Source organism: Cedecea sp. P7760, from assembly GCF_013386425.1.
Lineage (GTDB): Bacteria > Pseudomonadota > Gammaproteobacteria > Enterobacterales > Enterobacteriaceae > Cedecea > Cedecea selenatireducens.
Map to the genome: position 1 here is coordinate 1 of NZ_JACARU010000092.1, position 56138 is coordinate 56138.

General features: G+C 57.9%; 58 protein-coding genes (1 of these 58 running past the window's edge). 33 read left to right on the forward strand and 25 right to left on the reverse strand.

The window, feature by feature from the left end:
• Positions 1-128: 128 nt before the first annotated feature.
• Positions 129-2174 (reverse strand): phenylacetic acid degradation bifunctional protein PaaZ, encoded by a 2046-nt coding sequence (paaZ, locus tag HX778_RS23980; protein ID WP_176983272.1) that lies wholly within the window; start codon positions 2172-2174, stop codon positions 129-131.
• 284 nt (positions 2175-2458) lie between these two features.
• On the opposite strand from paaZ, the gene paaA reads away from it, so the two are divergent.
• From paaA to paaK, 11 genes are read left to right on the forward strand one after another with little or no spacing between them, the layout of a single operon-like run.
• Entirely contained in the window at positions 2459-3388 is a 930-nt protein-coding gene (gene paaA / locus HX778_RS23985; protein WP_176983273.1) for a 1,2-phenylacetyl-CoA epoxidase subunit PaaA, read from the forward strand.
• A gap of 11 nt (positions 3389-3399) precedes the next feature.
• Entirely contained in the window at positions 3400-3687 is a 288-nt protein-coding gene (gene paaB / locus HX778_RS23990) for a 1,2-phenylacetyl-CoA epoxidase subunit PaaB (RefSeq protein ID WP_008461407.1), read from the forward strand.
• Positions 3688-3695: 8 nt separating this feature from the next.
• Complete coding sequence (gene paaC, locus HX778_RS23995; protein ID WP_176983274.1) at positions 3696-4451, forward strand: 1,2-phenylacetyl-CoA epoxidase subunit PaaC; 756 nt, start codon at positions 3696-3698, stop codon at positions 4449-4451.
• Between the two features lie 10 nt (positions 4452-4461).
• Positions 4462-4956: a 1,2-phenylacetyl-CoA epoxidase subunit PaaD gene (gene paaD / locus HX778_RS24000; RefSeq protein WP_176983275.1), complete on the forward strand. Its 495-nt coding sequence runs from the start codon at positions 4462-4464 to the stop codon at positions 4954-4956.
• A 7-nt stretch (positions 4957-4963) separates the two neighbouring features.
• A complete protein-coding gene (paaE, locus tag HX778_RS24005; protein WP_176983276.1) occupies positions 4964-6031 on the forward strand; it encodes a 1,2-phenylacetyl-CoA epoxidase subunit PaaE in 1068 nt (355 codons plus the stop codon).
• Positions 6031-6798, forward strand: coding sequence for a 2,3-dehydroadipyl-CoA hydratase PaaF (gene paaF / locus HX778_RS24010; protein WP_176983277.1), 768 nt, complete (start codon positions 6031-6033; stop codon positions 6796-6798). Before paaE ends, paaF begins: the two co-directional genes overlap by 1 nt.
• Positions 6798-7586, forward strand: a complete 789-nt coding sequence (gene paaG / locus HX778_RS24015) for a 2-(1,2-epoxy-1,2-dihydrophenyl)acetyl-CoA isomerase PaaG (protein WP_176983312.1) — start codon at positions 6798-6800, stop codon at positions 7584-7586. The genes paaF and paaG overlap by 1 nt, the downstream gene beginning before the upstream one ends.
• A gap of 2 nt (positions 7587-7588) precedes the next feature.
• On the forward strand, positions 7589-9013 hold the full coding sequence (locus HX778_RS24020) for a 3-hydroxyacyl-CoA dehydrogenase (RefSeq protein ID WP_176983278.1): 1425 nt from the start codon (positions 7589-7591) through the stop codon (positions 9011-9013).
• Complete coding sequence (gene paaI, locus HX778_RS24025; RefSeq protein ID WP_176983279.1) at positions 9003-9428, forward strand: hydroxyphenylacetyl-CoA thioesterase PaaI; 426 nt, start codon at positions 9003-9005, stop codon at positions 9426-9428. The genes HX778_RS24020 and paaI overlap by 11 nt, the downstream gene beginning before the upstream one ends.
• Complete coding sequence (pcaF, locus tag HX778_RS24030) at positions 9425-10633, forward strand: 3-oxoadipyl-CoA thiolase (RefSeq protein ID WP_176983280.1); 1209 nt, start codon at positions 9425-9427, stop codon at positions 10631-10633. The genes paaI and pcaF overlap by 4 nt, the downstream gene beginning before the upstream one ends.
• A gap of 23 nt (positions 10634-10656) precedes the next feature.
• The gene (gene paaK, locus HX778_RS24035) at positions 10657-11973 is read left to right on the forward strand and encodes a phenylacetate--CoA ligase PaaK (RefSeq protein WP_038472117.1); all 1317 of its coding nucleotides are present in this window, start codon (positions 10657-10659) and stop codon (positions 11971-11973) included.
• A gap of 331 nt (positions 11974-12304) precedes the next feature.
• On the opposite strand, the gene HX778_RS24040 is transcribed toward paaK, so the two are convergent.
• The 9 genes from HX778_RS24040 to HX778_RS24080 form a co-directional block, all read right to left on the reverse strand.
• Positions 12305-13396, reverse strand: a complete 1092-nt coding sequence (locus HX778_RS24040) for an alkylhydroperoxidase domain protein (RefSeq protein WP_176983281.1) — start codon at positions 13394-13396, stop codon at positions 12305-12307.
• Positions 13393-14439 (reverse strand): putative FMN-dependent luciferase-like monooxygenase, encoded by a 1047-nt coding sequence (locus HX778_RS24045; protein ID WP_176983282.1) that lies wholly within the window; start codon positions 14437-14439, stop codon positions 13393-13395. Before HX778_RS24045 ends, HX778_RS24040 begins: the two co-directional genes overlap by 4 nt.
• Positions 14436-16055: an ABC transporter ATP-binding protein gene (locus HX778_RS24050; protein ID WP_038472123.1), complete on the reverse strand. Its 1620-nt coding sequence runs from the start codon at positions 16053-16055 to the stop codon at positions 14436-14438. Before HX778_RS24050 ends, HX778_RS24045 begins: the two co-directional genes overlap by 4 nt.
• Positions 16052-16912: an ABC transporter permease gene (locus HX778_RS24055; RefSeq protein WP_176983283.1), complete on the reverse strand. Its 861-nt coding sequence runs from the start codon at positions 16910-16912 to the stop codon at positions 16052-16054. Before HX778_RS24055 ends, HX778_RS24050 begins: the two co-directional genes overlap by 4 nt.
• A complete protein-coding gene (locus HX778_RS24060) occupies positions 16909-17853 on the reverse strand; it encodes an ABC transporter permease (RefSeq protein WP_038472127.1) in 945 nt (314 codons plus the stop codon). Before HX778_RS24060 ends, HX778_RS24055 begins: the two co-directional genes overlap by 4 nt.
• Before the next feature lie 9 nt (positions 17854-17862).
• Positions 17863-19488, reverse strand: a complete 1626-nt coding sequence (locus HX778_RS24065) for a TIGR04028 family ABC transporter substrate-binding protein (RefSeq protein WP_176983284.1) — start codon at positions 19486-19488, stop codon at positions 17863-17865.
• 118 nt (positions 19489-19606) lie between these two features.
• Complete coding sequence (locus HX778_RS24070; protein ID WP_038472131.1) at positions 19607-19846, reverse strand: DUF2554 family protein; 240 nt, start codon at positions 19844-19846, stop codon at positions 19607-19609.
• A 196-nt stretch (positions 19847-20042) separates the two neighbouring features.
• Positions 20043-20366: an AzlD domain-containing protein gene (locus tag HX778_RS24075; RefSeq protein ID WP_176983285.1), complete on the reverse strand. Its 324-nt coding sequence runs from the start codon at positions 20364-20366 to the stop codon at positions 20043-20045.
• Complete coding sequence (locus HX778_RS24080; RefSeq protein WP_038482572.1) at positions 20366-21025, reverse strand: AzlC family ABC transporter permease; 660 nt, start codon at positions 21023-21025, stop codon at positions 20366-20368. The genes HX778_RS24075 and HX778_RS24080 overlap by 1 nt, the downstream gene beginning before the upstream one ends.
• Before the next feature lie 105 nt (positions 21026-21130).
• Here HX778_RS24080 and HX778_RS24085 point away from each other — a divergent pair, with 105 nt between their 5' ends.
• Positions 21131-21679: a helix-turn-helix domain-containing protein gene (locus HX778_RS24085; protein ID WP_038472135.1), complete on the forward strand. Its 549-nt coding sequence runs from the start codon at positions 21131-21133 to the stop codon at positions 21677-21679.
• 40 nt (positions 21680-21719) lie between these two features.
• On the opposite strand, the gene HX778_RS24090 is transcribed toward HX778_RS24085, so the two are convergent.
• Complete coding sequence (locus HX778_RS24090) at positions 21720-22049, reverse strand: SMR family transporter (protein WP_176983286.1); 330 nt, start codon at positions 22047-22049, stop codon at positions 21720-21722.
• A gap of 312 nt (positions 22050-22361) precedes the next feature.
• Here HX778_RS24090 and HX778_RS24095 point away from each other — a divergent pair, with 312 nt between their 5' ends.
• Positions 22362-24590 carry a glycosyl transferase family protein gene (locus tag HX778_RS24095; RefSeq protein WP_176983287.1) on the forward strand — a complete coding sequence of 743 codons (2229 nt, stop codon included), beginning with the start codon at positions 22362-22364 and terminating at the stop codon, positions 24588-24590.
• The gene (locus tag HX778_RS24100) at positions 24587-25504 is read left to right on the forward strand and encodes a tetratricopeptide repeat protein (protein WP_255483505.1); all 918 of its coding nucleotides are present in this window, start codon (positions 24587-24589) and stop codon (positions 25502-25504) included. Before HX778_RS24095 ends, HX778_RS24100 begins: the two co-directional genes overlap by 4 nt.
• 44 nt (positions 25505-25548) lie before the next feature.
• On the opposite strand, the gene HX778_RS24105 is transcribed toward HX778_RS24100, so the two are convergent.
• The 5 genes from HX778_RS24105 to HX778_RS25340 form a co-directional block, all read right to left on the reverse strand.
• Positions 25549-25836 carry a hypothetical protein gene (locus HX778_RS24105; RefSeq protein ID WP_038472141.1) on the reverse strand — a complete coding sequence of 96 codons (288 nt, stop codon included), beginning with the start codon at positions 25834-25836 and terminating at the stop codon, positions 25549-25551.
• A 169-nt stretch (positions 25837-26005) separates the two neighbouring features.
• The gene (locus HX778_RS24110; RefSeq protein ID WP_176983288.1) at positions 26006-26128 is read right to left on the reverse strand and encodes a DUF2474 domain-containing protein; all 123 of its coding nucleotides are present in this window, start codon (positions 26126-26128) and stop codon (positions 26006-26008) included.
• Complete coding sequence (gene cydB / locus HX778_RS24115) at positions 26128-27141, reverse strand: cytochrome d ubiquinol oxidase subunit II (protein ID WP_176983289.1); 1014 nt, start codon at positions 27139-27141, stop codon at positions 26128-26130. The genes HX778_RS24110 and cydB overlap by 1 nt, the downstream gene beginning before the upstream one ends.
• The gene (locus HX778_RS24120) at positions 27141-28535 is read right to left on the reverse strand and encodes a cytochrome ubiquinol oxidase subunit I (protein ID WP_176983290.1); all 1395 of its coding nucleotides are present in this window, start codon (positions 28533-28535) and stop codon (positions 27141-27143) included. The genes cydB and HX778_RS24120 overlap by 1 nt, the downstream gene beginning before the upstream one ends.
• A 107-nt stretch (positions 28536-28642) precedes the next feature.
• Positions 28643-29245 (reverse strand): hypothetical protein, encoded by a 603-nt coding sequence (locus HX778_RS25340; protein WP_071842912.1) that lies wholly within the window; start codon positions 29243-29245, stop codon positions 28643-28645.
• Between the two features lie 266 nt (positions 29246-29511).
• Between HX778_RS25340 and HX778_RS24130 the strand changes: the two genes are divergently transcribed.
• Positions 29512-30294: a chitosanase gene (locus HX778_RS24130; protein WP_038472147.1), complete on the forward strand. Its 783-nt coding sequence runs from the start codon at positions 29512-29514 to the stop codon at positions 30292-30294.
• A gap of 40 nt (positions 30295-30334) precedes the next feature.
• Here HX778_RS24130 and HX778_RS24135 read toward each other — a convergent pair whose 3' ends face one another.
• From HX778_RS24135 to HX778_RS24145, 3 genes are read right to left on the reverse strand one after another with little or no spacing between them, the layout of a single operon-like run.
• On the reverse strand, positions 30335-31096 hold the full coding sequence (locus tag HX778_RS24135) for an inositol monophosphatase (protein WP_038472149.1): 762 nt from the start codon (positions 31094-31096) through the stop codon (positions 30335-30337).
• Positions 31097-31105: 9 nt separating this feature from the next.
• A complete protein-coding gene (locus HX778_RS24140) occupies positions 31106-32113 on the reverse strand; it encodes a LacI family DNA-binding transcriptional regulator (protein WP_176983291.1) in 1008 nt (335 codons plus the stop codon).
• An 8-nt stretch (positions 32114-32121) separates the two neighbouring features.
• The gene (locus HX778_RS24145) at positions 32122-32892 is read right to left on the reverse strand and encodes an MBL fold metallo-hydrolase (protein ID WP_038472153.1); all 771 of its coding nucleotides are present in this window, start codon (positions 32890-32892) and stop codon (positions 32122-32124) included.
• A 161-nt stretch (positions 32893-33053) separates the two neighbouring features.
• Between HX778_RS24145 and HX778_RS24150 the strand changes: the two genes are divergently transcribed.
• From HX778_RS24150 to HX778_RS24205, 12 genes are all read left to right on the forward strand, one after another.
• The gene (locus HX778_RS24150; RefSeq protein ID WP_176983292.1) at positions 33054-34079 is read left to right on the forward strand and encodes an ABC transporter ATP-binding protein; all 1026 of its coding nucleotides are present in this window, start codon (positions 33054-33056) and stop codon (positions 34077-34079) included.
• 27 nt (positions 34080-34106) lie between these two features.
• Positions 34107-35246 carry an extracellular solute-binding protein gene (locus HX778_RS24155; RefSeq protein WP_038472157.1) on the forward strand — a complete coding sequence of 380 codons (1140 nt, stop codon included), beginning with the start codon at positions 34107-34109 and terminating at the stop codon, positions 35244-35246.
• Between the two features lie 56 nt (positions 35247-35302).
• The gene (locus tag HX778_RS24160; RefSeq protein ID WP_176983293.1) at positions 35303-36136 is read left to right on the forward strand and encodes an ABC transporter permease; all 834 of its coding nucleotides are present in this window, start codon (positions 35303-35305) and stop codon (positions 36134-36136) included.
• A complete protein-coding gene (locus HX778_RS24165; protein ID WP_176983294.1) occupies positions 36133-36948 on the forward strand; it encodes an ABC transporter permease in 816 nt (271 codons plus the stop codon). The genes HX778_RS24160 and HX778_RS24165 overlap by 4 nt, the downstream gene beginning before the upstream one ends.
• A 103-nt stretch (positions 36949-37051) precedes the next feature.
• Entirely contained in the window at positions 37052-37354 is a 303-nt protein-coding gene (locus tag HX778_RS24170) for a hypothetical protein (RefSeq protein WP_255483506.1), read from the forward strand.
• 181 nt (positions 37355-37535) lie between these two features.
• Entirely contained in the window at positions 37536-38411 is an 876-nt protein-coding gene (locus HX778_RS24175; RefSeq protein WP_176983296.1) for a carbohydrate ABC transporter permease, read from the forward strand.
• Positions 38401-39288, forward strand: a complete 888-nt coding sequence (locus HX778_RS24180) for a carbohydrate ABC transporter permease (RefSeq protein WP_038472168.1) — start codon at positions 38401-38403, stop codon at positions 39286-39288. Before HX778_RS24175 ends, HX778_RS24180 begins: the two co-directional genes overlap by 11 nt.
• An 11-nt stretch (positions 39289-39299) precedes the next feature.
• Positions 39300-40124: a phosphodiesterase gene (locus HX778_RS24185; protein WP_176983297.1), complete on the forward strand. Its 825-nt coding sequence runs from the start codon at positions 39300-39302 to the stop codon at positions 40122-40124.
• Between the two features lie 5 nt (positions 40125-40129).
• Positions 40130-41203 (forward strand): ABC transporter ATP-binding protein, encoded by a 1074-nt coding sequence (locus HX778_RS24190; RefSeq protein ID WP_176983298.1) that lies wholly within the window; start codon positions 40130-40132, stop codon positions 41201-41203.
• A 7-nt stretch (positions 41204-41210) separates the two neighbouring features.
• Complete coding sequence (locus HX778_RS24195) at positions 41211-42518, forward strand: ABC transporter substrate-binding protein (RefSeq protein WP_176983313.1); 1308 nt, start codon at positions 41211-41213, stop codon at positions 42516-42518.
• Positions 42519-42649: 131 nt separating this feature from the next.
• On the forward strand, positions 42650-44080 hold the full coding sequence (locus tag HX778_RS24200) for a PLP-dependent aminotransferase family protein (RefSeq protein WP_038472176.1): 1431 nt from the start codon (positions 42650-42652) through the stop codon (positions 44078-44080).
• Positions 44067-44597, forward strand: a complete 531-nt coding sequence (locus HX778_RS24205; RefSeq protein ID WP_176983299.1) for a GNAT family N-acetyltransferase — start codon at positions 44067-44069, stop codon at positions 44595-44597. The genes HX778_RS24200 and HX778_RS24205 overlap by 14 nt, the downstream gene beginning before the upstream one ends.
• A gap of 27 nt (positions 44598-44624) precedes the next feature.
• On the opposite strand, the gene HX778_RS24210 is transcribed toward HX778_RS24205, so the two are convergent.
• Complete coding sequence (locus HX778_RS24210; RefSeq protein WP_176983300.1) at positions 44625-45497, reverse strand: MBL fold metallo-hydrolase; 873 nt, start codon at positions 45495-45497, stop codon at positions 44625-44627.
• A 144-nt stretch (positions 45498-45641) separates the two neighbouring features.
• Here HX778_RS24210 and HX778_RS24215 point away from each other — a divergent pair, with 144 nt between their 5' ends.
• From HX778_RS24215 to HX778_RS24240, 6 genes are all read left to right on the forward strand, one after another.
• A complete protein-coding gene (locus HX778_RS24215) occupies positions 45642-46433 on the forward strand; it encodes a polysaccharide lyase family 7 protein (protein ID WP_176983301.1) in 792 nt (263 codons plus the stop codon).
• A gap of 478 nt (positions 46434-46911) precedes the next feature.
• Entirely contained in the window at positions 46912-48336 is a 1425-nt protein-coding gene (patD, locus tag HX778_RS24220; protein WP_176983302.1) for an aminobutyraldehyde dehydrogenase, read from the forward strand.
• A 76-nt stretch (positions 48337-48412) separates the two neighbouring features.
• Positions 48413-48859 carry a peptidoglycan-binding protein LysM gene (gene lysM, locus HX778_RS24225; protein WP_176983303.1) on the forward strand — a complete coding sequence of 149 codons (447 nt, stop codon included), beginning with the start codon at positions 48413-48415 and terminating at the stop codon, positions 48857-48859.
• Positions 48860-49006: 147 nt separating this feature from the next.
• Positions 49007-49744 carry a YnfC family lipoprotein gene (locus HX778_RS24230; RefSeq protein ID WP_176983304.1) on the forward strand — a complete coding sequence of 246 codons (738 nt, stop codon included), beginning with the start codon at positions 49007-49009 and terminating at the stop codon, positions 49742-49744.
• A 73-nt stretch (positions 49745-49817) separates the two neighbouring features.
• Positions 49818-49991, forward strand: a complete 174-nt coding sequence (locus HX778_RS24235; protein ID WP_071842913.1) for a GhoT/OrtT family toxin — start codon at positions 49818-49820, stop codon at positions 49989-49991.
• Positions 49992-50156: 165 nt separating this feature from the next.
• Positions 50157-51785, forward strand: a complete 1629-nt coding sequence (locus HX778_RS24240; protein ID WP_176983305.1) for an ABC transporter ATP-binding protein — start codon at positions 50157-50159, stop codon at positions 51783-51785.
• Here HX778_RS24240 and HX778_RS24245 read toward each other — a convergent pair whose 3' ends face one another.
• The 5 genes in view from HX778_RS24245 to HX778_RS24265 are tightly spaced (at most 37 nt apart) and all read right to left on the reverse strand, a layout consistent with a single transcriptional unit that may run on beyond the window.
• Positions 51786-52601 (reverse strand): sulfurtransferase, encoded by an 816-nt coding sequence (locus tag HX778_RS24245; protein ID WP_176983306.1) that lies wholly within the window; start codon positions 52599-52601, stop codon positions 51786-51788.
• Positions 52591-53586 (reverse strand): ornithine cyclodeaminase, encoded by a 996-nt coding sequence (locus HX778_RS24250; protein ID WP_176983307.1) that lies wholly within the window; start codon positions 53584-53586, stop codon positions 52591-52593. The genes HX778_RS24245 and HX778_RS24250 overlap by 11 nt, the downstream gene beginning before the upstream one ends.
• Before the next feature lie 2 nt (positions 53587-53588).
• Positions 53589-54587, reverse strand: a complete 999-nt coding sequence (locus HX778_RS24255) for a 1-aminocyclopropane-1-carboxylate deaminase/D-cysteine desulfhydrase (protein WP_038472194.1) — start codon at positions 54585-54587, stop codon at positions 53589-53591.
• Between the two features lie 37 nt (positions 54588-54624).
• Positions 54625-55959: a M20/M25/M40 family metallo-hydrolase gene (locus HX778_RS24260; RefSeq protein ID WP_176983308.1), complete on the reverse strand. Its 1335-nt coding sequence runs from the start codon at positions 55957-55959 to the stop codon at positions 54625-54627.
• Positions 55956-56138, reverse strand: the 3' portion of a protein-coding gene (locus tag HX778_RS24265; RefSeq protein WP_176983309.1) for an ABC transporter permease. 732 nt of this gene lie beyond the right edge of the window; the window shows 183 of its 915 coding nt (coding positions 733-915); the start codon falls outside the window, past its right edge — the gene reads right to left on this strand; it ends in the stop codon at positions 55956-55958. The genes HX778_RS24260 and HX778_RS24265 overlap by 4 nt, the downstream gene beginning before the upstream one ends.

Genomic DNA, 56138 nt, shown 5'->3' on the forward strand with positions numbered 1-56138 from the left:
GCCCTCTCCCAGAGGGAGAGGGGGAAAACAACCTATGGGGGGATTTGTTTGTTCCCTCTCCCTTTTAGGGAGAGGGTTAGGGTGAGGGTAAACCAGAGGCGATGACTTGCCTGTCTGGCATTTAAGACTCAAGCGGTAAAATCACCGTTCAGGCGGGCAACGAGGGTGAGGATCGAGTAGCGGGCAACGGTCTGCTGATGCTGGTTGGTGATATCCACCGCCCATTCCACCACGCCAACCGGCTTATCTTCCGCCGTTTTCTGCGGTTTGGCGGTTTTACGTTTGCAGGTCAGGCGCACCTGAATCGTATCGTCGATTTTTACCGGCTCGATAAAGCGCAGGTTTTCCATGCCATAGTTGGCAATCACCGGCCCGACGCCGGGGTCAACAAACAGTCCGGCGGCGGCGGACACCACAAAGTAGCCGTGCGCCACGCGTTCGCCAAAGAAAGATTCTGCTGCGCCAATTTTATCGGTATGGGCATAGAAACGGTCGCCGCTCAGGTTGGCAAAGTTGGCGATGTCGGCTTCCGTAACGGTGCGGCGGGCGGTGAGAATGCTTTCCCCGATACGCAGCTCCTCAAAATGTTTGCGGAACGGATGCACGGCATCTTCGTGAACTTTAGCGCCGTAGTTCCATTGTCCGCTAACGGCGGCAAGCATCGTCGGGCTGCCCTGAATGGCGGTGCGCTGCATATAGTGTTTCACCGCACGCAGGCCGCCCAGCTCTTCGCCGCCGCCCGCACGGCCTGGGCCGCCGTGAACCAGCATTGGGAGCGGCGATCCGTGCCCGGTGGACTCCACCGAGGACTCCTCGTTCAGCACCTGAATACGTCCATGAGCGCGAGCCGCACCGAGAATAAATTCACGTGCAGTTTGCTCATCGGCGGTGACCAGCGTCCCGGCAAGGCTGCCCTGGCCGGCGCGAGCCAGCGCCATAGCGTGTTCAGCATCACGGTACGGCATCACGGTGGCAACCGGGCCGAAGGCCTCAAGCTCGTGCACCGCAGGCGTTTCATCCGGCTGCTGGCAAAGCAAAAGAGTAGGCGGGAAGAACGCGCCCGGCTGAGCGAGATCTGCTTTACCGCCAAGCACGGCTTCGCATCCGGCGGCAATCAATTGGTCAACTTTACGCTGCACGTCATCCCGCTGTTCAAGGCTGACCAGCGCCCCCATGCGCACGCCTTCCACCGCCGGGTCGCCTGGTTGAATTTTCCCCAGTTTTGCCTTCAGCGCTTCGATCACCGAACCCAAATGGTTTTGCGGCACGATAATCCGGCGAATCGCGGTACATTTTTGCCCGGCCTTGGCGGTCATTTCACGCACGACTTCGCGCACAAACAGCGCAAATTCAGGCTGCTCAGGCGTCACATCTTCTGCCAGCACGCAGCAGTTCAGCGAATCCGCTTCCATGGTAAATGGAATAGAACGGGCAACGATATTTGAGTGACAACGTAACTTTTGTCCGGTGCTGGCCGAGCCGGTAAACGTCACCACATCCTGCTCATCTAAATGCTCGAACAGGTCACCCACGCCGCCGCAAATCAGGCCGATCGCCCCATCCGGCACCAGGCCGGATTCAACTATCGCTTTGACCATCGCCTGGGTTAGCTGCGCGCTGGCCGTGCCGGGTTTAACGATCGCGGGCATACCGGCCAGCCAGGTCGGGGCCAGCTTCTCGAGCATCCCCCAGCAGGGGAAGTTAAACGCGTTGATGTGCAGCGCCACGCCGGACTTCGAGGTGAGCACGTGGCGGGCGGCGAATCCGCCCTGTCTGGAGAGCGGAATCAACTCGTCTTCCGGCCACAGCGTGTCATCCGGCAGCTCGCGGTTGCCCATTCCGGCGTAGGTAAACAGCGTACCGATCCCGCCTTCAATGTCTACCCAGCTATCGGCGCGGGTCGCCCCGGTTTGGTACGAAACCTCGTAGAACGCCTCTTTCTGCGCCAGCAAATGCTTCGCCACGGCTTTTAACATTGCGGCGCGCTGGATAAACGTCATCGCCTGCAGTGCCTTGCCGCCTTGTTCAATAGCGAAGCGTTTTGCCGCCGCCATGTCCGCGCCTTCGCTGGTTACCTGCCACAGCGGTTCGCCGCTAACGGCATGAAAAATGGTTCTTTCTTTACCCTGGCCGCTAAACCACGTCCCGGACAGATAGCTGGTTAACTTTTTCATCTCACTCTCCATTACATTCTGCATTTAATGCTTACAGTGTTTGTTTTGTGAATCATAAAAATCAAGCTGTAATTTAATAAATTGTTAACGGCGTGACGGGGTGTGATTTTTGTTATTGATTTATATCAATGATAAATAGGGTTTTAGCGAAATTTTACGTGATAAGCCTCACAAACATGCGGTGTAATCTTTGCGATCTTCGTTAACTTATCTGTAACTTTTAATCATGATGTGATTCGTTATATCACAATGTTTAGGTTTAAATTGAATCATAAGGTGATGCCGTGACAGAACAAGAACGCTTTGACGAGCGCATCCAGCAGGAAACCGCCATAGAGCCGCAGGACTGGATGCCGGAGGCTTACCGCAAAACGCTGATCCGCCAGATAGGCCAGCATGCGCACTCGGAAATTGTCGGCATGCTGCCGGAAGGCAACTGGATAACGCGTGCGCCCAGCCTGCGCCGCAAGGCCATTCTGCTGGCCAAAGTGCAGGATGAAGCCGGGCACGGCCTGTATCTCTACAGCGCCGCCGAAACCCTGGGCTGCGCCCGGGAAGATATCTACCAGAAGATGCTCGACGGCAAGATGAAGTACTCCTCCATCTTTAACTATCCGACGCTCAACTGGGCCGACATTGGGGTTATTGGCTGGCTGGTTGACGGAGCCGCTATCGTCAACCAGGTCGCGCTGTGCCGGACTTCTTACGGCCCTTACGCCCGTGCGATGGTGAAAATCTGTAAAGAAGAAAGCTTCCACCAGCGTCAGGGGTTTGAAGCCTGCAACGTGCTGGCGAAGGGCAGCCCGGAACAGCGCCAGATGCTGCAGGACGCCATTAACCGCTTCTGGTGGCCGGCGCTGATGATGTTCGGGCCCAACGACGACAACTCGCCGAACAGCGCCCAAAGCCTCGCCTGGAAAATCAAACGCTTCGGTAACGACGAGCTGCGCCAGCGCTTTGTCGACAACACGGTGCCGCAGGTAGAGCTGCTGGGCATGACCGTGCCGGATCCCGATCTGCATCTGGATGAGGCTACCGGCCACTACCGCTTTGGCGACATTGACTGGCAGGAATTTAACGAAGTAGTGGCCGGGCGCGGCTTATGCAACGAAGAGCGCCTTGCCGCCAAGCGTAAAGCCTGGGAAGAGGGGGCATGGGTGCGCGAAGCCGCCCTTGCGTATGCCGAAAAACAACAGGCCCGCACCGCCGCCTGAAGGAGTAAGAGATGAGCAAAATTTACTGGCCGCTGTACGAAGTGTTTATCCGTAATAAAAAGGGGCTGTCCCACCGCCATGTCGGCAGCCTGCACGCGGCCGACGACCAGATGGCGCTGGAAAACGCCCGCGACGCGTACACCCGTCGCAGCGAAGGCTGCTCCATCTGGGTGGTGAAAGCGAGCGAAATCGTGGCCTCGCAGCCGGAAGAACGCCCGGAATTTTTCGACCCGGCAGACAGCAAAGTCTACCGCCACCCGACGTTTTACACGCTGCCTGACGGCATCGAGCACATGTGAGGCCGCCAATGACACTCGATCCTGTAGCGACCTACAGCCTGCGCCTCGGCGACACCTGCCTTGTCCTCGCCCAGCGCCTGAGCGCCTGGTGCGGTCATGCGCCGGAGCTGGAAATTGACCTCGCGCTGGCCAACATTGGCCTAGACCTGCTCGGCCAGGCACGCAACTTCCTGACCTATGCCGCCGGGCGGGAAGGTGAGCACCTCGATGAAGACAGGCTGGCCTTTGGGCGTGATGAACGTGAATACCGCAACCTGCTGCTGGCGGAACAGCCCAACGGTGATTTTGCCGAAACGCTGGTGCGACAGTATCTGCTGGATGCGTGGCACGTCTCGCTGTTCAGCCGCCTGGTAGAAAGCAAAGATCCGCAGCTGGCGGCCATCGCAGCTAAAGCGATTAAAGAAGTGCGCTATCACCTGCGTTTCAGCCGCGGCTGGCTGGTTCGCTTGGGCAACGGCACCGAGCTTTCGCAGGCAAAAGCGCAAAGCGCTGTGAACAAACTGTGGCGCTTCAGCGGCGAGATGTTTGTCGCCGATGAGCTGGAAACGACGCTGGCAGAGCAGGGGATCGCGGTCGATCCGCTTAGCCTCAAAGCCGAATGGCTGCAAGAAGTCAGCGCCGGACTGAGCGATGCCTCGCTGCAGGCCCCGGCAGAACAGCCATACCGCACCGGCGGTAAGCAAGGCTTACACACCGAACACCTCGGCCCGCTGCTGGCTGAAATGCAGTACCTGCAGCGCGCTTACCCGAACCAGCAGTGGTAAGGAGAAGAGAATGCAAACCGCCACGCTTCAGCCCGCCGCCGTCCGCGACGTCTGGCGTCTGCTGAGTCAAATCAGCGACCCGGAAATCCCGGTGCTGACCATCACCGACCTTGGCATGGTACGCAGCGTAGAACACGGCGAGGACGGCTGGCATATCGGCTTCACGCCGACGTATTCAGGTTGCCCGGCGACCGAGTTCTTGCTCGCCGCCATCCGGGAAGCGATGGAGGGTGCAGCCCTAAGCCCGGTGCATATCAAGCTGGTTTTGCATCCCGCCTGGACGACGGACTGGATGTCGTCGGAGGCCAAAACCAGGCTGCGCGAATACGGCATCAGCCCGCCGCAGGGGCATGCCTGCCACGCGACTGTCGCCGCCCAGGTGACCTGCCCGCGCTGCGGGAGCGAACACACTTCGCTCATCAGTGAATTCGGCTCCACGGCCTGTAAAGCGCTTTATCGCTGCAACACCTGCCGGGAACCCTTTGATTACTTTAAATGTATTTGAGGATGCCATGACGACGTTTCATTCCCTGAAAGTGGCACGTATCGAACCTGAAACCGCAGAGGCGGTAGCCATTACGTTTGCGGTGCCGGACGCGCTGCGTGGGCAATATCGATTTCGCCCCGGCCAGCATCTCACGCTGAAAGCCCGCCTGGGCGATGAAGAGCTGCGCCGCTGTTATTCCATCTGTCGCTCGGACAATCCGGGTGAGATCTGCGTCGCGGTCAAAGCCATTGAAGGCGGCCGTTTCTCGCAGTACGCGGTCAGTGATTTAGCCGCCGGCATGTCGCTGGAAGTGATGGTGCCGCAGGGGACGTTTGGCTATCAGCCGGAAGCGGAAACTCGCGGGAACTATCTGGCACTGGCGGTGGGCTCCGGCATTACGCCGATGCTGGCGATTATCGGCGCCACGCTTGCCACGGAGCCACAAAGCAGCGTGACGCTGGTCTACGGCAACCGCAGCAGCGCCAGCATGATGTTCCGCCAGGCGCTGGCCGACCTGAAAGACCGTTACCCCCAGCGTCTGCAGCTGATTTACCTGTTCAGCCAGGAAAAATCGGACAGCGAATTGCTCAGTGGCCGCCTGGACGGCGCGAAGCTAAAACAGCTCGGCGACCATCTGCTGGACGTCAAAGGCTTTGACCGCACCTTTATCTGTGGCCCGCAAAGCATGATGCAGGCAGCCGAAGCCACGCTGAAAGAGATGGGCGTGGCGCAGCAGGATATTTACCTCGAACACTTCAACACGCCGGGCGTTACGCCGGGCGCTCGTTCACGTGCTCAGGCGGCCGGTAAAACCGTGATCCTGCGCCAGGACGGTGTGGATCGCCAGATTACCCTGACCGCCGGGGACGAAAGCATTCTCGACGCGGCGCTGCGCCAGGGCGCGGATCTGCCGTATGCCTGCAAAGGCGGCGTCTGCGCCACCTGCCGCTGCAAGGTACTGCGCGGCGAAGTGGAAATGGGCGTCAACTACAGCCTCGAGCCGGATCAACTGGCCGCAGGCTACGTGCTGAGCTGCCAGGCGCTGCCGAAGGGCGACGACGTGGTGCTCGATTTTGACGCGCAGGGGCTGTGATGAGCGAACTTCTAAGCCAACAGAGCGGCCGGGTGCTGACCCTGACGCTGAACCGCCCGCAGGCTCGCAATGCGCTCAACAACGCCCTGCTGACGCAGATCGCCGAAGCGCTGGAAGCCGCGCAGCAGGACGAATCCATCGGTGCCGTCGTTATCACCGGCAATGAGCGCTTTTTTGCCGCCGGAGCGGACTTAAAAGAGATGGCGAGTCGGGATATGCCCGCCACGCTGAACGATCCCCGGCCCCAGCTTTGGGCGCGCATTGAACGCTTTCCAAAACCGCTGATGACCGCCGTCAACGGCTATGCGCTCGGCGCAGGCTGCGAGCTGGCGCTGCTGAGCGACATCATTGTCGCCGGGGATAACGCACGCTTCGGCCTGCCGGAAATCACGCTGGGGATTATGCCCGGCGCGGGCGGCACCCAGCGGCTTATCCGCAGCGTAGGCAAGGCGCTGGCTTACCGCATGGTGCTCAGCGGTGAGGCTATCGATGCAGAGCAGGCTTTACGTGCCGGGCTGGTTGCCGAAGTACATCCTGCTGCGCTGACGCTTGAATACGCGCAGAAACTTGCCGCAAGCATTGCTCGTCATGCACCCCTTGCGCTGCAGGCCGCGAAAAACGCGCTTCAACAGGCGCAGAACACGGGCCTTAGCCAGGGCCTGCTGCAGGAACGCCAGCTGTTTACGCTGCTCGCCGCCACCGAAGATCGTCAGGAAGGCATCGCCGCTTTTCTGGAAAAACGACCTGCTGAATTCAAAGGACGTTAATCATGAGTTTTATTGTTAGCGATGTGCAAAACGGGGTGATGACCCTGACCCTGAACCGCCCGGAGCGGCTGAACAGCTTTAACGACGAGATGCATCGCCAGCTGGCGGAAATCCTGACCCAGGCCGAAAGGGATGAAACCATCCGCTGCCTGCTGATCACCGGGGCGGGGCGTGGCTTCTGCGCCGGGCAGGATCTCAACGACCGTAACGTTGACCCAGGCGGCGACGCGCCGGATCTCGGTTATTCGGTTGAAACCTTTTACAACCCGCTGCTGCGCCGCCTGGCGAAGTTGCCGAAGCCGGTGATTGCAGCGGTCAACGGCGTCGCGGCTGGTGCCGGAGCCACGCTGGCGCTGGGCTGCGACATGGTTATCGCCGCGCGTTCGGCAAAATTCATTATGTCTTTCAGCAAGCTGGGGCTGGTGCCCGACTGCGGCGGCACCTGGTTCTTACCCCGCCTGACCGGGCGGGCACGCGCTATGGGGCTGGCATTACTTGGCGACACGCTGAGCGCGGAACAGGCGCATGAGTGGGGCATGATCTGGCAGGTGGTGGATGACGAACAGCTAGGCGATACCGCCCGCCAGCTGGCTCAACACTTTGCTACCCAGCCGACCTTTGGCCTGGGCCTTATCAAAAAAGCGCTTTACGCCTCGGAAACCAACACTCTGGATGCCCAGCTAGACCTGGAGCGCGATTATCAGCGCCTGGCCGGCCGCAGCGAAGACTATCGCGAAGGGGTTTCTGCTTTTCTGGCGAAGCGCCCGGCGACCTTTAAGGGGAAATGAGCATGCTGACACCTGATGCTGTTATAGCGGTGATAGGCAGCGGCACCATGGGCGCAGGTATTGCGCAGGTGGCCGCCAGCGCGGGCCATGCCGTCTGGCTGTATGACATTCAGCCCGGTGCGGCAAAGCGCGCAATTGACGGCATTGACACCGCGCTAAGCGCCCGCGTTGCCAAAGGTAAGCTGGATGATGCCAGCCGTCAGTCAACGCTTGCCCGGCTGCATCCGGCAGAAACGCTGGCAGATTTGGCTCAGGCTGAGCTGGTGATTGAGGCGGCGGCCGAACAAATTGACATCAAGCAGGCGATCTTCCGCGATTTAGCGGCGGTGTGCGGCGCTGATACCGTCTTTGCCAGCAATACCTCCTCCATTTCCATCACCGCTATTGCCAGCGGAATCAGCCACCCGGCACGCGTGGTCGGGCTGCATTTCTTTAACCCTGCGCCGGTGATGAAGCTGGTGGAGGTGGTCAGCGGCCTGGAAACCTCGCCGGAAATTGCCGAGCGGCTTTGTGAACTGGCGCTGCGCTGGGGAAAACAGCCGGTACGTTGCCATTCCACGCCCGGCTTTATCGTTAACCGCGTGGCGCGGCCGTTCTATGCCGAAGCCTGGCGTGCGCTGGAGGAGCAGGTGGCTCCGGCTGCGGCCATCGATGCGGCTTTACGCGACGGTGCGGGCTTCCCTATGGGGCCGCTGGCGTTAACCGATCTGATTGGCCAGGACGTCAACTTCGCCGTGACCTGCTCGGTGTTTAACGCTTTCTGGCAGGAGCGCCGCTTCCTGCCTTCCTTAACCCAGCAGGAGCTGGTGCTGGGCAAGCGCCTGGGCAAGAAAACCGGGCAGGGCGTTTACCGCTGGCCGCTTGAGGCGAAGCCGGAGTACCAGCCCCAGATGTCCGAAGAATTTGCCGCAAAACAGGTTACGCAGTCCGGCAAAACGCTTGAGCTTGACGGCATTGTGGTCGCCATTACCAGCGGTATGACCGCCACTGCCATGTCAGCCGAACTGAAACGTCCGGTGGTGCTGCGGGACAGGCTGGCCGAGTCCGCTCTGGAAGTGCTGGCGCCTTCGGCTTCAGTGACGCCGCAGCAGTTGGCAAAGGTGACCCATTACTTCCAGCGGCAGGGTAAGCAGGTGCTGGTGATTAACGACTACCCAGGCATGCTGGCCTGGCGCACGGTGGCGATGCTGGCCAACGAGGCGCTGGACGCGCTGCAGAAAGGCGTGGCCGGAGAAGCGGATATCGATACCGCCATGCAGCTCGGCGTTAACTATCCGCAGGGGCCACTGGCCTGGGGAGCGCGGCTGGGCTGGCAAAATGTCTTAACGCTGCTGGAAAACCTCCAGCGCCACTACGGCGAAGAGCGTTACCGCCCGACGTCTTTACTGCGCCAGCGCGCGCTGCTGGAGAATCAACATGAGCACTAATGCCTGGGATAACGCTCGCCTGATGTACGCGCGCGACAACTGCGCCAAACAAATGGGGATTGAAGTTATTGAGATGGGCGACGGTTTTGCGCTGCTCACCATGACCATCACCGAAGCGATGCTCAACGGGCACCAGACCTGCCACGGCGGGCAGCTGTTTACCCTGGCCGATACCGCCTTTGCCTACGCCTGCAACAGCCAGGGGCTGGCGGCCGTAGCATCCGGTTGCAGCATTGAATTTCTGCGCCCCGGCAAGGCGGGCGATCGGCTAAAAGCGGTGGCGCATGTTCGTCAGCAGGGGCGCCAGACCGGCGTCTACGACATCGAAATTATTAATCAGGATGAGAAGACGCTGGCGCTGTTTCGCGGCCGCGCCCATCGCATCGGTACGACGCTTTCAGGAGTAAAATTATGAGTCAGGCTTTTATTTGCGATGGCGTGCGTACTCCGATTGGCCGCTACGGCGGGGCGCTTTCTGGCGTGCGGGCGGATGACCTCGCCGCGTTGCCGTTAAAAGCGCTGCTGGCACGTTACCCAAATCTGGACTGGAGCGCCGTGGACGACGTGATCTTCGGCTGCGCGAACCAGGCCGGGGAAGATAACCGCGACGTGGCGCGCATGGCAACGCTGCTGGCGGGTATACCTGTCGACGTTCCGGGCACAACCATTAACCGCCTGTGCGGTTCCGGGCTGGATGCCGTGGGCTTTGCCGCTCGCGCCATTAAAGCCGGTGATGCGCAGCTGATGCTGGCGGGCGGCGTGGAATCCATGTCCCGTGCGCCGTTTGTGATGGGCAAAGCCAGCTCGCCGTTCCAGCGTCAGGCGGAGATGTTTGACACCACCATCGGCTGGCGTTTTGTGAACCCGCTCATGGCCGCGCAATTTGGTACTGACAGCATGCCGGAAACGGCAGAGAATGTAGCGGAATTGTTAAAAATAAGCCGCGAAGACCAGGACCGATTTGCCTTTCGCAGCCAGCAGCGTACCGCCCGCGCGCAGCAAAAGGGCATTCTGGCCGAAGAGATCGTGCCGGTCAGGCTCAGCGGGCGCAAAGGGGCTGTGACCGAAATGCGTGATGACGAGCATCCGCGCGCAGAAACCACGCTTGAGCAGCTGGCGGCGCTAAAAACGCCGTTCCGCGCCAACGGCGTAGTGACGGCGGGCAATGCTTCCGGCGTGAACGACGGGGCGGCGGCGCTGATTATCGCCAGCGAAGCCGCCGCGCTGCGGCACGGGCTGACTCCCAGGACGCGTATTGTCGCCATGGCGACGGCGGGCGTAGAGCCGCGTTTGATGGGGCTGGGGCCGGTTCCGGCGGTGCGAAAAGTGCTGGAAATTGCCGGGCTAAGCATCCACGACATGGACTTAATTGAACTAAACGAAGCCTTCGCCGCGCAGGCGCTCGCCGTGCTTCGCCAACTGGGGCTCCCGGATGATGCCCCGCATGTGAATCCTAACGGCGGCGCGATTGCGTTAGGACACCCGCTGGGGATGAGCGGAGCCAGACTGGCGTTAACGGCCAGCCTGGAGCTGCACCGGCGCGGCGGGCGGTATGCCCTTTGCACCATGTGTATCGGTGTGGGTCAGGGCATTGCCCTGATCCTTGAGCGTGTGAGCTAGTCAAACCTGCGAGTACCCTAATAATGATAACCTCTGAAACCAAGCTGGAACCGATTGAAACCGCGTCGCTGGATGAGCTGCAGGCCCTGCAAACGCAGCGCCTGAAATGGACGCTTAACCACGCTTATAACAACGTCCCGATGTATAAGCGCAAATTTGACGCCGTGGGCGTGCACCCTGACGATTTTAAAGAGCTGAAAGACATTCGCCTGTTCCCTTGCACCACCAAGCAGGATCTGCGCGATAACTATCCTTTTGATACTTTCGCCGTGCCGATGGAGCAGGTCGTTCGTATTCACGCTTCTTCCGGGACGACGGGCAAACCTACGGTTGTGGGTTACACCCAAAACGACATTGATAACTGGGCTAACCTGGTGGCGCGTTCGCTGCGAGCCGCAGGCGGGACGCCAAAAGATAAAATTCACGTTTCCTACGGCTACGGCCTGTTTACCGGCGGGCTGGGCGCGCACTATGGCGCAGAGCGCCTTGGGGCGACCGTTATCCCGATGTCCGGCGGCCAGACTGAAAAACAGGCGCAGCTGATCCGCGATTTTCAGCCGGACATGATCATGGTCACGCCGTCCTGGTGCCTGAACCTGATTGAAGAGCTGGAACGCCAGATGGGCGGTGACGCCAGCGGCTGCTCGCTGCGCGTGGGCGTTTTTGGCGCGGAGCCGTGGACCAAAGCCATGCGGGCAGAAATTGAACGCCGCTTGGGCATCACCGCGCTGGATATTTACGGCCTGTCAGAAGTGATGGGGCCGGGCGTGGCGATGGAGTGCCTGGAGTCGCGTGATGGCCCGACGATCTGGGAAGACCATTTCTACCCGGAAATCGTAGATCCGCAGGGCGGCGTGCCGCTGGAAGACGGCGAGCACGGCGAGCTGCTGTTCACCACGTTAACCAAGGAAGCGCTGCCGGTTATCCGTTACCGCACCCGCGACTTAACTCGCCTGCTGCCCGGCAGCTCACGTACCATGCGCCGTATGGACCAGATTACCGGCCGTTCCGACGACATGCTGATCATTCGCGGCGTGAACGTATTCCCGTCCCAGCTGGAAGAAGAGATCCTGAAATTCCAGCACCTGGCGCCGCATTACCAGCTGGAGGTGCATCGTCGTGGGCATCTTGACACTCTGGCGATCAAGGTAGAGCTGAAGGAGAGCAGCCTGTATCTCAGTCACGAACAGCGCTGTGGGGTTTGCCACGAGCTGCGGCATCGCATTAAGTCTATGGTAGGGATTTCAACGGATATCACCATCGTGAACTGCGGCAGCCTGCCTCGTTCTGAAGGCAAAGCAATCCGGGTTTGCGACCTGCGTCAGGCGGCTAATCATTAACTATACGTGACTTTGTCACTAATGACGGGCCGATGGATAACCTTCCACGGCCCGTATTTCTTCCCGGCCGCAGTAATTGCAAATCTTTTTGTCTTCTTACATGAGATCGGAAAGCCTTTGTACCGGTGCAAAGGCTTTCACCGTTGGGCAGGAACTGGTGACGCACACAGATTGATTTAACTTATTGTTTTTAATAATGTATTTATCGACTAAAGTTATTCCGTTCACCTATAGTTCGATTTTCCCTGCACGTTCAGAGCACGGTGAACGTGTCCGGGGGACAAATCTTCCCCTCACCCCAGCCCTCTCCCCAAAGGGGCGAGGGAGAAAGTTAGTTAAACGGCTCGCCCAGCGTCAGCATCAGACGGTTTGCCCAGGCGAAAAAGGCCGTGGACTGCACCAAATCCAGAAGCTCAAGCTCGCTTAATCCCAGTTCTCTCAGGGCTTGTATCTGTTGAGCATTGGCGCTCGCTGGGGTGGAGGATAATGCCGCAGAAAAGTTAATTTCGGCCTGCCAGCGAGGGGACTGTCCATCGCTCAGCGTCCCGCCCGGTTCGATGGCGAGCAAACGTTCGATGGCTTCGTTATGTTTTGAAAGCTGGCTGGCCTTGCGGGCGTGAACCGACGCGCAGTAAATGCAGCCGTTTACCTTGCTGGCAACCGTGGCGGCAAGCTCGCGTTCGGCACGGGGCAAACCGCCCGGCGTGTAGAAAATCCCTTTGTCGGTAAGGGTACGCTGCTCCAGCACCGGCAGGTTGCGTCCCAGCAGACGGAAATAATCCGAGTCCTGGTGCCCGAAGCGCTTGAGCGTTTCCTGCTGCTCCGGGCCGTATTCCGCATAAGGCAGGGCGGCTATCCACGGTTCCCAGTTAAGCTCGGCCTGGGTAAACGCCACCGGGGCGGATTTGCCGCTGGCGGTGAGCGGCTGTCGGTGCCACTCTCCGGCAGCCGGAATGCGCACCTGTTCGCCGTCTACCGGCTGGCCGCCAATCAGGCGCAGCCCGCGTAGCAGGCGGCTCTGAAAGGCCACGAAGCCAATAATTTGTGACAGCGTCACCACTTCTTCTTCGCTAAAACCCGCCTGAGTCAGGGCGTTGACGTCCTGCGGGCCAGCCTGTACCGGCTGAAAACTTAGCCGCTCAGCATGATCGAGCAGCGTGCTAAAGCGTTCGCTGGCGGGTTTGCCTGCCAGACGCCGGGTGTAATGGTCCGTGAGCCGGGCATCGTCGTGCCATTCCGCCACTCGTCTGGCGAGATGAAGCCTTTCCACTAACGTCAGGCCACTTGCGCTGGTTTCGCCGAAAAGCGCCTCGTAGCTGCCCTGCGCGTGGCTTGTTGCGGCTTCGCGAATTTCCCGAGCCTCAGCAAGCGAGGCGCCGGGGATAATGTCTGCCAGCTGATTGAGCAGGTCCGAATGACTCATAATGACTCCTTAGACAGTGAAGATGTAGCGGTTGGGCGGGCGCTGCTGCGAACCCAGCCGAGCGCCGGGGCAACCTGCTGCGCGAGCAGTTCGATGGAGCGCAAAATGTAGGCGTGCGGCGGATCGATGGAATGCACCTGGAACGAAAGATCGGTCACGCGCTGGAGCGTGCCGTCGCGGAGCAGTGAGGCAATAACCTGCTGCGGCGTGCCCAGGTGAACGTCAAACGCGGCAATATGGCTATCCAGCGTGTCGCCCAAAACCGGGTGTCCCTGCGCCCGGTGCTGTTCTGCCTGCTGGCGCAGTCCTCTTGCCGCGAGCTGCCTCGCCAGTTCGGCGTCGTCAGTGACAAAACCGGTTCTTGAGCCCAGGATGCGCGGCTCAACACCTTCGGGCAAGGCGTCCAGATAGGCATCAATGATTGGGTTTTGAATCTCATCCAGCGGGGTATCCAGCGCGTCGACCGGACGAGGTTGGGTGCGGGAAAGCATCAGCCCGTCACCCGCTTTTCCCGCTCGCGCGCCGCCATCGACGGAAAACGTCGCCTGCCAGATACGGTTTTTTAGCTGCGGTGAGGCCGGGTAAAGGTGGTTATCCGTGCCCGCAAGCGGCTCATCGTTCAGGGCCGAGCGCAGTATTGCGAGATTGTCGGCGTAAATTTTTCCCCTTTCCGCGCTCTGTAGTCCAAACGCCGGGAAAGAACCCGGCGTGCCGCCTGAACCGACGCCAAGCTCAAAGCGCCCGCCGCTGAGCAGATCCAGCACGACCGCGTCTTCCGCTACGCGCAGCGCAGACTCCATCGGCAGGGTAATAATGCCCGTGCCAAGCCGTATGCGCCGGGTGTGCGCCGCCACGTGGCTCAGAAAAACCAGCGGGGCAGGCAGGCCACCCTCGGCTTCGTGAAAGTGGTGCTGTGCTACCCAGGCGGCGTCGAAACCGTGCCATTCGGCGTGAATAATTTGCTCCGTTGCCAGCCGATAGCGTTCGGCGGCCGGGGCGTGGTCAAGCAGGCGAGTAAAAAAGCCCAGTCGTTTAATGGTCATGCAACGTCCTTATGGCCGGAGCCAATATCGGGAATAGCGTTAAGCAGCTGCCAGGTATAATCGCTGGCCGGGGCGTTAAATACGTCGGCAATCGGGCCGTTATCCACCAGCTCACCGGCGCGCAGAACAGAAACGCTGTGCGCCAGCTGGCGGACGGTGGCGAGGTCGTGAGAAATAAACAGGTAAGTCAGGCCGAGCTGCCGCTGTAAGTCGTCGAGCAGGCGTAAAATTTGCGCCTGCACCGTCACATCCAGCGCAGAGGTGGCCTCATCCAGCACCAGAATTTGTGGCTCCAGAATCAGCGCGCGAGCAATGGCGACGCGCTGGCGCTGCCCGCCAGAAAGCTCGCGAGGTTTACGGGTTAATGCCTCAAGCGGGAGCGCAACGCGTTCGGTGATGGCTTCAACTTTGGCGCGCCGCTCGGCCTTCGACAGCTTGCCGAAATTAAGCAGCGGCTCTTCAATGATGCGAAATAGCGTCTGGCTCGGATCCAGCGAGGCAAAAGGGTTCTGATAAACCAGCTGAATTTTTTGCCGGAGCTGACGGCGGGCCTCCGGGCTGAGATCGGTGGTGTCGATGCCGTCAATCAGCACTTTCCCGGCGTCCGGCTTCTGGAAGCCAAGCAGAATACGCGCCAGCGTCGATTTACCAGAACCGGACTCGCCGACCAGCGCGTGGGTGGTGCCTTTGGCCACTGTAAATGAAACGTCGTCCAGCGCCCGCAGCGTCTGGGCGCTGTCTTTGCCAAGCGAAAAATGCTGACTCAGATTACGGATCTCAATTGCGGCGGTTTGCGGGGCGCGTAGCGGCCAGGGGCGCAGCGTGCGCGACAGGCCAGGCGCATCGGCAAACAGCTGGCGGGTATAAGGATTTTTAGGGTACTTCACCACTTCAGCGGTCGGGCCGGACTCCTGGATTCGCCCGTCACGGAACACCAGAATACGGTCGGAACGCTGGGCGGCCAGCGCCAGGTCGTGCGTCACGAACAGCACCGCCGTACCGGATTCACGGCGCAGAGTATCCAGCAAATCAAGAATGCGCTTCTGCACCGTAACGTCCAGCGCGCTGGTCGGCTCATCGGCAATAATCAGCGCGGGTTTAAGCGCGATAGCCATGGCGATCAGCACCCGCTGTTTCATGCCGCCGGAAAGCTGATGTGGGTATTGGTTGGCCCGCTGCGCAGGGTGGCTGAGCCCCACTTTTTCGAGCAGCGCAACCACCTGGCTTTCCCGCTCGGCTTTAGGCTGGCGGGTATGAAGCTTCAGCACCTCGGCCACCTGCTGGCCGATGGTTTTTACCGGGTTTAACGAACTGCCCGGATCCTGCGGGATCAGGCTGATGCTGGCCCCGCGCAGGGCGTCGAGCTGACGCTCTGACCAGCGGCTGACTGGCTCGCCGTTGAGCTGGATTTCGCCAGATTCGATAATGCCGTTTTCACCCAGCAGCCCAATAATCGACTGGGCAAGGGTCGTTTTCCCTGAGCCAGATTCGCCGACTATCGCCAGCACTTCTCCGGCGTGCAGGCTAAAAGAAGCGTTGTGCACTACGCGCCTGCTGCCACCACGTTGACGCCAGGCGATGCTCAGATTAGTAATTTTTAACAGCGGTGTATTCATGACGACCTCCGGGCAAAATGGTGGCTTAGTCGGTTAACGGCCAACACCACGGCTACGACTACAACGCCTGGGAACGTGGAGAGCCACCAGGCCGTCGCCAGATAGTTCCGGCCTTCGGCAATCAGTAAACCCCATTCCGGCGTCGGCGGCGGGGTGCCGTAACCCAGAAAACTCAGCGTAGAGAGCGCCAGAATCGCGGAGCCAAACTGTAGCGCGGCAAAGGCGAACACCGAGGTCAGCGCATTCGGCAAAATATGGCGCCAAAGCACCTGCAGAAAGGTGCCGCCGCTGCCGACGGCAGCCTCGACGTAATCGCTGTGACGAAGACGAACCACTTCCGCACGGGCCAGGCGGGTAAAGTTGGCAATCGACGTAATCCCGACGGCAATGGCCGCATTCACCGTGCCGAAACCAAGCAGAATAATAACGCTGAGCGAAAGCAGCAGGCCGGGGATCGCCAGCAGCACGTCGACGCCGCGCATTAGCGCGTGTTCAGTCTTGCCACCGGTTGCCCCGGCCAGGACGCCAAGCGCGGTCCCGACCACCAGGCCAAGCGCCACGGCCACCAGCGCGCCGGAAAGCGAGTGAGAAGCCCCCCAGACGATTCGCGCGTAGAGATCGCGCCCAAGCTGGTCGGTGCCCAGCCAGTGCCCGGCCTGGGGGGCAAGGCGCTGCGCACCCGGCACGCCTTCGGTAGGGCTCCACTGAGTAAACAGCGACGGGAACAGTGCCCAAAGTGCGACAATAATCAGCGTTAACCAGGCCAGCCAAAGGCCGGGCTGAATGCTGGCGCGGAAGCCGGAGAACCGGCGCTCCGTCCGGCGCGGCAGCGGGGTATTGATATCAACGGTCGTCATGCGGTTACTCCCCGAATAGACTTCAGGCGCGGATCGAGCAGGGGATAAATCACATCCACCAGCAGGTTAATGACCACGAAGCTCAGGGCGGAAATCATCACCACCGCCTGCAGCACGGCGACGTCCTGATTATTCACCGCCCGCTGCGTCAGCTGTCCCAGGCCGTTAAGGCCAAAAACGGTTTCGGTGATAAGCGCCCCGGCAATCAGTTCACCCAGCAGCAAACCGGCCACGGTCAGCACCGGCAGCAGAGCGTTACGGGCAACGTGTCGCCACAGGACACCCGCGCGGCTGCCGCCTTTTGCGCGGGCAACGGCCACATAAGGCTGAGTCAGCACCTGGTCGATATTCCTCATCAGCAACTGGGCAAGCGGGGCGCTGATTGGCACCGCGAGCGTGGCGACCGGCAAAATGAGCCCCTGCCAGAAGCCGGGATTGATTACCGGAATCAGCCGCCAGTGGAAGGAAAACAGCTGGATTAACGCAATGCCGAGCCAGAAGGTCGGCACGGCGATAAACAGGGCCGGAAGGTTGGCAAACAACGTTCGAAGCCAGCGAAGCGGTGCGAGCGTGGAGGCCGCTGAAATACCGACGGCGAGAATAATCGCGGCGGCAAAACCCAGCCCGGCTAAGCGCAGCGTCGAAGGCAGATTGGCGGTAATCAGCTGGCTGACCGAAACGCCAGCCTCGATGGAATAGCCAAAATCACCGCGCAGCATATGGCCAAGCGTTGTCAGATACTGCTGCCACAGCGGGGTGCTTTCGCCGTAGATAACGCGCATCTCCTGAATCTGTTCCGCGCTAAGCCCAAGGTCAGGGTTCTGGAATTTGATCAGGATGGCGTCTCCTGGCAATAGCTGCAGAAGAATGAACGACACGCTATAGGCCGCCCACAGTACCAGCAACGCCTGGGCAGTGCGCCCGGCCAGATAACGTGTCATGGCTACCCCTTAGTGTTTTTCAAGCCAGGCGGCGTAGAACGAAGGGCGGCCCACGGCTTCAAAGGCAACGCCCTTCAGCCACGGCGCACCGGCAAAGACCTGTGGCTCTTCAAAAATCGGGATCACGTAGGCCTGGTCAATCAGATAACGCTGGGCGTCACCTGCCAGCGCGAGACGCTTTTGCGGATCGACTTCGGACGAAATCCCGACGAGCAGGGCGTTCAGCTTGTCATCGCTAAACTGCGAGGTAGCGCTGAGCCCGCCTTTTTGCAGCAGGGCATCGCGGTTGGCCGGATGGAACTGACTTTTAATCACGTCCGGATCGGCACGGCCCACTTCGATAACGTTAACCCCGGTTTTCTGCGGATTGTTGGTATCCAGCACCCGGCTACCGGCATCCCCGGCGCGCACGCTAAGGCCAACGCCGATTTGCTTCCACTGCTGGGCGACCAGCTGTAAAACCTCTTTATTCTGCGGCTGCGGCAGGGATTCATAGATGGTCAGCGCCAGCGGTTTACCGTCTTTCTCGCGAATACCGTTGCTGCCTTTTTTCCAGCCGGCGTCATCAAGCAGCTTATTCGCCAGCGTCGGGTCATATTTCAGCTTATCGCGCAGGTCAACGTACCCGGCGGCGGTGCTGGCAATCACCGAGGTGGCCACCGGATAGTTAGCTGAGAACAGGGTGTCAACAACCTGCTGAGCGTTGGTGCCGTGCAGCAGCGCCTGGCGGACTTTGACGTCGGCTACCAGCGGGTTATCCGGGCGCAGCGCAATGCCGTCGTTCACGCCCCGGGTGGGTGCCGCGTAGACAGGGAACTTCTGGTCGGTGGCCTGCTTCTCATCGTAGGCCTGTACCTGACGAATAAAGTCGGCCTGGCCCGCCAGCAGCGCGCCAATGCGCACGCTGTCTTCAGGCGTGACCAGGATCTTGATGCCGTCGAGGTTGGCTGGCCCCTGCTGCGGACTGTTTTTCGGCCCCCACTGGTAGTCTTTGCGGGCAACTAAATCCACTTCGCGGCCCAGGGTTTCGTTTTGCACCACGAACGGCCCGGAGCCGATGATATTGCGGGCATCGCCCAGTTCATCAAAGTTACGTGCCAGCGTTTTCAGCGAAACCAGGCCTGAGCCGATGGTCGCGGTGCCCTGTAAAAAGCCCGGAGACGGCTTTTTAAAGAAGAACTTCACCGTCAGAGGGTCGATAACTTCGCTGTGGTCATAGTTGTTGATGACTTCGGAAACCGGCAGGCGCAGGGCTTTATTGCCGAGGCCGTAGGTATCAAAGTTTTTGGCTACCGCGTTGGCGTCCAGCGGGGTACCGTCGGAGAACGTTACGCCCGGCCGCAGTTTGAAGGTGTATTCGGTTTTATCCGCGTTGCTGGTCCACGATTCGGCAATCCACGGCTCAACTTCCAGCGTTTTAGGGTTCTGCCAGGTCAATTTGTCGGTGACCTGGTTCAGGATCCCGCCGTTGGGGTAGAAGCCTCCGGCCGGAGGGTAAAGGTTGGTGTGAGCCTGTTGTTCCAGGTAGACCAATTCGCCGCCTTTGATCGGGGCGGCGCTGGTGCTGAAAGCAGCAAAGGCTGCTGCTAATGCCAGCCCGCGAGCGATAGCGGTCTGGCGAGGCGATGATGGCATGGTGTTATCCTTTATTGTCTGATTGTTAGTAGCGCACGCAGCGCCTTGAAACTCATAACAACTCAGGCAATAAAGGATGAGAACGAAGAAAATCTACTAACGATTGTTGAAAATCGACTTAACGCAAATAGGTGGCTGGCCGTCTGTGGGTGACCGCATGATGGTGTTCCCGGAAATCATCAGCGGAATCTTCTGCCGCCTGGCGCAGTTCATCGCTGTCTGCCTGGTGGCTAAGCTGAATATCGATATCTTTCACCACGAAGTATTCGTGCCCGTGACGCTCGGCCAGGGTCTGTCCGGAGAAAAGTGCGGTCACAATTAATAACAGGATAATGCTCAGCTGATTTTTTAGTGCCATCTTGTCGCGCCTCGTGTGTGTTTTTCCTTGTACGGAACGTGGCTACTCTAGCGATAATCCCGTCGCGGAACTATTCGACTTATCAAAAGTGAGTTAAAGGTTTGTCAGCAAGGTAAAAGCGGGAAAGGAAGTTGTTTTGTTGCGCTGCGGTTAACCTGAGGTGTGCAGGGAGGCCGCCGTAAAGGCGGCAGCCCGATCAGTGAATACCCGCCAGACGCAGGAGCGCCGTCACCAGCGCGGCGGCAATAATCACGAAGATCAGCGGTACCTTGCGCCAGGCGAGGAACACCGCCACGGCCACGCCTGCAAACCTGGCGTACCCTGCGAAATGAGAGCCTTCAAAAAACGTGGTCGCCAGGGCGACGGAAAACAGCAGGGTGGTCGCCCCGTCGTTAAGCAGCTTTTGTGCACGGTCGGACAGCGCCATCTTGTTGCCAAGCTTCGCGCCGGTAAAACGCATCAGCCACGTTCCCGCAGACAGCACGGCCAGCCCGGCAAGCACGGTAAGGGTATTGGTCATTATTTTTTCCTCGCCAGCAGGCCTAACATGGAAAGCAGCACCGGCAGCCCAACGGGAGCAAAAGGCGTGGCGGCCAGTGAAATAGCTGCCCCGGTTGAGGCGCGAACCAGCGTGGTACGGCTTTTAAAGGCCGGAATAACCAGCGCCAGCAGAATAGCCGGGAAAACCGCGTCCAGCCCGATAACTTCCGGCGAAGGAAGCAGGCTGCCTACCGCCGCGCCGAGCAGGGTTCCCGCAGGCCAGAAAAGTGCGACACCCGCGCCGCAGAGCCAGTAGGCGGCTTTGCGTTTTTCAGGCGTGGCCTGAGACAGGCCGAAAACGACGCTCTCGTCGTTCATGATATGGCAGCCCAGGAGGCTTAGCAGGCGTGTGCCCACCAGTTCCCGTACGGCGACGCCAAACGGAATATGCCTGGCGTTAACCAGCAGGCCAGCCATCGCGGCCGCAAAAGGATTACCGCCGCTGGCGATAATGCCGATAAACATAAATTCGGATGCCCCCGCCAGCACCACAAAAGAGGCCAGCACCGGCAGCCAGAGCGGGAAGCCGTAGGCCATCGCGAGTGAGCCGTAAGAAACGCCCACGACGCCGACGGCGAGGCAGACGAGGAAAATGGCTTTTTTGGTGTCTCCGGGCAGGGTGCGGAGGTGGGCGCGCATCATGTAATGGTTTCCATATCGAACGAAATCGCCATTATAATGACCGCAATCTGCTACCATATCAAGCGAACGAATCGTTCATTTTATCGAACAGTGGGGAGTTTAATGACTCAGCCAATAGACACTATAGCCAGAAGCCTGGCACGGGAGCGCGGGCGCGCAGGGCTGTCGCTGGCGGAAGTGGCCCGCAGGGCCGGTATTGCAAAATCCACGCTCTCGCAGCTGGAAGCGGGAAACGGTAATCCTAGCCTGGAGACGCTATGGGCGCTGTGCGTGGCGCTGAATATTCCCTTTGCCACGCTGCTGGAGCCACAAAGCGCCAGAACGCAGATTATTCGCCGGGGAGAAGGCAGCCGCATTTCCGCCGAGCAGGCCAACTATGTGGCTATTTTACTGGCAAGCTGCCCGCCGGGCGTGCGTCGGGATATCTATCTGGTTGAAGCGCAGCCGGGCACACCGAGGCTTTCGGAGCCGCATCCGCCGGGCTCGGTGGAGCATATGATTGTGACGCAGGGGCGGGCGCTGGTCGGCCTGACCGAGTCGGCAGAAGAGCTGGCGGTTGGCGACTATATTTGTTACCCGGCGGACCAGCCGCATATTTTTCGCGCGCTGGAGCCGGACACGATGGCCATCATGGTGGCGGAGCAGAATTAACGCCGGACGCGGGCTGCCTCTTTAGGACAGCCCGTTTTCATTAATGGGCCACGGATTTGGAGAAGAGGTTAATCACCAGCACGCCAAGAATAATCAGCGCCATGCCCGCCAGCGCAGGCCAGTCGAGCTTTTGCCCGAGGAAAAGCCAGCCAATCATGCCGATTAACACGATCCCCGCGCCGGACCAGATGGCGTAAATGATCCCGGTTGGGATAGTGCGCATGGTTATCGACAGCGCATAAAAAGCGACCGCATAGAACAGGACGGTGACGACGCTGGGCCACAGTCGGCTGAAACCATCGGAAAGTTTTAAAGCGGTGGTAGCAATCACTTCGGCAACGATTGCGAGAATAAGCCAGCTGTAGGTCATGTTCGGTTGTATCCAGTGGTGAACGGCGGTTGCGGAGCGCTATTTTGACCTGGCGCCGATTTTTTCGAAAGACAGGAAAACGAAAAGGTTTATAGATACTCCCGCTGTGTTTATGGGCTGTTTAATTTGTTAAATGTCGAGTGTTATGCTGGTTAAAAGGTTAAGTGCCAGTTTATTTATGGTTTAAATCATAAATAAATAAAATATTGCGCTTTATAGGAATATTCTGTTCGCCTATGATACCGGTAACATCGACGGTAGCGGCGGAAAGTGAGCGGCGCCATGAATGATAATTAACCCCTGGGGTGAGGCATGGATTGGTGGGTAGATTACTTCTCAGGCTATCTGTATGGCGTAAAAGTAATCGCGATTGGGTTGGCTATTTTGATGTTTATCAGTGGAATAGACGATCTGTTTATTGATGCTGTGTACTGGTTTCGTCGCGTCTGGCGCGCCTGTACCGTATACCGCCGTCACCCACATTTAGGTTACAAGGCGCTTTATCAGCCTGCGGAAAAGCCGCTTGCAATAATGGTGCCGGCCTGGAATGAAAACGGCGTAATAGGCAAAATGGTGAGTCTTGCGGCCGCCTCGATCGATTACGAAAACTATCATATTTTTATTGGCACCTATCCAAACGACCCGAATACCCAGCGCGACGTGGATGAGGTGTGTGCGCGTTATCCCAACGTGCATAAGGTGGTTTGCGCGCGCCCAGGCCCAACCAGCAAAGCTGACTGTCTGAATAACATCCTCGATGCTATTTTGCAGTTTGAACGCAGCGCCCGTTTTTCCTTCTCAGGCTTTATTCTGCACGATGCCGAAGACGTTATTTCACCGCTGGAGCTTCGGCTTTTCAACTATCTGGTTGGCCGTAAAGATCTGATTCAACTTCCTGTCTACCCGCTTGAGCGCGGCTGGACACACTTTACCAGCTTGAGCTATCTGGACGAGTTCTCCGAGCTGCACGGTAAAGATGTGCCGGTTCGTGAGGCGCTGGCGGGCCAGGTCCCCAGCGCAGGCGTGGGAACCTGTTTCAGCCGCAGGGCCGTGCTCGCGCTGCTGGCAGACGGGGACGGCATCGCCTTTGACGTGCAAAGCCTGACCGAGGAATACGACATCGGTTTTCGCCTGCGTCAAAAGGGCATGACCGAGATTTTCTGTCGCTTTCCGGTAGTGGACGGTGCAGAACTGTCCGGCAAACCGTTCGGCCAGCGTCGACGTACCTCTACCGTGCTTTCCGTGCGCAAATATTTTCCGGATACCTTTGGCGCGGCGGTACGGCAGAAGTCACGCTGGATAATCGGCATTGTTTTTCAGGGTTTCAAAACGCAACGCTGGAGTACGAGCCGGACGCTGAACTATTTCCTGTGGCGCGACAGAAAGGGCGGCATTGCCAACTTTCTTGCTTTTGGCGCCATGCTGGTAGCGATGCAACTCGGGGCGCTGTGGGTTTATCAGCATACCGTGGATGACGCCTGGCAGTTTATGTCGATATTCTGCTGCGACGAGTGGTTCACCGTGCTGCTGTGGGCCAACGTCTGCCTGTTAGCTAATCGCGTTGTGCAGAGGATTATTTTTGTCAGCGGGTATTACGGGCTGTGGCAGGGACTGATGTGCGTGCCGCGCCTGTTCTGGGGTTGTCTTATCAATTTTGCGGCTAACTGCCGGGCCATTCGGTTGGTGATTCAGCACGGCGATCCGCGCCGCGTGGCGTGGCATAAAACAACCCATGACTTCCCTCGCGTGGTCACCCGGAATGCAGCCCTGCGTCCGCTGGGCGAGATTCTGGTGGCGCGGGGAATGATTAGCCAGACGCAGCTTGATGAAGCCATCCAGCAGCGCATCCCAGGGCTAAAGCTCGGCGGCAGCCTGGTGAAGAGCGGCGTCATCAATACCCTGCAGCTTGCCGAGGCGCTGGCCGAACAGGCGGGAGTGCCGATGGTGCGCATGGACAGCCGTTGCCTCGATAAGCGACTTATTGCCGGGCTGCCTTCTGGGGTAGCCCGACACTACGCCGTGCTGCCGCTGCGCGAAGAGCCTGACAGGCTGGTGCTTGCTAGTGAGAGCCCTCTGGATCCCGTTTCACTGGCGGCGCTGGCGCGTAAGGCTGGACGGCCGGTGCGCTACGTTATCGTCCCGCGAGGTGAGGTTGTGGTTGGGCTCAGGCACTGGTACGGCGACCCGCAAAACAACGAGCAGTTTGCTTTGCTTTCCCGTGCGGCGGCGGCAGGAATGTTGAGCCCGCAGCGGGCCGAAGCGCTGTGGCATGAATATGTTTCCGGGCAGATTCTGTTTGCTGAAGTGCTGATAACCGAAAGTTATCTGGATGACGCGGTGCTGAAAGCGGTGCTGCTGCGCCATGAGCGCAGTGAGATGCAGTTTGGAGAATTCCTGGTGCAGGAAGGCGTGGTCAGCCAGCGGGTGGTCGATCATGCACTGAAACAGCAAAAAAAGCTGCAGCCTTCGCTGAACAGGCTGATGCACAACGCCGGGCTGAGCAGTCTGCAGATCTCCAGCCTTATTGGAGAATTAACGTGAAGCTTCGCCTAAAAACGCTGTGCTTAGCCTTTAGCCTGCTTATCGTTGGCTATGCACAGGCCGTAACCGAAGGGTCAAGAGAAGATCTCGGGTTAAGCGATTACCGCTACTTTAAGGTTTATCCGCACATCACGCGGGCGCAAAAAGCGCTTTCCTCCAATAATGAACAGCGGGCTATTCACAGTTTTCAGCATGCCCACGAGCTGGCTCCGGAGAGCATCCGCCTGACGCTCTGGCTTGCCGGGGCCTATCGACATTTTCGACACGACGACAAAGCGATTGCGCTGCTGAGCCAGCAGCTTCGTCAAACGCCGGGCAATGTGCCGATTCGTCAGGCGCTCGACGCTATCCCACGGCCGGCTAAAAAAATAACCAGCCGAAAGGAGCTTGTTGCGCTTCATGAGGAATGCGGCGCTTCCCCGTCGGTCGTCTGCCGGGCTGAAGTAGGAGAGTATGCCGTCAGGCTGGGGGAGCTGGATATCGCGCTGATGCAGCTGAATGACGAAGCGTTTCGCGTATCGGCCGAAGGGCAGATGTTGATCAATGATTTGACCCAGAGCGCTATCGCTTTGCAGAAGTGGCACATGGCCGATCGCGGCTTTGCCCTCCACGATCGGCTGGTAACGTTGGGCGAGGAGCAGTACCAGCAGTGGTTCGCTATTTTGCTACACCTTGAGCGCGACCGTCGCATTCTTGATCTGCAGCAGCAGGGCGTGATGAATACGCCAGGTATGCAGCTGGCCTACGCCCAGTCTCTGGCTGAAAGAAAAAAATATCCCGCACTGAAGGCTTATCTGGCCAGCCATCATCCTCAGTTCACCGCCGACAGTGAAAAGCATAACTGGCGATATTTAATGGTCACCTGGGGTGGTATGAAAGCGGCAGAGCATTATTCTGGAGGGCGGCAGAAGTAACCAGCATAATAAAAATGGCCCTTTATTAAGGGCCGTCTGGTTATTTATTTCTTGAAGACTTCAATATTGACATTTTTATGATTAGATTCGTCACCCGTGGCGGCGACAATCACATAAAAGCAGTCGGCAGGCTTCACGTTGGACTCTTCGCATTTTTGATTTACCTCTTTAGATAAATCCTTATGCCCGACGGTCGGCGTGCCGTCCTGAGTCAGGGAAAGATCGCCAATTTTGGTATAACCAGGTGATTGTTCATGAGTAATTTGTTTTGCCGCAAAAACAGGTGACGAAACTAACAGCGTTAAAGCCAGGGCAGGTAGCAGATATTTCATCTTGGTCATCCTCTGAATGTTTCATTGAAATAGTTAACTGTTTTTCCTCATTAACGCATTAAAGAATTAGCACAGTTTTAAGGAAAATCAACTTCGTCACCTTTTACGGATCAATCAAAACTGGAGAGGGTAAGCCTGTTTTATCCTCTCCGCTTATTGGCTCAGTAAATTAAGATTTAAATCCTGCGGCGGTCATCAGCAGGCGGAACCCCATGCCTACGGCCGCCAGGGCTAATACGCTGGCGCACCATAAAATAACCAACCACATCACTCTTTTAGCCGCCTGTTTCATCAATGGTAGCCCTCGCCAGGCTGTACCTTCCCGCGAAACACGTAGTAGCTCCAGAAGGTGTAAACCAGGATTATCGGAATAATAAACAGCGCCCCAACCAGCATAAAGCCCTGGCTTTGCGGCGGCGCGGCGGCCTGCCACAGCGTGATGCCGGGCGGGATAATGTTTGGCCAGATGCTGATGCCCAGCCCGCTAAAGCCCAGGAAAATCAGCCCCAGCGTCAGCACAAACGGCGTGGCGTGAAGGCTGTTCGCCGTGCGGACGCTGCGCCAAAGCCACAGGCTGCACAGCACTACCAGCAGCGGTACGGGCAACAGGAACAGCAGGTTTGGCAGGCTGAACCAGCGTTCGGCAATGTTCGGGTGGCGCAGCGGCGTCCAGACGCTAATCACCGCTATCACCACCAAAAGTGCCAGCAGCAACGCTGGGGTGAGGGCCCGCATCCTTTTCTGCAGCGGATCTTCGCTTTTCATCACCAGCCAGGTAGCGCCCAGCAGGGCGTAGGCAATCACCAGCCCCAGGCCGCAGAACAGGTTGAACGGCGTCAACCAGTCGAGTTGGCTGCCGGAAAACTGGCGACCGGTCACTGAGAAACCAGAAATGACCGCGCCAACGGCAATGCCCTGGCAGAACGTGGCCAGAATCGAGCCGCCCAGAAAAGCTTTATCCCAGAAGGGACGATGCGCGGGCGTGGCTTTGAAGCGGAATTCAAAGGCCACGCCGCGAAAAATCAGCCCGATCAGCATCAGCGTCAGGGGGATCGTGAGCGCGTCGACGATCACCGCGTAAGCCAGCGGGAAAGCGCCAAACAGCCCGGCACCGCCCAGCACCAGCCAGGTTTCGTTCCCGTCCCAGACCGGGGCTACGCTGTTGACCATCACGTCGCGGTCCTCCCCGCTGCGGATAAACGGAAACAGGATGCCAATGCCCAGATCAAAACCGTCCATCACGATATACATCAGGGTGGCGAAGACGATAATCACAAACCAAATAACGGATAAATCGATGCCCATTAGCGCGGCTCCTCAAGCGATTCGGTGACCGCAGAAAGCGGGCGGGACGGGGTTCCTTCGGCGGGATGGTCGTCAAACGGCTGCGGGCCTTTTTTGATAAGCCTGACCATGTAGCCGTAGCCGACGCCGAACACCGACATATACACCACGAAAAAGGCGGCAAGGCTGATGCTCATTTGCAGCGTGCCGTGCGCAGAAACGGCGTCTTTGGTGCGCAGCAGGCCGTAGACCACCCACGGCTGGCGGCCCACCTCCGTCGTTATCCATCCGGCGAGAATGGCAATCAGCCCCGACGGCCCCATCCACAGCGCAAAATGCAGGAACGGGCGGCTGTCGAACAGTCGATCACGGTAGCGCAGCCACAGGCTGGCGACGCCGAGCAGGATCATTAGCATCCCTAATCCAGCCATCACGCGGAACGACCAAAAAACAATCGGCGAATTAGGGCGGTCCTCTTTCGGAAACTCTTTTAGCGCAGGGACCTGTTTATCCAGGCTATGGGTGAGGATAAGGCTGCCCAACGCCGGGATTTCCAGGCCAAAGCGGGTGCGTTCCTGCTCCATGTCCGGCAGGCCAAACAGCAGCAGCGGCGTCGGCTCACCGGGGCGATTTTCCCAGTGCCCTTCAATGGCGGCAATTTTGGCCGGCTGATGCTTCAGCGTGTTCAGGCCGTGCATGTCGCCGATCATCGCCTGGATTGGGGCGACGATAACCGCCATCCACAGCGCCATTGAAAACATGGTGCGAATGGCCGGCGTACCGTTGCCACGAAGCAGATGCCAGGCGGCAGATGCCCCGACGAAGAAGGCGCTGCTGAGAAACGCCGCGACCGACATATGCAGCAGGCGATAGGGGAAGGAAGGATTAAACACCACCGCCAGCCAGTCCACCGGCACCACCTGGCCGTTGTGGATCTCAAAGCCCTGTGGGGTTTGCATCCAGCTGTTGGAGGCGAGGATCCAGAAGGTGGAAATAATAGTGCCCAGCGCCACCATGCAGGTGGCAAAAAAGTGCAGGCCTGGGCCAACACGGCTCCAGCCGAACAGCATCACGCCAAGGAAACCGGCCTCAAGGAAGAAGGCCGTCAGCACTTCGTAGGTCAGCAGCGGGCCGGTGATGCTGCCGGCAAACTGGGAAAACCCACTCCAGTTAGTGCCGAACTGGTAGGCCATGACCAGCCCGGAGACCACGCCCATGCCAAAGTTGACGGCAAAAATCTTCGACCAGAAGTGATATAGCGAGCGGTAAACCGGGTTTTTGGACTTTAACCAGAGCCCCTCAAGTACCGCGAGGTAGCTGGCAAGCCCGATAGTGATGGCGGGAAAAATAATGTGGAAGGAGACAGTGAAAGCAAACTGAATCCTCGCCAGGTGAAAAGCGTCTAAACCGAACATGCAGAACTCCGCATAGCAAATTATTCGGCTCGATTGTAGGCCGCGCCACGTCTGGGGTGTAGAAACAGACTGGCAGGAAAAAGGGATAACAGTTGGCCTGAGGGGCTTTATGTGTCTGGCATAGCGCAGCTAAGAGTGGGGCTATTTCTATTTTGTAGGACTATGGGCAGCACTTTACAAACGTAGGTTGAGTTGTCCGGGATGTCAGTCAGTACCAGGGACATCGCGCCAATGTTGACATGATGACCAATTTTAACCCCACCAAGAATGCAAACGCCTGCACCTATAACAGCATGGTGGCCAATGTTTGCCACGGCTTTAGATAGGCCATCTTTTACACCAATGGTCACATTTTGGTGAATTACCGCATGGTCGCCAATGACCGCCCGTCCAGAAATGACTACGCCAGTTAGATGCATGAAGGTCGGTTTAATACCAATACTGGCAGTCAGCCCAATGTCCGAGGCGTATTTCATCTGCAGTGCCCAGCCTATTTTTTTCGCCGTTTTCCTTTGGCGTTTGCTGCCAACCAGCGTCATCTGGTTGGCTAAGCGCCACCACAGGAGAAAGTGCCTGTCGCGGCATTTGTGGGCGATGTGCAGGCGAAAAGGGTTAATTCTACCGTTGGAGGAGATTTCCGCCCGCCAGAATGCTTTCAGTTGACCGCTCTTTTTTGAAAGAAGAAAAAAAATGATATGTAAGAGTTTCACTAAATAATTACGGCATGTTGTAAGAACATAATATGTCTATGGTAATTGATTTTATGCGTGGAATTCATGTGTTTTATGAGTAACAGGTGAGTTCTGTCACTAAATGCGCCAGCGAAGAAATCAACGCTATCGCTGAGATAACGATGATCTAACACTATGAATTGACGAAAAACATAAGCCAGCACTTTGAAAAGATAACCGTTTTCCCGAGAACCAACCTTAAACGCACGGGTCTATATCGTGAGCGCTCTTTTCCGGAGAAAACGATGTTGTCACCCAGGTTTAGCGTATTTTTACTGGTCGGCCTTAGCCTGGCGTCTCAGGCATCCGCCGAGGATCTGCTTTCTCCCGCAAAAAGAGAGATTGCTATGCAGCTTGTTTCCAGCGCGGAAAACTCCTCGCTCGACTGGCGAAAACAGTATGCCTATATAGAGGATATCGACGACGATCGCGGTTATACCGCCGGGCTTATCGGGTTTACCTCCGCTAACGGAGATATGCTGGACGTTGTGGCACGCTATACGTCGATGCGGGCGGGAAACCCGCTCTCTGATTATCTGCCCGCACTGAAAGCACTCGCGGCAGAAGGCGATAGCGCCCATACCGGGCTTGACCCTGATTTTGTGGATGCCTGGAAACAGGCTGCACAAGATCCCGCGTTTAGAGCGTCGCAGGATCAGATCCTCACTGAACAGTATTTGAAGCCTGCGGTTGAGCAAGCGAAAAAAGATGGGCTGAGCACGCTGGGGCAATTTATTTACTACGATGCGCTGGTCATGCATGGGCCGGGTAGCCAGCGAGTGACGTTTGGCGGCATTCGTGCGGCGGCCAATGCAGTCGCCAAAACGCCCGCACAGGGCGGCAGTGAGAAAGCCTGGCTGAATGCGTTTTTAGATGCGCGAGTGAAGATCATGCGGGAAGAAAAGGCTCACGAAGAGACGTCGCGGGTTGAGCTTGAGCAGCGCCGTTTTCTCAAGGAAGGTCACTACAGCCTGTCGCCACCTCTGCGCTGGCGAACCAATGATGAAGATTTTGTCATCGAGCGCTAACGGTAGAAAACCCGCAGCTTCAGGCTACGGGTCTTACGGTTTAAGCTTCCAGCAGCACCATTAACCTTTCCTGCACGCTGGTGCAGCCTGCCAGTACCAGATTACCTTTCAACAGGCCGCCGTCGGCGAGAAATGCGTTGCTGGTGCCGCCGGCTTCGGTTATCAGCAGCAGCCCGGCCAGCGCATCCCAGCTGTTCATATGTTCTTCGTAGTAGGCGTGAACCTGGCCCGCGGCAACGTGCGCCAGCATCAATGCGCCCGCGCCGAAACGGCGGTACTCCATGCCGTCATTGAGCACATCTTCGATGGTGCGGGCATAAAGAGGAACCGGCGCACGGCTTGAGCGGCCCAGGCCAATGACCACGCTTTCCGGAGACGGATCGTGAAGCTTTAACGGCCTGTTATTAAGAAAGGCTCCCGCACCGTGCCGGGCAAAAAAGAACTCATCGCGGTCGGGCGCATAAATAATCCCCAGCTCAATCACGCTTTGCCTGACGTAAGCGAGGGAAATGCACCAATAGTCCATGCCAAGAATAAAGTTAGTGGTGCCGTCAACCGGGTCAAGCACCCAGACGCCGCGCTCACCCTCAACAAGGCCGCTTTCTTCACCGAGGAAACCGTCCTGCGGGCAATGGACCTTCAGCCAGCTTTTAATCTCTTGTTCAACCAGAACGTCCGCCTGTGAGACGAAATCCTGACGACCTTTTTTCTCAACTTTCAAACCTGCATCGCGCAGCGCCTGGGCGCGGGCGCCGGCTTCGCGGATTAACGTGCATAACGCCTGCTGCTGTTGTTCTGTCATGTTTTGCTCTTAGGTAAGGGAAAGCGACGTGTGCCGATGGATCAAATCAACCTTCACCCAACTGGTGCGTGAAGGTTGCGAAGGGGTGCGAGCGCGCTCCAGCAGATGCATCAGCGCCAGGCGTGAGATCTCTGCCACGTCCTGATTAAGGGTGGTGAGGCGGTAGCTGTACTGCGCCGTCTGCGGCGTATTGTCGAAGCCAATAAGCTGGAAATCCTGCGGGGCGTTTTTGCCGCGCTGGCGCATGCCGTCGAGAAAGCCACAGGCTAGCTGGGCATTGGCGCAGAAAATGCCCTGTGGGATCTGTTCGAGTTCAGCCGCTGCCTGCCAGCCACCTTCGTAACCTTCTTCAGAGGAAAGCAGCGTCACGAGGCTTTTATCGACGTCTACACCGCGTTCGCTCAGGGCGAGAAGGAAAGCCTCGCCGCGCATTCTACCGGCCCACGTCGACTGGTTATTGTTGAGCCAGCCAAAGCGCCGGCAGCCGCTGTTGACCAGCTGTTCGGCGGCGAGCACCGCGCCCGCGGCGTTATCGGAGCAAACATAATCCACGCCGGGAATATCCGGCTGGCGGTTGATGCCGACCACCGGGATCTGCTGCTGGACGCATTCGTTCACCAGTGATTCGGGCGGTTTGCCTGAGGTGACAATCACGCCGGAGACGCGAAACTGGGTGAAATGGCGCAGCGTTTTCGCCAGCTCCTGCTCCGAGCTGATTTCGGTCACCAGCGCCTGGAAACCGTTACGCTGAATTTCGCCGAGCAGGCCGTCGAGCAGGCTGCTGCGAAACGGATCGTGGATGCGCGAGACGATAACGCCAATCAGATGGCTGCGTCGGCGGTTAAGCCCCTGAGCAAGAAAATTGACCTGATAGCCAAGCTCTTCGGCCACCTGCAGCACGCGCTCGCGGGTAGCCGGAGAGATGCTGCCGTTATTACTTAGCGCTCGGGAAACCACAGCGCGAGACACGCCCGCACGCCGGGCAACGTCTTCGGCGGTGACGCTCTGTTTATGCATCGGCGAACTCAAGGCAAAAAATCCTCAGTGTAAAAACGCTGCTGATGGAAGTCATACTGCAGGCCGTCATGGCTGACGAACAGTCCGGCATAGGGACGGCAGGCCAGCTTCAGCGCGGGTAAAATCGCATCGTTGCAGTGATACAACCCCAGAGACGGCAGCGCCAGTGATTTAAACAGCTTCAGGCAGCCGGGAAAATCACCGTGGGAGGCATCATCGGCAAGTTCAGACAGCGAGGCGCACTCCTGAAAAGCCAGATCGGCTCCGGCCATCAGCGCGATTGAGCTTTCGGTGGGCCTGCCGTCGCCGCTGTAGAACAGGCCGTGTTCACGGATATCAATGCGCACGGCAAGATTGGCCATTTCATGGCGGGTTGGGGCGGTGCGAATGTGCCAGTTCTGCCAGCGGAAATCTGCTTCGCTGTCTCGCCATTCTATCGGGAAACAGAGCGTTGCATCAGGCCAGTTGGCGAGCAGCGCCAGCTGCATCAGCACCTGTCGCTGTTCCGGCTGGCTGTAAATCACCAGCGGCTTTTGGCGGGCAAAACTTTTCCAGTGATTAAGCAGGGCGGTTAAGCCGGTGCAGTGGTCCGGGTGCACATGGGTAAAAAACAGCACGTCGATATCATTGATGTTGCCGCCGCGCTGCCATAGTGCGCGAGGCACGGTTGGGCCACAGTCGATAAGCCACTGCCGGTTCTCGTCGTCAATCACCCGCAGTGCGGAAGTATTTTGCCAGCGGGAGAAGGCGCTGCCGCAGCCAAGCACGTCGATTTTCATTATCCCTCGCTAAAAATTTTTCGCGGTTAATTAAAGTGTCACAAAGACAGGCCACAGTAGGCGCACATCATCTCTGACTAGCGTTTCATTTTTTTTACAGCGAAATGAACACGTGTTCATTCAGGGCAAAAAAGACGTAAACAGACATTTCGGATACCGTTATGAGCTACCTGCAAATGGCGCACCTTAAAATTAATTATGGCGATAAGGTGGTGCTGAAAGATATTAATCTGGCCGTGAATAAAGGCGAGATGATTGCTTTACTTGGCCCGTCCGGCTGTGGAAAGACGACATTATTAAACGCTTTGTGTGGGTTTATTCCCGTCAAAGAGGGCCGCATTGTTGTCGCCGGAAATGAAATAACCCAAAGCCCACCGGAACAGCGCAATATCACCATGGTCTTTCAAAGCTACGCGCTGTGGCCGCATTTAACGGTAGAGCAAAATATTGGCTACGGCTTAAAGCTGCGTAAGTGGCGACGGGACGCTATTCAGGCCAGGGTGCTCGAGCTATTGCAGATGGTGAATCTTAACGGCCTTGCCACAGCGAAAATCACCGAGCTTTCCGGCGGGCAGCGGCAGCGTGTGGCGCTGGCACGGGCGTTAGCGATTGAGCCGGACGTGCTGGTGCTGGATGAGCCGCTGTCCAACCTTGACGCAAAGGTGCGGTTAAATGTCCGCCATGAAATCAAGCAGCTACAGAAAAAGCTCGGCTTTACCTCGGTGATTGTGACCCACGACCAGCAGGAAGCATTGGTCATGGCTGACCGCATCGTGGTGCTGAATAACGGGCAAATAGAACAAACGGGGACCCCGGAAGAAATCTATCAGCAGCCTGCCACGCCTTTTGTCGCCGACTTTATGGGCGCCGATAACCATATTACTGCAGAAGAAATGACAGTCCTGGGGTTATCTTCGTTAACAAATGATAACCAACAGGTTATTTATTTCAGAAGTTCAGACGCTGCACTCTCATCTTTGAATAAAGACGCGCCAGAAAGTGGATTAACGCTGGAAGGCGTAGTTGAGCAAAATGCCTTTATTGGCCACAACTACCGTTACGCAATTCGCTGCCGGGAGCGCCTTTTCCATGCTGATTGTACCGATAATTTACCGCTGAATTCTGCGGTCAGGCTGCACGTGCCCGAGTCCGCTCTACATATTTTTAATTCGTCCCATACGGCTTGAACCATTCTATTTCTCTGAGGGGTAATTATGTTTGCTAAAACCAGACTTGCCGCCGTCACGGCGCTGTTTTTAAGTTATGGCGCACAGGCGGAAACTGTTTTAAACGTGGCCACCGCGGGTGACCAAAATATGGTGGATTACGTTAAAACCTGGCTGGGGCCGAAGTTTGAGGCCGCGCATCCGGGCGTAAAAGTGCGCGTGGTCGGCACCGGGCCGGGGGACGCAGGCTCGAATAAAATCATCGAAAAACTGAGCGCACAGCAGCAGAGCGGGGCGAAAACCTGGGATATCGACGTGGCCGTGGTGCACCAGAAGGCGGGCGGTGAACTGGTGGAAAAAGGGCTACTGGAGAAATACCGTCAGCAGATCAAAACGGGCAGCATGGTCACGGCGGACAACGCCAAAAACGCGCTGGGCGTGAACGTCGACGGCTATGTAATGCCGATGTTCCTGAGCCAGACGGCCATCGCCTGGAACAGCGAAACCATGAAAGCGCCGCCGGCCTCTTACGACGAGCTGGTGGCGTGGGCGGCGAAGCACCCGCAGGCGTTCGGCTACAACGGCATTAAAAACGGCATGTCCGGCGTCAGCTTTGTCGTCGGCTGGATTTACGCCTACGGCACCGATGCCCGGCGTTTATCCGCCTTGCCGTATGACAAGAGCGTAGAGAAAAACTGGTCGCAGGCGTTTGAGAAGCTGAAAGCGTTTAATAAAAACGTGACCTTTACGCCGGGTAACGCCGGGACGCTGGACATGCTGACGCGCGGTGAGATCGCTATGGGGCCGGTCTGGGTGGATATGTTCTACACCTGGAAAGATCAGGGCAAGCTGCCGCCGTCCATCAAGCTGGCATTGCTTTCGCCGGGAATGCCGGGGCAGCCGATGTACTACGTTACGCCAGCTAAAGCAGCGCAGCCCGAACTGGCGCGTGAGTTTATCGCGCTGGCAACCAGCCCGGAAGTGCAGGCCGACGGGATCGTGAAGCAGTTTAACTGGTATCCGGGCATCGACGCGCAGTACGTCAAGCCGAAGCTGGACGATGCCACCTGGAGCAAGCTATTCGCCGAGATCTCCCCGAAAGCGCTCGCCGATTACGGCAAGAGCTTCCCGATAGCCCCTTACTTTGACGACATCAAAGAAGGATACGAAAGCCAGGTTTCTAACTAATCTTTTTCCGGTGCCCGGCTCCGGCTGGGCACCGCGCTTAAGTGCTAAGGTTTGTTATGCGCGTTTCGCTAAACTATCTGTTGCTGGTGAGTCCCGCCGCGCTGATGATTGTGGTGCTGTTTCTCTATCCGCTTGGGTTTTCGCTGGTTGCCGCTTTTACCTCGGACGCAGGAGCGCTGACCCTGCAGCACTTTGCCAAAGTGCTGTTGCTTTACTCGAACGATATTCTGTTTACGGTTTTCATCGTGCTGGTGTCGGTTGCGCTGCTGGCGGTGCTGTCGATTACGATTTCGGCGGTGATTACGCTGTCTTCATGCCGCCTGATTGTCCGGCTGCTGGGCGTGCTATACCGGCTGCCGCTGTTTATTCCGTTTATCGTTGCCGCGCAGATGATGCGCACGTTTCTCGCCAAAAACGGCCTGATGAATAACATGCTGGTTGCCAGCGATCTGGTGCAGCCGCTGGACACGATTTCCTGGCTCGGCTGGAAGGGGATCATCATTACCTTGGTCTGGAAGCAGCTGGCGTTTGCGACCTTGCTTATTTGCGGGGCGATGGCGGCGCTGGAGCCTTCGCAGGTGCTGGCGGCCAGAAATTTAGGGGCTTCGCGCATGCGTATTCTGTTCGACATTATTTTGCCCCAGGTGCTGCCGGCCATTGGCGTCGCGCTGGTGCTTTCTACGGTGGTGATGATGTCCGTTCTGTCCGTGCCGCTGATAATTGGCACCGGGACGCCAACGATGTTGACCGTCGACATGGCGTTCCGCGTCAACTCCTACAGTGACTACGCGGTGGCTAATGCGCTGGGCGTGATTTCGTTAGTGATTTGCGGGGCGCTGTCCTGGTTTTATCTGCGCCACAGCCTGCGCCAGAAAGGAGGTGAGGCATGAGACTACTGAAAGGGCGGCTCGGTCTGCCGCTGCAGGCGCTGCTGCTGGCCTTTATGCTGTTTGCGATGTTCGGCCCGCTGCTGAACCTGCTGATTTGGACGGTGGCGGAAAGCTGGTTTTACCCGCATACCCTGCCGAGCCAGTGGGGATTAAAGTACTGGTATCAGGTGTTTAGCCCGTACAGCGATGTGTCCGGCTCGCTGTTGACCAGCGTGTTTATTGCCGTGCTGTCGGTGCTGGTTTGCCTGCTGATTTCTATTCCCGCAGGCTATGCGCTGTCCCGCCGGGCAATGCCGCTGCGGGTGATGTTCATGCTGCTGTTTTTGATTCCGCAGGCATTTCCAAACCTGACGGTATATATGAACATCGCCCGGCTTTTCTATCAGTGGGGGCTGAACGGCACCGTGGCGGGCGTGGTGCTGGTGCACAGCGTGCATGGCCTGATGTATTCGATATGGATCTGCGTGGCCGCGTTTTCGGCTATCGATCCGCTGCAGGCTCGGGCCTCCCGCAATCTCGGTGCCGGGCCGCTGTTTACCTTCTGGCATATCGTGCTGCCGCAGGCGTCTGCGGGGATCATGGCCGCCGGGATCTTCGTGTTCCTCGAGTCGCTGGATGAATTTACCGGCACCTTCTTCGTCGGCGCCCCGGACATCACCACGCTGCCGCTGCTGCTGTATAACGCCAGCATGTCAGGAAACTACCAGGTGTCGTCCATTACCGCATTGATTTTACTGGTGCCTTCGCTGCTGTTTATGCTGGTCATCCATAAGTTTATGCGGCCAGAAATGCTGTCGAAGATGGGCAAGTGATACCGGGCATTGGCTACAATACAGATAATTCCGGGCTGATATTGCTATAGATTATCAGCCTGATGACGTTGATATGTACGTATTCCTTTGTTTCGAGGTCACTATGAAAAAGCGATTTATACTCGCGGCAATTCCTGTCTTACTCACCACCTTTAGCAGCCTGGCTTCTTCGGAGGCAGCCTGGCAGCGGTTGGACAAAGACGTGCAAAAAAGCTGCCTTGCCATCAGCGCGCTGCAGGAGAAAAAGATTGCAGGGAAGCGCACCGATTTTGGCGACGACGTTGGCTATTCGGCGGTGGTAATTTCAGGCAACTACAAGTTTAAGAACAGCAACCCGGTGCCGGGCAAAGAGCTGTGCCTTTATAACCGCAAGAGCAAAAAAGCCAGCCTGGCGCAAATGCAGTAGCGTTTTCCTCGCCTGAAGAATATATCCCTGTAAAGACAATCTCTTTGAGCGACAGGCAGTTATCTCCCCACCGGAGCGCTGCCTGTTTTCTATACCGCCAAACTGCCATTTCCCGGTAACGTTTCTGCCATAAATCCCTCCCATACTGTCTGACTTCTGACCCCCGACAGGTTTTCGGACAATGGCAAAACGACCCTGGCTTCCCTGGCTGATTCTCACGCCGTCTTTACTCTTTTTACTGCTATTCACCTGGTTTCCGCTGGTGCGCTCCGTGTACGACAGCCTGTTTGATACGCGTATGGCGGGCGACGCTGGCGCTTACGTGGGCATAGGCAATTATGTGCGCCTGTTCGCCGACGCGGTGTTCTGGAAATCGCTGGTGAATAACCTGTTTTATATCGTGCTGACCGTCATTCCGGGCGTTGTCCTGGCGCTGCTGTTGGCGGTCGCGCTGTGGGAAAACCACCGCATTAACCGCTGGCTGCGCACGGCCTTCTTTTTCCCGATGATTATCCCGATGGTTAGCGCGGCGGCGCTGTGGCTGTTTATCTTTATGCCAGGCATGGGCATGCTGGATTACTACCTGGCGAAGCTGTTCGGGCCGATGAACAACAACTGGCTCGGGCGCAGCAACAGCGCGCTGTACGCCCTGGCGCTGATTGGCGTGTGGAAGTTTGCCGGTTATTACATGCTGTTTTTCCTCGCAGGGTTACAAAGCCTGCCCGCCTCGGCGCGTGAAGCAGCGATCATGGAAGGCGCGACCTCATCGCAGGTGTTCTTTAAGGTCACGCTGCCGTTGCTGCGCCCGACGCTGAGCTTTGTCATTACCACCGCGCTGATTTACTCGATAACCCAGATCGATCACGTCGCGGTAATGACGCGCGGCGGGCCGGATAACGCCACGACCGTGCTGCTGTATTACATCCAGAGTCTCGCCTGGGACACGCATGATTTGGGCAAAGCCTCCGCCGCCACTTTCCTGACGCTGGCCGGCCTGTTTGTCTTCTCGTTCGTTAACCTCAAGTTGCTGGAAAGGGGCGCCCACCATGAGCGTTGAGTTTTCTGGGCCCGTTGTCAACGCGCGTAGCGTGCCGCAGCCGCTGTGGTTGCGCCTGCGTAAATCAAAGGGCATCACCCTCACAGTGCTGATGTGCTGCCTGGCGTTGCTGTGGGTGAGTCCGTTTCTCTGGATGCTGTCCTCGGCCTTTAGCGCCAGCACCTTTAGCGAAGGCATGGCTTCCGTGCTGCCGCGTTTCCCGCTGACGCTGGATAACTTTCGTGATGCCTGGCAGAGCGCCGACTGGCTGAGCCTGTACGCCAACACGCTGATTTTTAGCTTCGGCACTTTCTTCGTGCAGCTCGTCACCATTACCACCGCCGGATACGTTTTCGCCTGCCATGAATTCCGCGGCAAACAGACGCTGTTTCTGCTGTTCCTGGTGCAGCTGATGATCATGCCGGTGGTGATGATGGTGCCGAACATGATGACGCTCAAAGCGCTGGGGCTGCTCAACACGCTGACCGGGGTGATGATGCCTTATTTCACCTCTGCGTTTGGCGTGTTCCTGATGCGTCAGGCGTTTCTCGCCATCCCGAAAGAGCTGGAGGAGGCCGCGCTGATGGAAGGTTGCCGCTGGTGGCAGGTGCTGTACCGCGTGCTGTTGCCGATGTGCTGGCCGTCGGTGCTGGCGTTTGCCACCGTGAGCATTACCTACCACTGGAACGAGTATCTGTGGCCGCTGATGATGCTCAACGACCCGGATAAACAGGTGCTGACTGTTGGCCTGGTTTCGTTTGCTATGGGCGCCGAGTCCGGCGGCCAGTGGGGCACCATCAGCGCGGGCACCATTATGGTCTGCCTGCCGCTGATGCTCGCCTTTATCGCCTTCCAGAAGCAGTTTCTGCGAAGTTTTGGTTTTTCAGGCATCAAGTAAGGAGTTGAGTGATGTTATTGGCCCATATTTCCGACACCCATTTCCGCAGTCAGAACCAGAAGCTGTACGGCTTTATCGATATTAACGGCGGCAATGCCGACGTGGCCTCGCAGCTGAATGCGCTACGCGAACGCCCGGACGCGGTGATCGTCAGCGGGGACATCGTCAACTGCGGCCGCCCGGATGAGTACCAGGTCGCTCGCCAGGTGCTCGGCACCATCAAGTCGCCGCTTTATCTGATCCCCGGCAACCACGACGACAAAGCGCATTTCCTGGAGTACCTGCGCCCGCTTTGCCCGCAGCTGGGGCACGATCCGCAAAACATTCATTATGCGGTGGACGATTTCGCTACCCGGCTGCTGTTTATCGACTCAAGCCTGGCGGGGCACTCCAAAGGGTGGCTGACGGACAACACCGTAGCCTGGCTTGAGGCGCAGCTTACGGCGGGCGGCGACAGGCCAACGGCTGTGTTTATGCACCATCCTCCGCTGCCGCTGGGGAATGCGCAAATGGACAAAATCGCCTGCGAAAACGGCCATCTGCTGCTGGAATTGGTGGCGCGTTTCCCGTCGCTGGTGCGTATTTTCTGCGGCCATAACCACTGCCTGACAATCACGCAATATCGGCAGGCGACCATCGCCACCATTCCTGGCACGGTGCACCAGGTGCCATACCACTTTGAAGACAGCCGCCCGTATTACGATCTGTCGCCGCCGTCCTGCCTGATGCACCGCCAGGTGGGCGAGCAGTGGGTGAGCTACCAGCATTCGCTGGCTCACTATGCAGGCCCGTGGCTGTATGACGCGGCGATCAGCTGCCCGACGGATGAGCGCTAACGGCCATGTTAAGACTGAATCACGTAAGCAAGCAGTTCGAAGGCAAAGCGGCGCTGAATGCGCTGTCGCTCAGCATCGAAGAAGGTGAATTTGTGGTGCTGGTAGGGCCTTCCGGCTGCGGCAAAAGTACGCTGTTACGGATGCTGGCCGGGCTGGAAGAGGTCAGCAGCGGTGAGATTTGGCTCCACGGCGAGAACATCACCTCGATGTCGCCGCGCGAGCGCAACTTCGCGATGATTTTCCAGAACTATGCGCTGTTTCCGCACCTGACCGTGCGCGACAACATCACGTTTGGCATGAAGATCCGCAAAGAAGACAAGGCCAGCTGGCAGCCTCGTCTCGAGCAGGTGGCCGCGATGCTACAGCTCGGCGAACTGCTCGACCGCAAACCGGCCAAACTCTCCGGCGGGCAGCGTCAACGCGTGGCGATGGCGAGAGCTATTGTGCGTAATCCACGCCTGTTCCTGATGGATGAGCCGCTCTCAAACCTGGATGCTCGCCTGCGTACCGAGGTGCGCGACAGCATCATGGCGCTGCATCATCAGCTCAAAACCACCACCATTTACGTCACCCATGACCAGACGGAAGCCATGTCGATGGCGGACCGTATTGTGGTGATGAGCGGGGGCGTGGTGCAGCAGGTGGGCAAGCCGGAGCATCTCTATGCCCGGCCAGCCAACCTGTTTGTTGCCGGTTTTATCGGCTCGCCCGCAATGAATTTGGTTTCTCTGCCCTGTGAAGACGGCCGCATCCTGCCCGCGACGCTGAACCTGCCTTTGCCGTCCCCGGCGAGCGCGGAAAAGAGCGTCTGGCTCGGTATTCGTCCTGAGCATCTTACCGACAGGCCAGAGGAAGGGCACCTGACGCTGAGCGCGACGGTGCTGCAACGAGAACTGATGGGCGCAGATTACCTGCTCCATGTCAGCACACACCTGGGGACGTTACGCTACACCCGCCGCCATCGCGGGGCGGTACCAGAAAAAGGCGATACGCTCACCCTCGGTTTTTCCTCATCGGATATTCACCTTTTCCACACAGACCTTCACCACAACTTACACCAGGAGATTGACCATGTTTAACCCCCTGATGCATAAATGGCGGGCGCTTGCCGTTTGCTGTTCGCTGGCCGTGAGCGGCGCGGCATTGGCAAAAGAGAAAATTGATTTTATGTTCCCGGCGCCGGTCGACGGCAAGCTGACGATGGAGATGACGCGCGTCATCAAAGCGTTTAACGACTCGCAGCAGGACGTTGAGGTGCGCGGTATTTTTACCGGCAGCTACGACACCACCAAAATTAAAGCGGAATCCGCGCAGAAGGCCGGGCAGCCGCCGGCGTTGGTGATCATGTCGGCCAACTTCACCACCGACCTGGCGCTGAAGGACGAGATCCTGCCGATGGACGAGCTGTTTAAATACGGCCCCCGCAAGGCGGGTGATTTCCTGATGAACGACTTCTGGCCGGCGATGCATAAAAATGCCCAGGTTATGGGCGTCACCTACGCGATCCCGTTTCATAACTCCACGCCAATTCTTTATTACAACAAAACGATGTTTGACCAGGCGGGCATCAAGCAGCCTCCGCAGACCTGGGCCGAAATGCTGGCCGATGCGAAGAAGCTGACCGACGCCAGCAAAGGGCAGTGGGGCATCATGCTGCCGTCCACCAACGACGACTACGGCGGCTGGATCTTCTCCTCGCTGGTTCGCGCCAACGGCGGCAACTACTTCAACGAAAACTATCCGGGCGAAGTGTATTACGATTCACCGACCACCATCGGCGCGCTGCGCTTCTGGCAGAATATGGTTTACCGCGACAAAGTGATGCCGTCTGGCGTGCTGAACTCCAAACAAATCAGCGCCGCCTTCTTTAGCGGCAAGCTGGGCATGGCGATGCTGAGCACCGGCGCGCTGGGCTTTATGCGCGAAAACAGCAAAGACTTTGATATGGAAGTGGCGATGATGCCCGCCCAGGAACAGCGCGCGGTGCCTATCGGCGGCGCGAGCCTGGTGAGCTTCAAAGGTATTTCCGATGCGCAGAAAAAAGCGGCTTACCAGTTCCTGACTTATCTGGTTAGCCCGCAGGTTAACGGCGCGTGGAGCCGCTTCACCGGCTACTTCTCGCCGCTGAAAGCCTCTTATGACACGCCGGAAATGAAAGAGTACCTGCAGAAAGATCCTCGCGCACAAATCGCGCTGGATCAGCTGCAATATGCCCATCCGTGGTACTCGACCTATGAAACGGTTGCCGTGCGCCAGGCGATGGAAAACCAGCTGGCGGCGGTGGTGAATGACCAGAAAGTGACGCCGGAAGCCGCAGCGAAATCTGCGCAGCAAACGGCAGATAGCCTGATGAAGCCTTACGTTGAGAAAACGGCGCTGGCCGACGTGAAGTAAAATCCTTTAGTTCGCATCCCCACGGGCGGTTATTCCGCCCGTTACCCTCATGTTAAAAAATCACTTTCTGACTATAACAGTTGTACAAAACAGCGTATTTTTAGCGCTGTGATATAGACAGGGAGCAGCGCATGAAAAAGTACCAGCAGCTGGCACAGCAGATCCTCGATCAGATTGCCCTCGGCGTCTGGCAGCCGGGCGACCGTTTGCCGTCGCTGCGCGAGCAGGTTGGCCACAGCGGGATGAGCTTTATGACCGTCGGCCACGCCTACCAGATGCTTGAGAGCCAGGGGGCAATCGTTGCCCGGCCACAGTCTGGCTACTACGTTGCGCCCCGGCCCGTGGCACGTACCACGCCGCCGGCGGTGCAGGTGACCCGCGCCGAAACCGTCGATATCAACACCTATATTTTTGATGTCCTGCAGGCGAGCACGGATGCTTCGGTGGTGCCGTTTGGCTCCGCGTTTCCGGATCCGCGTCTTTTCCCGCTCCAGCAGCTCAACCGCTCGATGTCCGCGGTCAGCAAAACCGCCACCGCCATCAGCGTGATTGAAAGCCTGCCGCCCGGTAACGAAGCTCTGCGTCACGCCATCGCCCAGCGCTATGCCCAGCAGGGAATGCAGGTTTCCCCGGACGAGATTGTTATCACCGCAGGGGCGCTTGAGGCGCTCAATCTCAGCCTGCAGGCCGTCACCGAGCCGGGCGACTGGGTGATTGTCGAAAACCCTTGTTTCTACGGCGCGCTGCAGGCGCTGGAACGCCTGCGGCTTAAAGCGTTGTCGGTTGCAACCGACCCGGTGAGTGGAATCGATCTCGACGCGCTGGCCCAGGCTCTGGCGGAATATCCGGTCAAGGCCTGTTGGCTAATGACCAACAGCCAGAACCCGCTGGGGGTGACGCTGCCGCCGGAGAAAAAAGCGCAGCTGGTGAAACTGCTGCAGGCGCATAACGTCACGCTGATTGAGGACGACGTCTACAGCGAGCTTTATTATGGCCGGGAAAGGCCGCTGCCTGCGCGGGCATACGATAATCAGGGCATGACCCTGCATTGTTCTTCGTTTTCGAAATGCCTGGTGGCCGGGTTTCGCATCGGCTGGGTGGCAGCCGGAAAACACGCCCGCCGAATTCAGCAATTGCAGCTGATGAGCACCTTATCGACGAGTTCGCCGATGCAGCTGGCGTTGGTCGATTTCCTCGCGACCCGCCGCTATGACACGCATTTGCGAAAACTGCGCAGGATGCTGGCCGAGCGGAAACAGCAGGCGTGGCAGACGCTGAACGATCTCTTCCCGCCGGAGGTAAAAATCCACCGCAGCGAAAGCGGCTATTTCCTGTGGATCGAGTTGCCGGAAGGGCTGGACGCCAGCCTGCTTAACGAGCGGGCGCTGGCGCACAAGATAAGCATCGCGCCGGGCAAAATGTTCACCACCGGCCGCGCGTGGGACAACTACTTCCGCTTCAATGCCTCGTGGGCGTGGGGCGACAGAGAACATCAGGCGGCAGTGACGTTGTCACGTTTAATTAAGACCTTAATTAAGGAGTTTCAAGGTGTACCAGACTGAAAGATTGCTGCTGCGGCCGTGGCGCGATGACGATGCAGCGCCGTTTGCTGAGATGAATGCTGACCCCGAAGTCATGCGCTATTTTTTGCAGCCATTAACGCCGGAAGAAAGCCGTAACTATCTGGAGGCATTTCGCGAGCGTATGGCGCAAAACGGCTTTGGTTTTTGGGCGGTGGAAGAACGGCACAGCGGCGAGCTGGCGGGATTTGTGGGCTTAAATCGCCCGATGTACGAGCTGCCGTTTTCCCCGTGCGTTGAGGTCGGCTGGCGGCTTCGTAGCGCGTTCTGGGGAAAAGGCTATGCCCCAGAAGCTGCGAGAGAGGCGCTGCGCGTGGGTTTTGAAGAGTACGGCCTCGAAAGCATTGTCGCTTTTACCGCGTTACCGAACCTGCCGTCACAGCGGGTGATGGAAAAATCAGGCATGCGCCGATGCGGTGAGTTTGACCATCCGATGGTGCCGGCGGAGCATCCGCTGCGGCGGCATGTCTGGTATCAGATTCACCGGCAGGAGGTTTAAAAGCCGGCGAACCGGCCTGTAGCACGGCTACTCTGTCGGCTGGAAGACGTAATGGTCGCCTTTGGCCACGATGTGACCGACGCCAGGGAACGGGAAGTGCGGGGCAAAAATCAGCTCGCGATCGGCGGCCAGCTTCGCCAGCAGCGCTTTGCGGTTGGCTATTCCTTCCTGGCGGTCGTTATCATAGGCAATCGCCCATTCCGGCTTCGTCAGCGACACAATCGAGCTGTGCGCCGAGTCGCCAATATCTAACAGACGCTGCTTGCCGGAGACAATCTGATAGCCAACGTGCCCCGGCGTATGCCCCGGCAGCGGTACAGAGGTAATCCCCGGCAGCACCTGGTCGCCAGGCTTAAAGGTTTTCACCTGCGGCTGGATAGCTTCCGCCAGCGCCTTCATCTTCGGCAACGTTTGCAGCCAGGCCCAGTCCGGAGCGGAGATTTGCACCGTGGCGTGGGGGAACGCCGATTTGCCGCCCGCCGTCAGCAGCCCACCAACATGGTCGCCGTGAACGTGGGTGATCAGCACATCGGTAATCTGTTCTGGCTTATAGCCCGCCTTTGCGAGGCTCGAAATCAGCTGCCCCTGAGCGTTGGGGCCAAGCCCGGTATCCAGCAAAATGACTTTGCTGCCGTCTTTGACCAGCAGTGCATCGACGCTGAGCTTAATATTGTCCGTCGGGGCGCCCGCCGCAGACAGCACTTCGGCCACTGCTTTTTCTCCCACGTCGACGCCCATCACTTTGCCATCGTTAGGCAGGGCGTTGTTTTTATCGTGCAGGGCGGTTAACTCAAGCTTGCCGAGCGGAAAAGTTTTAAACGCTGCACCCGCGTTATCCGCCAGCGCGAAGGCGGAGTAGCTGGCTGCAAACAGCGCCGAAACGAGCAGTTTTTTGATCATCAATATTCCCTTTATGCATCAGGTTAAGAACCGGAAACCCATTGTTACCACTGAAATGCCACAGCAACAGATTTTAAGTAAAGCATCTACGCTGATTAATGGTTAGCTGAGCGGGCGGGTTTACATTTTGCGTTGGGGTAAAAGATGAAGGGTAAAACAGTAGGTTACGCAGTGCCGGTAGGCCTGCTTTTGGTGACGTTGAGCGCCAGCGCATGGGCTGAAAACGGGCAGAATTTGCCGGGGGAAAATTTTCCGGTGCTGACAAAGGACTATTTGCTGCAATCCTTTGACGGCAGTGAAAAACCTAACGAGGTCAAGATAACGCCGGAGCTACATAACCGGTACTTCTACAGCAACTGCGGCGGTTCAAAAGGCTGTGATTCTGCTATTCCGGCGGGGGCGATGATGTTTAAGGCGCCGTCAGGTTTTGGCTCTACGCCGCACAGTGAGTTTCCCCGGGTTGAGCTGCGGGCAACCCATAATTTTGTTAACGGCAGTGATTTTGAGAATCAGCAAAGCGGCTCGGTGTTTGTTGTGAAGAACCCGGCCACCCGGTCGATCATTTTTGCGCAAATCCACGGCGACAAACCCGGCGGCTCTGAAATGCTGAAGCTGCGCTGGGAGGACGGCGCGATAGTCGCGGGCGTGAAAGAGAATTACGGCGACGCGGAGAAACGCACCACGCTGCTTTCGGGCGTCGGGCTTAAGGAAAAAATCGACTACAGCATTAAAGCCAAAGGCACTGATAGCGGGATGAAAGTAACGGTTGAAGCCAACGCCGGAGGACGAACGGTCAGCAAAACCTTCAGTTATCCGAAACAGAGTTGGGCAGACATCCAGCTTTACTTCAAGGCGGGGAACTACAACCAGGACAAAAACAAGGACGGTTCAGAAGCGGTGGTAGCCTACAGTAAGCTTGACGTGCGCTATCGGTAAGCTTGTCAAACCCGGTAGCCTGAGGGGCTGCCGGAAGCGTAATTTTTACTTCTTCAACGCAATCAGCACCGAAGAGGCTTTCACCAGCGCCAGCTTGCCGCCGCCGTTCAGGCTTAATTCGATTTAGTCGTTGACGGCGCCGCACGTGACGTTGCTGATGGTGCCGGTTAACTGATTACGGGCAGAAATGGTCATAGTGCCTCCCGGCGATTAATTAAGAAAATGGCTGACTAAAGCATAGGGCGCGCTGCTTTCTTTTCATATTAATTTTCAATAGATACCTAATTTTCTATCCCGCCTGTTATACCAAAGAGAGCGAAGCCGTTTCACCGACTTACTGCGCAGTGCATCACAACCTGGTGAAAATCCCTACGCTGTGTCGCAGGCGACGTACCGGCGGAACTATGCTTTTTACTCAGTCCTTTTACGCTAATGCGCCGCTGCAGGCCTTATTATCAGAACGAGAAAGGAGATCGGGATGCAAAGCCAGTTATTGATTAACGGCCAGCTTGTGGATGGCCTCGGGGAAAAACAACCGGTCTACAATCCGGCAACCGGCCAGCTGCTGCTGGAGGTGGCAGAAGCCACTGTTCAGCAGGTCAACGATGCCGTGCTGGCGGCAGATAAAGCGTTTGCCGAATGGGGGCAGACGACGCCGAAGGAGCGGGCGGAGCATCTTCTGGCGCTGGCCGATGCCATAGAGCAACACGGTGAAGCCTTTGCGCGCCTTGAATCGCAAAACTGCGGCAAACCTTTCCACTGCGTGCTGAATGATGAGATCCCGGCCGTTGTCGACGTTTTCCGCTTTTTTGCCGGGGCAAGCCGCTGCCTGAGCGGCCTGGCCGCCGGGGAATATCTGAGCGGGCACACCTCGATGATCCGCCGCGATCCTGTTGGGGTGGTCGCTTCTATTGCGCCCTGGAACTATCCGCTGATGATGGCCGCCTGGAAGCTGGCGCCGGCGCTGGCCGCCGGGAACTGCGTGGTTATCAAACCTTCCGAAATTACGCCTCTTACCGCGTTTAAGCTCGCAGAGCTGGCAAAAGATATTTTCCCTGCGGGCGTGATTAACGTGCTGTTCGGGCGCGGCCCTACCGTGGGTGATGCGCTGACCGGGCATGAAAAAGTGCGAATGGTGTCGTTGACCGGCTCTATTGCCACCGGGGAACATATTATTAGCCATACCGCGCCGTCGATTAAACGCACCCACATGGAACTGGGTGGCAAAGCGCCGGTTATCGTGTTTGACGATGCGGACCTGCAGGCGGTGGTCGAAGGCGTGCGAACGTTCGGTTTTTACAATGCCGGGCAGGATTGTACCGCCGCGTGTCGGATCTATGCCCAAAGCGGCATTTACGACAGGCTGGTTGAGCAGCTTGGCAAAGCCGTTGCCAGCCTCAAATATGGGCCGCCCGAGGACGAAAGCACTGAGCTGGGGCCGCTGAGTTCAAAGGCACATCTTGAACGCGTGAGCAGAGCCGTGGAGGACGCTAAAGCTTTGGCTCATATCAACGTGGTGACGGGCGGCAGCAAGGTGGCAGGCGACGGTTATTACTATCAGCCAACGCTGTTGGCCGGTGCGAAGCAGGGCGATGCGATCGTGCAAAAAGAGGTGTTTGGCCCGGTGGTCAGCGTCACAAAGTTTGACGATGAGCAGCAGGTGCTTGAGTGGGCCAACGACTCCAGCTACGGCCTGGCATCCTCGGTATGGACGCAGGACGTTGGCCGGGCGCATCGCCTGAGCGCGAGGCTGCAGTACGGCTGTACCTGGGTCAACACGCACTTTATGCTGGTCAGTGAGATGCCGCACGGTGGGCAAAAGCTCTCCGGCTACGGCAAAGATATGTCGCTGTACGGGCTGGAGGATTACACCGTGATTCGGCATGTGATGATTAAACACTGACCTGCTGAAACGGGCGACTGGCGGATTCCTCTGTTTTTGCCAGGCTTACTGGGACCAGTAAACAGGAGGAAAAACCATGGGATTATTTGATTTTGTCAAAGACGCGGGTGCGAAACTGTGGGACTCGCTGAAAGGAAACGAAGACGATCGGGGCAGCAAGCTTGAGGAGCATTTGAAAAACAGCGGCATTCCCGGTGCCGAAAAGGTAAATGTCACCGTTGAAAACGGCAAAGCGGTGATCTCCGGCGGGGACGGGCTGACCCAGGCGCTGAAAGAAAAAATTCAGGTGGCGGTGGGGAACGTGGCCGGTATCAGCAGCGTGGAAAACAATATTCAGGCAACGGATGCGGCGCAGGAGGCGACTTACTATACGGTGAAATCGGGCGACACGCTGAGCGCCATTTCTAAACATGTTTACGGCGATGCCAACAAGTACAACACTATCTTTGAAGCGAATAAACCGATGCTAAGCCACCCGGATAAAATTTACCCCGGACAGGTGCTGATCATTCCTAAGCTGTAAGTGCCCTGCAAACCCACTTCGGTGGGTTTTGTCTGGCAGATCGCGTAAAGTGTTCCGCTAAAACCTCTTTAACCCTCTGCTTAATTAAAGCTCCCGGCATCCACGCGTAAACGGCGGACAATTTCTGCCTGCGTTCAAGGAAGATGTATGACATTAAAAGGTTATTTTTTGCTGGGGATGACGCTGCTTTTCAGTCCTTTTTCCCATGCCCAGACGACAAGAAACCCGGCCATCGCCAACCTGGCAACGATGTTTGATTTTAACGCCCCGTCCGGAAACGTGCGCGAAATGCATACCGTGATGAAGCATCCCTCCGGCGAAATAAACTATGAAAATAAACTGGTGGTGGACCGTGCAGGGTGCGTTACAAGCCTTGATATCAGGGATTCGGCGCAAAAAATGGTCCTGCAGCTTCGCCGTGAAGGGAACGCGCTTATTGGCACCCAGAACGGTAAACCTTTATCCCTCAAGCTGAATGATAAATGCTTGGTGCAAAAGAGAAAGGATGATCTTGGCGAGGTGAAGTACGCCTATTGGCCAAACGGCTTGCTGAAAGAGATCTTTTTCATGCCGGGCGGCCAGCGAATTGCTCATCATGAATACAACCCCAGTGGGCTGCCTCAGCAGGTGGATTTCTATCTGAATGACAAAGTGGCCTCGCAGACCAAAGTCAGCTACGAAGATGCCGCAAAGCGGCCTTTCGACTACAAATTAGTGACCGAGACGATGGGCGTGGCGTTTTTAACCGCCGAAAGCCACTGCCGTTATGACGAACAACTAACGCCCGTTGACTGCGACATAACGCTGGTCACCGGGCTGGGAAACACGCAGCAAACCCAGCATCAGCATGCGACGACGGAAGTCAGCTATTACAGAGTAAAGTAAGTTTCTAAACTTGATCTGCGTCATAAAAAAGAGCATATTTTGCAAAATTTTTTAACAAGTAGTAATGCTTTGTATGACGCTTTATCAACACATGTTGGTTTTTTACGCCGTAATGTCGTTAATCTGCGCCGGGATCACCTGGCTGCTCGCCAAAGACTCCAAACGTATTAAGCTGCTTTGCTCCGTCCTTGTCGGGGCGACCTGGCCGATGAGCTTCCCGGTCGCGCTATTGTTCTCGCTGTTCTGATCGAGCAGGCTTTCGTGAAAGTCAAAGCTTGCCGACGGAATTACGCGTGCGGGTAACTCCCGGGAACAAGACCAAATGAATAAGCTATCAGCAAATCATCTTGTGGTGCCTGGGCAGATATTATAGTCTCAAAAATCACGATGTTAGCTCTCGTCTGGAACTCTTATGGCCGCTCAAAACCCGCTGTTAGCCGTTAACTCGCTTTGCATCAGTACGCTCGAGGGAAAGCCCCTCGTGCAGGAGGCATCGTTCAGCGTTGAAAGCCGGGAGATCGTGGCGCTGGTGGGGGAGTCTGGCTCCGGGAAAACCTTAACCTCGCTGGCGGTGATGGGGCTGCTTCCAACTGGGGTTCGGCAAACGGGCGGTGAGGTTATTTTTAACGGACAGATCGTGTCGGCCGTCGGTCAAAAATATCCGCGCGAGCTTCGCGGGCAGCAGATTGCCACGATTTTTCAGGAACCGATGAGCAGCATGAATCCGGTGTTGAAGGTGGGCGAGCAGATTGCAGAAGTGCTGGTTCGCCACCAAAAACTCAGCTGGAAGCAGGCGCATCGTGAGGCGGTCGCGCTGCTGGACAGGGTCGGAATTGTGAACCCGGCGCAGCGGGCAAAACAGTATATTCATCAGCTTTCCGGCGGCATGCGCCAGCGGGTGATGATTGCCAGCGCCATTAGCTGCAAGCCCGCGCTGCTGATTGCCGACGAGCCTACCACCGCGCTCGACGTCACCATTCAGGCACAAATCCTGGCCCTGCTGCAGGAGTTGCAGCAGGAAATGGCGATGGGCATTCTCTTTATTACCCACGATTTAAGCGTGGTTGCCCGCTATGCGGACCGCGCCTGCGTGCTGTATCAGGGCAATATTGTTGAGCAGGGCGATGTGCCAGCGCTGCTAACCCATCCGCAGGCCGACTATACCCGCAGGCTGATTGCCGCTTCCCAGCCGGAACCGCAGGCCGCCAGGCGCAAAGACGTGACCCGTTCACCGCTGGTACAGCTGTCGCAGCTGACCAAAAGCTATCCCCAGGCGCATGCGCTGCCGTTTTTCCCTGCCAGCCGGCAAACCGTGCTCAAGCCTACCAGTCTTGAAATTGAGCGGGGCGAGATCGTCGGGCTGATTGGCGAGTCAGGTTCGGGCAAGACCACGCTGGGCAGGGCGGCAATAGGCTTAATTCCGGCAGACAGCGGCACCATTATTTTTGATGGACTGGACGTGCGTCGCGCCAGCCGTGAGCAGCAATTGGGGATGCGCCGCCGGGCGCAGATTATCTTCCAGGATCCTTACGCCAGCCTGGATCCGAAAATGGCGGTAGGCGAGCAGATTGCCGAACCGCTGCGAGTTCATAAATTAAGACCAGCAGGGGAAATTCAAAGCCGGGTGAATGAATTACTGGAGCTTGTCGGGCTGGACGCCGGTGCAGCAGGGCGTTTGCCTGCGGCTTTCTCCGGCGGGCAGCGTCAGCGTATTGCCATCGCCCGCGCGCTGGCGCTTGAGCCTGAACTGCTGGTGGCCGACGAGGCCGTTTCGGCGCTGGACCTCTCCGTACGAGGGCAGATCCTGGCGCTGCTCGCCGATCTGCGTGACCGCCTGGACTTAACCGTTCTGTTTATCAGCCACGACCTCGGCGCCGTCCGCCAGGCCTGCGATCGGGTTGTGGTGCTGTATCGGGGTGAAATAGTAGAAACCGGGGCCACGAAGCAGGTGCTCGATCGGCCGCAGCATGAATACACGAAGCAGCTGATTGCCGCCGCGCCGGATATTCAGCAAGCTCTGAAACTGCGTAAGGTGGGGTGATTACTCCGCGCTAAGCAACGGTAATTCCGGGTGACTCGCCCATTCGTGCCAGGAGCCGACGTAAACGGCCACATCCTGATAGCCCGCAAGCTTAAGCGCGACAAGCACCGTGGCGGCTCGTGCGCCACGGTGGCACCAGATAATCACTCTTTTTGACGGCGTAAACCCGGCCTCGGCGGCAAGATGGGCCAGGGCTTCGGTGGATTTAAACCGGCCATGCTCGACAACGTCTTCCCAGAACAAGAGTTTTGAACCGGGAATACGTCCGGCCCGGGCGCAGCATTCGTGCACGAAACTGCCGTCATATTCCGTTGGCCTGCGGGCATCAAGCAGCTGCGTTGAGGCCGGATCGGCGTCGATCGTTTCGCAGCGAGTAGCGGCCAGCTGCTGCATGGCTGGCTGGCAGATTGGCGCTCCAGCGGCAGAGACAACCGCCTGTGCGCCGTGGCCCGGCGTTAGTTTCCCGCCTGCAGCGGCCCAGGCATCCACGCCGCCGTCTAAAATCAGCCCGTCAGCACCGAGGGCAAACCACAAGAACCATAGCCCACGCGGAGAACGCATCCCCACGCTTTGCTCGAAGAACACCGGCGTGGCTCCGCTCGTCACGCTGAGCTGCTGCCAGGCATGAACAAAGGCCCCGGCCATTGCGGCGTAGCCTTCCGGCGTGGAGTCGGGAACAAAATAGTCGTAGACGTTCAGGCTGAGCGCGCCCGGTAACGAAGCGGTTTGCCACTGTTCCAGTTCACGCACGTCGAGTAACGCAAATTGCTCCCCGCCAGCCATGCGCTTTTGCAATTCACTGGCGCTAATCAGCATCGGCAGCTTCCCAGCCAAAAGGTAGATTGCTGCCCTGGCCCTGGTCTACGGCAGCCTGCAGCACGCGGGCGGCAAGGGCGATATCAAACACGTTAAGGCCGAAAGAGGAAAAATAAACTCTGTCGGTTGCCGAAGGACGCCAGCCATCGACCAGCAAATTGGTTAAATCTGCCGCCACGTTTTGCTCGTCAAAAAGCCCGGCACGGTACATCTGGAACAGGCTTTTGGCGCTGGTTAGCTTGAAGTCGCCCCAGAGATCTACCACCACTTTGTCGGCGGCGGCGATCGTTTCAAAAGCCACTTCGTGGTAGCCAATTTGCAGCACCAGCGTCCCCGCACGCCAGATGCCAGGGCGTAAAAACGGCTCGCTGGCGCTGGTGCAGGTTATCAGTACGTCCCAGTGCTGACGCAACGCATCGCTCAGTGTTTCAAACTGCGTAACGGGCCAGGGCAGGTCGCCAGAATGGCTGAGCATGTCGGCGAGCGGCTCCGGCGTTTTATTCCAGCAGTAGACCATTTCCAGATCGGGAAAATGTGCGGCGAGCATATCGAGATGGGCGCGGGCCTGAACGCCTGCGCCAAGCAATAAGACGCGTGAAGGTCGCAGAGGTGCCGCCAGCTTGAGGGCGAGGGCAGACACCGCCGCCGTGCGGGTTGCTGTCAGGCTGCCACTTTCCACCAGGCCAACCGGTAAGCCGTTATCCGCCCGGTTGAGCAACGTCGTTGCCATAGCCTGCGGATAGCCGTCAGTGGCGCGAGGGCGATGGGCCGTCCATTTCACGCCTGTGGCGTTGAACCGTCCGCCAACCCTTGCCGGGAGGGCGTAAACTTTGCCCAGCGGCGTGTCCAGATCGACATGGGTTTCCGCCGGCATCACCGCCTCGCCGTTTCTTAGCAGCCGCACGGTGTCCTCAACGTCCTGCAACGCCTTGATCGGGTCGTTGCCGCCGAGTTCAGCGACCTGCTGACGGTTCACTATCTGCATACTCAGTGCTCCAGGAGTTTTTGAGCGAACGGGTAGAGCGCCGGAGAGCCCCCGCAGTGCATGAAAATAACAGAGCTGCCGGCAGGAATACGGCCTTCTTCCGCCAACTCAATTAAACCGTGCATCGCTTTACCAGTGTAAACCGGATCCAGCAGGACGCCTTCCTGTTGAGCAACCTGATAAATGGCCTCAATGCCGCCTTCAGAAGGTACGCCGTAGGCGCTGCCGACGAAACCGTCTTCAATCCAGATATCCTGCGGCTGCCAGCTTTGATCCCAGTCCAGCAGGCTGGCGCAGTCACCGGCCATCGCCGAGATACGGGCCTGGAACCAGTCGGCTTTGGCGCTCACGCTGACGCCGATAATTTTGGTTTTGGGCCAGTAGCGACGGGCGCCGACGTACAGCCCGGCGAGTGTTCCGCCGGAGCCTGTTGGGGCCACGATAATGTCCGGCGCGGATTCGCCCGCGGCGCGAAGCTGGGCGTCCATTTCCTCAACTGCACGAACGTAGCCCAGCGCGCCCAGCGCCGTTGCGCCGCCAAGAGGAATGATCATCGGCTTTTCCCCGCGCGCCGCTGCCGCGTCTGCATGCGCCTGCATCGCGCCTTCAATCTGCGTGAAGTAACCTTCCGGGTCGAGGAATTGCAGTTCGGCACCAAACAGCTTATCCAGCAGGAGATTGCCCTGGTAAGTTTGCGGCTCGTCACCGCGAAGCACCAGCACCGGCTTCATGCCAAATTTACGCGCGGCGGCGGCGACCATTCGCGCATGGTTAGACTGGTGCCCGCCGGTGGTGATCACCACTTTGACGCCTTCGCGGCAGGCTTCGGCCATCAGGTACTCCAGCTTGCGGACTTTGTTGCCGCCGCCGCCAAAGCCGCTGTAGTCGTCGCGCTTAATCTTTACGTTCAGGCCCAGCGTTTCGCTAAGGCGAGGTAAAGATTCCAGCGGCGTGGGGAAGAATCCTAGCGTAACACGTTCAAAATCATTCACATTTTTCATGCATTATCCTGTCTGGTTCCCGAGTGCTGGCCGTGGTTTAAAAGGCGAGTAGCCAGTCATTGAGCGACTGTTGGTAGCGTTGTAGGCCTCTGAGCGTGACGAATTCATTCACGCCGTGGGCGTTGCCGCCGTAGCCCAGGCCGCCTATCAAAAAGGCAGGGGCAACGGCGGCGAAAGCGTAAGCTGGCGCGCAGCCGGGGGCCCAGGGCCAGATTTGCGGTTTTGCCTGCTGCTGGTGATAGCTGGTCATTAGTTCAAGCACGCCCGCGTCATCAATGCTGAAACGGTAGCCCGGATAGCTGTCGCCCGGTTCGAGCACGGCACCGGCCAGCGCCGGGCTAGCAAGCTGCTCCTTCATGCGCTGCATCAGGCGTTCGCCATCGACGATGGGCGGTGTTCTTAGTACCAAATCGGCGAAGGCTTCGGGAGGAATGACGCCCTGAGCCCCGTGCGGCAGGCTGGCTATTTCTGAAATATTCAGCACCGCGCTGCCCAGCAGATAAGCCAGATGGCTGAAGCTGTCGCCGCTGATGGAGAACTTCTCGCTGCGACGGAAAGTCAGTTCGTCCGCCAGGTTAAAATCGAGCGCAAGGTCGTCGAGAATCGAACTGGCTTCTTCATCCAGCTCGCCCGTTTCGAGTACGCCATTAGCGTGAGGGGGCGCAAGGGTGCTTAACGCCTGCACAAGCCGCCAGACGGGGTTATCGATCCACGCCGCGTTGCTGGCGTGAATAGCCGCTTTAGGGCCGCCCCAGCTGCCGCCTTTTACCACCAGACGGCCACCGCTGCGGCCGGTGAAGCCAAGGTAAATTCGCGGGGCACCGCCGCCGTATTCGCACAGAGAAGGGAAAAGCACCGCTTCGGCGGGAGCTACCGGACAAGGCTGGCGGGCGAGGTAGCGCCGCAGGTTGCCGCTGCCAATCTCCTCTTCGCCTTCCAGCAGAATTTCAATGTTGGTGTGCAGGCGGCCGGAGTGATAGAGGTCGCGCACCACCATCAGCATGCCTGCCAGCGGGCCTTTGTTGTTCTCTGCGCCGCGGGAAATAAAAACGTCGCCTTTGTCCGACCAGTGTTTAATGCCGCCGACAAACGGATCGACCTCCCAGCCTTCTTCGTCAGCGGGCATCACGTCGTACATGTTGTACAGCACGAGGGTACGCGGCGAACCGATGTCAATGCGCACGTGAACCAGCGGCGGCGCACCATCCTGAAGCTGTTGGCTCACCGGATACAGCACTTCGGCGTCGGTTTCTTCAATCAGCCACCGCTCAAGCCATAGCGCGAGGTCACGCTGCTGGTCGATATAGCCCGCCACGCTGCGGAAGGGTGTGAGCTGGTGCAGGAGGTCCAGCGTTGCATCGAGAGGCTTCATAGCCGGATCCTCGGGTTGAGTACCACGTACAGCAAATCAATGATCAGGTTCACCACCACGAACACCAGCGCGGCCAGCAGGACAATCGCCTGCACCAGCGGGAAGTCGCGGTTCTGAATCGCCTGCACCGCAAGGCGGCCGATGCCGGGCCAGGCGAAGATAATCTCGGTGACCAGCGC

Bases quoted from the DNA above. Each gene is read 5' to 3' on its own strand.
- HX778_RS24020 (WP_176983278.1), top strand. From the start codon at position 7,589: ATGCTGACACCTGATGCTGTTATAGCGGTGATAGGCAGCGGCACCATG.
- HX778_RS24155 (WP_038472157.1), top strand. From the start codon at position 34,107: ATGTTTGCTAAAACCAGACTTGCCGCCGTCACGGCGCTGTTTTTAAGT.
- HX778_RS24195 (WP_176983313.1), top strand. From the start codon at position 41,211: ATGCATAAATGGCGGGCGCTTGCCGTTTGCTGTTCGCTGGCCGTGAGC.
- HX778_RS24095 (WP_176983287.1), top strand. From the start codon at position 22,362: ATGGATTGGTGGGTAGATTACTTCTCAGGCTATCTGTATGGCGTAAAA.
- HX778_RS24130 (WP_038472147.1), top strand. From the start codon at position 29,512: ATGTTGTCACCCAGGTTTAGCGTATTTTTACTGGTCGGCCTTAGCCTG.
- HX778_RS24260 (WP_176983308.1), bottom strand. From the start codon at position 55,959: ATGAAGCCTCTCGATGCAACGCTGGACCTCCTGCACCAGCTCACACCC.
- HX778_RS24185 (WP_176983297.1), top strand. From the start codon at position 39,300: ATGTTATTGGCCCATATTTCCGACACCCATTTCCGCAGTCAGAACCAG.
- paaD (WP_176983275.1), top strand. From the start codon at position 4,462: ATGCAAACCGCCACGCTTCAGCCCGCCGCCGTCCGCGACGTCTGGCGT.
- HX778_RS24075 (WP_176983285.1), bottom strand. From the start codon at position 20,366: ATGACCAATACCCTTACCGTGCTTGCCGGGCTGGCCGTGCTGTCTGCG.
- HX778_RS24200 (WP_038472176.1), top strand. From the start codon at position 42,650: ATGAAAAAGTACCAGCAGCTGGCACAGCAGATCCTCGATCAGATTGCC.
- lysM (WP_176983303.1), top strand. From the start codon at position 48,413: ATGGGATTATTTGATTTTGTCAAAGACGCGGGTGCGAAACTGTGGGAC.
- HX778_RS24105 (WP_038472141.1), bottom strand. From the start codon at position 25,836: ATGAAATATCTGCTACCTGCCCTGGCTTTAACGCTGTTAGTTTCGTCA.
- patD (WP_176983302.1), top strand. From the start codon at position 46,912: ATGCAAAGCCAGTTATTGATTAACGGCCAGCTTGTGGATGGCCTCGGG.
- HX778_RS24055 (WP_176983283.1), bottom strand. From the start codon at position 16,912: ATGACGACCGTTGATATCAATACCCCGCTGCCGCGCCGGACGGAGCGC.
- HX778_RS24065 (WP_176983284.1), bottom strand. From the start codon at position 19,488: ATGCCATCATCGCCTCGCCAGACCGCTATCGCTCGCGGGCTGGCATTA.
- HX778_RS24050 (WP_038472123.1), bottom strand. From the start codon at position 16,055: ATGAATACACCGCTGTTAAAAATTACTAATCTGAGCATCGCCTGGCGT.
- paaE (WP_176983276.1), top strand. From the start codon at position 4,964: ATGACGACGTTTCATTCCCTGAAAGTGGCACGTATCGAACCTGAAACC.
- cydB (WP_176983289.1), bottom strand. From the start codon at position 27,141: ATGGGCATCGATTTATCCGTTATTTGGTTTGTGATTATCGTCTTCGCC.
- HX778_RS24145 (WP_038472153.1), bottom strand. From the start codon at position 32,892: ATGAAAATCGACGTGCTTGGCTGCGGCAGCGCCTTCTCCCGCTGGCAA.
- HX778_RS24110 (WP_176983288.1), bottom strand. From the start codon at position 26,128: ATGAAACAGGCGGCTAAAAGAGTGATGTGGTTGGTTATTTTATGGTGC.
- HX778_RS24135 (WP_038472149.1), bottom strand. From the start codon at position 31,096: ATGACAGAACAACAGCAGCAGGCGTTATGCACGTTAATCCGCGAAGCC.
- HX778_RS24250 (WP_176983307.1), bottom strand. From the start codon at position 53,586: ATGCAGATAGTGAACCGTCAGCAGGTCGCTGAACTCGGCGGCAACGAC.
- HX778_RS24045 (WP_176983282.1), bottom strand. From the start codon at position 14,439: ATGACCATTAAACGACTGGGCTTTTTTACTCGCCTGCTTGACCACGCC.
- HX778_RS24215 (WP_176983301.1), top strand. From the start codon at position 45,642: ATGAAGGGTAAAACAGTAGGTTACGCAGTGCCGGTAGGCCTGCTTTTG.
- paaB (WP_008461407.1), top strand. From the start codon at position 3,400: ATGAGCAAAATTTACTGGCCGCTGTACGAAGTGTTTATCCGTAATAAA.
- HX778_RS24180 (WP_038472168.1), top strand. From the start codon at position 38,401: ATGAGCGTTGAGTTTTCTGGGCCCGTTGTCAACGCGCGTAGCGTGCCG.
- HX778_RS24060 (WP_038472127.1), bottom strand. From the start codon at position 17,853: ATGACACGTTATCTGGCCGGGCGCACTGCCCAGGCGTTGCTGGTACTG.
- HX778_RS24090 (WP_176983286.1), bottom strand. From the start codon at position 22,049: ATGACCTACAGCTGGCTTATTCTCGCAATCGTTGCCGAAGTGATTGCT.
- HX778_RS24190 (WP_176983298.1), top strand. From the start codon at position 40,130: ATGTTAAGACTGAATCACGTAAGCAAGCAGTTCGAAGGCAAAGCGGCG.
- HX778_RS24070 (WP_038472131.1), bottom strand. From the start codon at position 19,846: ATGGCACTAAAAAATCAGCTGAGCATTATCCTGTTATTAATTGTGACC.
- paaF (WP_176983277.1), top strand. From the start codon at position 6,031: ATGAGCGAACTTCTAAGCCAACAGAGCGGCCGGGTGCTGACCCTGACG.
- HX778_RS24080 (WP_038482572.1), bottom strand. From the start codon at position 21,025: ATGCGCGCCCACCTCCGCACCCTGCCCGGAGACACCAAAAAAGCCATT.
- HX778_RS24085 (WP_038472135.1), top strand. From the start codon at position 21,131: ATGACTCAGCCAATAGACACTATAGCCAGAAGCCTGGCACGGGAGCGC.
- HX778_RS24230 (WP_176983304.1), top strand. From the start codon at position 49,007: ATGACATTAAAAGGTTATTTTTTGCTGGGGATGACGCTGCTTTTCAGT.
- paaC (WP_176983274.1), top strand. From the start codon at position 3,696: ATGACACTCGATCCTGTAGCGACCTACAGCCTGCGCCTCGGCGACACC.
- HX778_RS24235 (WP_071842913.1), top strand. From the start codon at position 49,818: ATGACGCTTTATCAACACATGTTGGTTTTTTACGCCGTAATGTCGTTA.
- paaI (WP_176983279.1), top strand. From the start codon at position 9,003: ATGAGCACTAATGCCTGGGATAACGCTCGCCTGATGTACGCGCGCGAC.
- paaZ (WP_176983272.1), bottom strand. From the start codon at position 2,174: ATGAAAAAGTTAACCAGCTATCTGTCCGGGACGTGGTTTAGCGGCCAG.
- HX778_RS24210 (WP_176983300.1), bottom strand. From the start codon at position 45,497: ATGATCAAAAAACTGCTCGTTTCGGCGCTGTTTGCAGCCAGCTACTCC.
- HX778_RS24170 (WP_255483506.1), top strand. From the start codon at position 37,052: ATGAAAAAGCGATTTATACTCGCGGCAATTCCTGTCTTACTCACCACC.
- pcaF (WP_176983280.1), top strand. From the start codon at position 9,425: ATGAGTCAGGCTTTTATTTGCGATGGCGTGCGTACTCCGATTGGCCGC.
- HX778_RS24245 (WP_176983306.1), bottom strand. From the start codon at position 52,601: ATGCTGATTAGCGCCAGTGAATTGCAAAAGCGCATGGCTGGCGGGGAG.
- HX778_RS24040 (WP_176983281.1), bottom strand. From the start codon at position 13,396: ATGAGTCATTCGGACCTGCTCAATCAGCTGGCAGACATTATCCCCGGC.
- paaK (WP_038472117.1), top strand. From the start codon at position 10,657: ATGATAACCTCTGAAACCAAGCTGGAACCGATTGAAACCGCGTCGCTG.
- HX778_RS24240 (WP_176983305.1), top strand. From the start codon at position 50,157: ATGGCCGCTCAAAACCCGCTGTTAGCCGTTAACTCGCTTTGCATCAGT.
- HX778_RS24120 (WP_176983290.1), bottom strand. From the start codon at position 28,535: ATGTTCGGTTTAGACGCTTTTCACCTGGCGAGGATTCAGTTTGCTTTC.
- HX778_RS24165 (WP_176983294.1), top strand. From the start codon at position 36,133: ATGAGACTACTGAAAGGGCGGCTCGGTCTGCCGCTGCAGGCGCTGCTG.
- HX778_RS24175 (WP_176983296.1), top strand. From the start codon at position 37,536: ATGGCAAAACGACCCTGGCTTCCCTGGCTGATTCTCACGCCGTCTTTA.
- HX778_RS24140 (WP_176983291.1), bottom strand. From the start codon at position 32,113: ATGCATAAACAGAGCGTCACCGCCGAAGACGTTGCCCGGCGTGCGGGC.
- HX778_RS24160 (WP_176983293.1), top strand. From the start codon at position 35,303: ATGCGCGTTTCGCTAAACTATCTGTTGCTGGTGAGTCCCGCCGCGCTG.
- HX778_RS24255 (WP_038472194.1), bottom strand. From the start codon at position 54,587: ATGAAAAATGTGAATGATTTTGAACGTGTTACGCTAGGATTCTTCCCC.
- HX778_RS24150 (WP_176983292.1), top strand. From the start codon at position 33,054: ATGAGCTACCTGCAAATGGCGCACCTTAAAATTAATTATGGCGATAAG.